Here is a 57,671-nt window from a genome sequence, read left to right as displayed (position 1 = left end):
AGGTGAATGGCTTGGATAAGGAATATCTACGCCATAGATGGGTGCGTTGACTGTCTGAGCCATAACCTGACAGGTGATTAATAATATTACGATTGTCGCGGTTTTTTTAAGTGTTTCCATCATCATGCATCAAGATTTATGCAATAAAATGCAGTGTGTCAAATGCTTTTTCACTCCAACTTGGGCCAATGCTGATAGCTATAAGCCTCATAAACATGCTTAAGCTCTACGGTTTGACTTTTTTCATAGTCGGCAATACTGCGTGCAACTCTCAGCATTTTCTCTACCCTCCTAAAAGACAATAAATTTTTCTGTGTCCAGCGTTCCACTTGCTGATCAATAGCTAAAGAAACCGGATTTTTCTGCCAAAACAATTGGCTATTTACTCTTGCGTTGCTTTGTTTCTTTGCTTTTTTATAACGCTGTTGTTGTTTTTCCCTAGCAGAGACTATGCTTGTTGCAATGGATTGATCATCTTCAAATTGCTTTTGATCTTGTTTCACATCTGTCCATGAAATTTTAGGGATATAAATGATCATATCAATACGTTCACGAATGGGTTTGGATAGTTTATCCATGTATTTTTGAATCTCTCTATAACTGCATTGACAATAAGCTTTATTCTCTCCTCGCCCACCGCAAGGACATAAATTACTGGTGCCTACCAACATAAACTCTGAGGGTAAGGTGAAGTGACCTTCACTTCTGACCACAGATATTTCATGATTTTCCAAAGCTTCACGCAAACTCTCCAAGATATCTCTACGAAATTCAGTAATTTCATCCAAACACAGAATACCTTTATGAGCCCGTGTAAACTCTCCCATACTAAAAGGCCTGCCACCTCCCACCATTCCTGCTAAAGATGAAGTATGATGCGGCATTTGAAAGGGCCTACTGGCATCATAATGTTCTGCGTGCGGCTTTGTAAAACTTTTAATTTTTAAGATTTCCTTTTGTTCCTTTATACTCGGAGCTGGATAAATAGCATTGATACGCTTGGCCATAAAACTTTTACCCACACCAGGAGGCCCTAACAATAAAACATTATGTTCACCCGCAACTGCAATTTGTAAAGCTCTTTTGGCTTTGTGTTGACCCTTAATATCATGCCAGTAATAGTTTTTGCGCGTTTTAACTGGAACTGTTTTTAGGGCTTGGCCTGTTTTGCTTTCTGCCAACACTTCAATCAAGTCTTGTAAGGATGATACGCCAACAATACTTAATGTATCTTTAAAATAGGACATGGGTGTTTGATTTTCAGACGCCAAAAATAGCTTTTTATAACCCTGTTCAGCTGCAAACAAACTCGCTGCCATAGCTCCCTGAACAGGTAAAACCTCACCTTTGAGTGACAGTTCACCTAAAAACAGACTGTCTTCAAGTGCATGTTTATGGACTCTTCCCAAAGCCGATAAAATCGCCACCGCAATAGCTAGATCCAATAATGTACCGTCTTTTTTAATTGCTGCTGGCATCAAGTTCACCGTTATGCTGTACTCCGCACAATTAATACCAACTTGCGCCAAGGCTGTACTCACTCTGCTTTTCCCCTCCAAAACAGCGTTTTGTGCTAAACCAATGATATTAAACTTGGGCATGCCCCGTTTTACTTCCACTTCTATTGAAATGGCCAATGCTCGTAAACCTTGAAATCCAAGCGCAAAAACTCTATCTTTTCTGATATCTAAATTGAATGGCTCTTTTTTATTGTTTGACATGAACAACATTAAGCATATTTTAGGCCAAGTTTTTTGCATGAATGAATAAGAGAAGCTTAAGAGGCCTGAAATTGATTGTATAGCTTGTATAGCTTGAGACCCCTCTTAAGTATTCTCATCAATAACGATAAATGCTACTAACAAAAAAAGATTTTACAATTCTGCGGATAAAACGTACATTGATGGGCATGAAGAGTATTGGACGTTTATTACAACTGTTGCTGGTATTTATTGTTGTTACTGTATTTTTCTTTTTCTTTTGGGAAAACTCTCAACCCATACAAATTCAATTCTTGCATTGGTTATCCCCTCAACACCCCTTAGCGACTTCTCTTCTTTTATCTTTTTGTGCCGGTTTTGCTTTGGCCAGTGTTTACTTTATTGTTGAAGTGTTTCGTAGCAAAGCCAAGCTTAGAAAAAAACAGAAAGAAATTCAACGCTTGCAAAAAGAAGTGGATGATTTGCGCAACAACCCTCTACAAAAAAAATTAAGCCCTTCTCATGAAGCTTCAAACACTTGGGTCAACGACTTAGAACAATCCTCTGCCTCTATCCAAACCGATACCGGCAAAAAAAACAATCCCCAAGATGTAGATTTGGAGCAAACCCATATCGACTCCAAGTCAACGACTTTATAATCCGTGATGTTAGAAGCCTTACGCTCACTTGCGCAGTCTATTTTTTCAAGAAACCCCTTAGGTCAAGATCATCATTATTTTTATGATGACATGATTGAGTATTTTGATCATAAAATTAAACAGAATAGGAATGATGTTAAAGCGTATTTAATTTTAGGTAAACTGTTGCGTTTAAAAGGAGAAGCACAGCGGGCATTTAAGCTGCATGCTAACCTGCTTTCTCACCCTCAATTAAACAAGCAGGATTTGCACCAGCTTTATCTTGAGATTGGTTTTGATGCTTTACATGCAAAACTCGATGATTATGGTATTGAACACTTTGAAAAAGCCTTACTCAACAGGCATACCGCACCGCTTGCCCATTATGGTTTATATAAAGCGTATGCTTTACAAGGAAACAATGAAAAAACTCGTAAACATCTAGAAACTTTGGTTAGCCAAAAACATGCGCCAAAAAGTATCTTGATCAACCTTTATCAAAAGCATTTGGATGAGCTTCAAAACAAAGATTCTCATGCTGATTATTTAAGTTTAACTGAAAAAGCCATAGCTCTTGATCCTCAGAATCCTGATTTACAGCTTCATCATGCTAAGGCTTTACATCAAAATAAATATCACTCAGAAGCTTTAGACTATATTGACTCTATTATTACCCAATCCATAGATGTTAAAGACTTACTTAAGTTAACTGAAGATATTTTTTATGCCCAAAACAAATACAGTGAACTTGAATACCATTTGGCCCATTGGCTCAAAAAATTAGAGCATTCAGAAATACATATTCTTATGGCTAAATTATTACAAAAAAAACATAAAGTTGATCAAGCAAAGTACCACCTCCAACAAGCGTTTAAGCTCAACCCCCAGAACCCAAACATTTTCTTAACGGCCTTAAACTGTAATTTTAATGCTCAAGATTTTCAAAATCTATCCTAAAAAATCAGCTATATTCAAGGGCTCAATTTTTTTTGTTGCATGAAACATAAGTTAATAAAGTTAATTAAAAAATGAACGCCTATGGGTATAAAAATATTATCAAACGTCATGTATAAACTTCCTAAAATAAAACCCATGGCTGTAGCAAAAATTGTCCATGGCAAAAATCGTTTACTGGGTCCACTGTGCAACAGACCAAACATCAACGATGCTGGAAGCAGGCCCAAATAATATTGAAGCAAACCTCTAAAAAAATACTCTTCACAAACAGCTGAAAATGCTGCAATAAAAAAAATATCCTGCAAAGATAAGTCACCTAAAATCTCTTGAAATAACTGCTCGAGGTTGTGAAAAAGCTTAGAGAAGCTGCCCAAAACCTGAGAGAACACAATAACCATTGACGCAAATAGAATACAAAAGACAATATCACTGCTCCAAGACAGTACTATATCATCTTGATAATTTTGATAAGCAATAATTTTGTACTTTTGATCGACAAACCAAACAATTAAAAAAAGAATAAAATAAATAATGCCCATGGGCAGCAATTGTATTCCTTCTTTATGCTCTTTTTTATCCATAGAGTTTCTTACCAAAAAATTAATCCTTGTTAAATCACACCTGCTGTTGTTTTGTTAAACCCTGTATATCTTTAATATTCACGGACATATACCAGCTGCCCCATACTCCAGATAAAATAATATAAATTGCATTTACAAGATAGAGACTGCTTGCGTAAGCGATGGCATGACTAGCATCAATCAAAAAAATAGCTAAGCTAATTTGAATGAAAAAATGAAAGGTTCCAATAAAGCCTGGAGGACCAGGAATCATCAGCCCCAAGCTCAACAAACCCAAAACACTCATGGCTGCAAAAAAACCTAATGGAAACTGATATGCTTTAAACATTAACCAATAAGCGCCAACAGCAGCCAACCAAACTAAAACTGAATAGAAAAAAGTCATCAGGCTTTTTTTAGATGATAGAACTATTGTCAATGCTTTTGCAATATGTTGCCCATAACGATTCCATAAAAAATGTTTAGATACGGTATGTTGTTTTTTTTGTATAAAAAAAGCAATACACAATAAAAAAACACTCAAACCACAAAACAGCATTAAACCTTGATTTAGGTAAAATGCTATTTTAGTTGATTGCTCTGCACTTAAAATCAACCCTTGTTTTAAACTGATTTCAATCCCTATAAAGAATAAAGCGCAGACAACAATGCCATCAAAAACTCTCTCAATAAAAACATAGGTTAATGTTTTAGAAAGAGGTGTTGCCTGCTGTTTTTTTAACAGCCCCGGCCTAACCAGCTCTCCCAAACGAAATGGTAAAATGAATATACCTAAAAAACCAATACTGTGGATGGCATAAACATCCATAACAGGAACAGTATGCAAGTCTTCTTGTAAAAACTTCCAGCGTAATGTTCTAAAAATATGGGTTAAAAAAAAACAAAAAAACACACCTATCTGTAAACTCAGTGGTGCATCCTTAAAAACACTTAAACTTTGATTGAAATCAACATTTTTAAATGCCAAATAGAAGGCTCCAAGGCCTATAGCAATAACAACAAAAATTTTTAAAAATAACTTCACAAAGATAAAAGAAAAAAATTATGACTTAGATTGATCTGAATCATCCAGCTTTTCTTGGTCATCATCTTCTTTCATCGTTTTTTTAAAACTTTTAATACCTTTGCCCAAACCCTCAAACAGTTCTGGAATTTTGCGTCCACCAAAAAGCAATAAAACGGCACCCAAAACTAAAAGTAATTCAGTCGTTCCAAACATGGGCGCATTCTAGCACGCTTTATCAGAAAGTAAACAAGTTATAGCACTGCTTGATCATAAATTTACGGGTCAATTATTTTACGAACAAGACTTTACTCAATCTGCTTTTTGGACCTAACTTGAGTTATGCCTCTATTTTAGATAGTATTAAATCTCATCATCTTACCATGGCCATACAATTAAAAATATCACATCCTGTTAAGAATATTAAAGTTCTTAAAATGGCTATTAAAATCAACTCAAAGGGCCTGATGGTGGCAAGCTCTTCACAGTTTTCCGTTGGTGATGAGCTCATCTTAAATTTTGATCAAGGCTTAAAGTTAAGTGGGAAAGTATTTAAATTTAGCCAAAATAATCAAGGTCAAAAAGGTATGATTATACAATTTATTGACCTTTCAGAGCAAAACAAACAAGACCTGCAAGCGCTTTTAGAACAAGAAAAGCAAGCCTTGCCAAATAATACTTCAACTCAAGATCCCATTGAGCAAGAAACTCAAGCCATCCTTGCAGAAAAAACAATTATCACCGACTTAAATTCTTTAGAGCATTTGGCCTTACAAAGTCCGGATCAAAATCCGCATTTTGTTGCTGTGACCTTGGATGAAGAAACACTAAAATCCTCGCCATCCAATGACTTGGCACAAAAAACCCGTGTTGAAATGCAGCTGCCCAAAATGGCACAAAACCGAAAAAAAAAACGTAGAAAAAGATATTTGGGTATTTTGGCACTCTTTTTAGCCTTGATCGCTCTCAAGCTGGGGGTTAATAAAAAGTTTAGACAACTGTTACCTAACAGCCAAGAATTAAAAGACAAACTGCCAAAAGTGATCAGTGTTCAAGATGTCAAAAGACAAGACAAACAAAAAGCTATTGAAAATAAGCGTGTAAAACAAAGCTCACAAAAAAAAGTCTCTCCCCCCAAAAAAATCCAGAAAAAAAATATCCCTAAAAAAACACGTTCTTCCAAAACACGATTAACTCAACTCGGTTATGTTAAGACAGCTGCGTTTTATAAAGTTTCAATTTCTGCAACACAAAAACTCAACAAACCAAATGTCAGTCGCTTGTCTAATCCTAAACGCATACGCATCGATTTTAAAAGCGTTGACAAAGGTAAAGCTCGCTCACGTATTTCAATTAATGACCAAATGCTTAAGAGTATTCATACTCAGCAAACCGGTTCAACAACACGCATAGAAATTATTCTCAATCAAAGTCGCTATCCGCGTTATGACATTAAAACCTATGACCGCTTTGCTGATATTTTTGTCTACACTGTTAATTAATCAAGTCTTACGGACTTATTTTTTTCTATACCATTCAATCGTTTTACGAAGTCCGGTTTCCAAATCAAATTTAGGCTGAAAACCTAAAAGGTCTTTGGCCTTATTGATATCAGGAATGCGTAACTCAACATCTTGCTGATCCCAAGTTTTAAAGGTGATTTCTGAGCTTGACCCAGATAAACGAATAATCTCTTTGGCTAAACCATAAATGGTCAGTGTGTTTTGTGGGTTTCCAATATTAAAGGCTTCACCCAAAACCTTATCGGCTGTTAAACATAACAGTATGCCATCAACAATATCATCGATGTAACACCAAGATCTGATTTGATCACCATCGTTGTGAATCTCCAAGTTTTCATTGCGCAAAGCGCGTGTAATGAAACGATGAATAGCACCTTCACCTACTTGATTGGGGCCAAAAATGTTAAACGGCCGCACGGAGCACGTAGGCAAACCATATTGACGCCAGTAATTATGGGCCAAATGTTCAGTAGCCAACTTACTGACTGCATAGGTCCATCTGGCTTCACCTACTGCACCCAAGCTTGTGGCATTGCCTTCAGTTACTTTGTAAGCGTAAGTTCCAAAAACTTCGCTGGTAGAAAAATCAATGATTCGTTCTACTGAGCCCTGTTTTTTGCATGCTTCTAAAATATGGTATGTGCCCAGTAAAGCAATGGTCATGGTTTCTACCGGTTTTTTCAAAACCGTATCCACTCCGGCAATAGAGGCCAAGTGAATCACATGTGTTTTATCTTTACAGGCTGCTTCAACGTCACTTTGAATACAAACATCTCCTTTGACAATACTAACGTTGGGATGCTCAGCCAGTTGAGTATTTTTAAGTGCATCACGTGAAAAATTATCCAATATGGTTACCTGGTTATTCTGACACAGAATTTCAACCAAATGTGAACCTATAAACCCGGCTCCACCGGTAATCAGAATTTTTTTATTCTCTAAGTGCTTGCTGTTCATACGGGTTTTTTCCCAACCATTAAGGTCCAAACACCTTGTTGCGTGACTAATCCATCTTGATTGACCAATTTACGCTCAATCTTAACGATTCCCGCGCCTCTGCGTCCAAGATCCTTTAGTTTGATGATCTTACTTTCACTGTGAACAGTGTCACCAATAAAAATAGGTTTGGAAAATTTCCATTCTAAATTGGCAAAAGCGACAATTGCCCAAGGAGCTTCTGTTGTCTGTAAACCAGAAGAAATTGATAAACCCAACAAGCCATGGGCTATTCTTTGTCCAAACTCTGTTGCCTTGGCAAATTCAGCATCGGTATGAATTCTATTAAAGTCACCACTTAAACCGGCAAAATTAACAATATCTGTTTCCGTGACGGTTCTATTGGCTGATCGCCATTGATAACCCAGCTCTAAAGCTTCAAAATATGTGTATTCTTCTCCACGCATTGTACGTCCTTTTTTAGCATAAACTTTATAACTCTGGACTAAACTAATATATTAACTCTTGTTGCGCAACAATTAGACAACTTACTTAAATTCAAGAAATGTTTTAGCCCACGAATGAAGCCTAAGCTTTTGGCTGTGGGCGACCTAGATGGGATGAATTGAAACAAAACAACACTTTTGGTTGATGAAAAGTGATTTTGCATAAAGAAATGCCAGGCTCTTGGTTTAACAATTCCTAAAAAGTTCTTTCTTAGAATTAAAAAAGATTTGAGCAAGTTTTTGCACTCTTCATAAGTTCAAGGTATATCAGCTAGCGCATGATAAAATTACCGAGCATACGTTGGGTTGCATACTTTGCTTTATGTTTAGCTTTTTTGCAAGGCTGCGCGCATAAAGTGAATATTTTTGGACAGTATTCCAGTGACTACCACAAAAACCTACGCCATCAAACCCGCAGCAAGGGGGCCTACACCATAGAAAAAGTACGTTTTGAGACCCAAGCCGTATTTTTAAGTGAATCCCTGAGACGTGCATATGTCAATGAGTTTGCCAATAAGTACCGCCTCAGCCCAGAAGAAAAACAGGAACTTCTACAGGAACAAATGTTGGAAAATGAAAAGCATTATACTTTTCTTGTCTTTCATTTCTCCAACAATCACAAACTATCCAAAATTGAAAAAAATGCCCGCAACTGGAAAGTACGAATGGTTCAAGCCGATGGCAGCTTGGCAAAGCCCAAGCATATTCAAGACTTGCAAGGAGATGCATTGATGCTGAGTTATTTTTACCCACAAATCACGCCTTGGTCACGCAACTACAAAGTACTCTTTCCTAAACAAGAAGAATTGATGAATGACGTAACCCTTAACTTGGATAGCGTTGAAGCCAACCTATCGTTTCACTGGAAGAATTAAATCATGACAACAGCTTTATCTCCTCGTATCGCCGATATTGGCCAACATGTTAATCAAACCGTTTGTTTAAAAGGCTGGTTATATAATAGACGTAGCAGTAAGAATGTTCACTTCCTTCAATTGCGTGACGGCAGTGCTATTATCCAATGTGTGATTGGTAAAAACGACGTTTCATCAGAGTTATTTGAAGCTGCTGCCAACTTAAGCCAAGAAACGTCTTTAACGATTACTGGAACAGTTCGTGAAGATTCACGTTCAGATCTCGGTTATGAAATTGGCGTTACAGATTACTCGATTGTTGGCGAAGCCACTGATTATCCCATTACGCCTAAAGAACATGGTGTGGCGTTTTTAATGGAAAACCGGCATTTATGGCTACGTTCAAAACGCCAAAATGCCATTTTAAAAATACGGCACGAGTTGGTCAATGCCATTCGTGATTTTTTCAATCAAGAAGATTTTACCTTGATTGATGCACCAATCTTTACCCCTTCCGCCTGTGAAGGAACCACCAACCTTTTTGAGACCACCTATTTTGACAGACAAGCGTATTTAACCCAAAGCGGTCAGTTGTACATGGAAGCGGGAGCCATGGCTTTTGGCAAAGTTTATTGCTTTGGCCCCACCTTTAGAGCTGAAAAATCCAAGACCCGTAGACACTTGACTGAGTTTTGGATGGTAGAGCCAGAGGTGGCCTACAACACATTAAACGATAACATGGACTTGGCAGAAAAGTTTTTAAAATACATTGTGGGTCGTGTTTTAAAAAACCGTCAACAGGAACTTAAAGTTTTAGAAAGAGACATCAGTCTTTTAGAAAAAATTCAAAAACCCTTTCCACGCATTCATTATGATGACGCCATTAAAAAACTGCATGAATTAGGCAGTGATATTGTTTGGGGAGATGATTTTGGTGCAGATGATGAAACCATGTTAACCAAGGAGTTTGATACGCCCATCATGGTGCATCGTTATCCAGCAGAGATCAAAGCCTTTTATATGAAAAAAGACCCAGAAAACAGTAAGCTATCTTTATCTGTTGATGTCTTAGCCCCAGAAGGTTATGGTGAAATCATTGGCGGTGGTGAACGTGAAGAGAATTTAGAGGTTTTAGAACAAGCCATAGCTGCCCACGATTTACCCAAAGAACATTTTGAATGGTTCCTGGACTTACGCCGTTATGGTACCGTTCCACATGCTGGTTTTGGTTTAGGTTTAGAGAGAGCTGTCGCTTGGGTCTGTGGCTTACATCATGTCAGAGAAACCATTCCGTTTCCAAGATTGATGGATCGAATTAAACCTTAAATCTGATCACTTTTGTCTAAAGCTTGCTGAATATCTTGTTGAATATCACGCCAGTCTTCAATGCCTACTGACACTCTAACCAAGCCTTGATCAATGTCGTTTTCTTTTAACACTTCATCTGTCATTTCACTGTGGGTGGTGCTGGCAGGATGACAAGCAAGAGACTCCATTCCACCCAAGCTCACCGCATTTTTGATAATCTTTAGATGTCTTAAAAAATTAAAGGCCTGGCTTTTACCTCCTTTTAGAACCAATGAAAATAAAGCTCCTGGTTGCCCACACTGATCTTCCCATAAGGTTTGTTGTTTGGAATCCGTAAAATAACCTGGATAATAAACTTGTTTTATTGTTGGATGCTGATGAATGGCTTTAACAATTTTTTGCGCATTTTTACTTTGTTTTTCCATTCGCAACTGGACTGTGGGCAAGCGACTGTCCAAAATCCAGCATTCATCAGCTTGCATGATATTACCCAAAAGAGCTCTATACCCACGCAAGGCATTTAAATGTTCTATGGTTTTCCCCAAAATCACGCCACCCAACATATCACTAAAACCAGCCAAATACTTTGTGGCAGAATACACAACTAAATCTGCCCCTAATTGAATCGGGTGCTGGTAGGTTGGTCCCATCAAGGTATTGTCCACAACCAATAAAGGTTGTTTAGGGTGGGTTTTACAAGCCTGAGCAATTTGCTTTATATCCAGTAAACGTAAGTTAGGGTTGGAAGGAGTTTCCACAAATACCATACTGATGGTTTTATTGTTTTTAATCGTGGTCAATACTTGGTTTAGACTTTTTGCCGGAGCCTCAATACCTTGAATATTTAGAGGCTGTAACACTTCATTAATAAGGTGGTAGGTTCCGCCATAAAGTGGCGTGGTATAAACAAATGATTCTCCGGGTTTATTAAGAGCCAGCAGTAATGTTGAGATGGCGGCCATGCCTGAGTTGAATACCACCGCATCTTTTGCCCTGGGCTCAAGCGGGGTTAAATGTTTTTCTAAAATTTCGGCATTGGGATGCGATAAACGCGAGTAAATTAATTCGGGTATTTCATCTGCTTCTTTTTCTTTTTTGTTCAATGCAATGGCAAAAGCATTTTCTGCTGCTTCTGGTGAAGAAAAAACAAAAGTAGAACTTCTAAACACCGCTGGTCGAGCTGAACCAACGGATAAAGAAGGATCAAAACCCTCAGTAATAACGGATGTTTTTGGATAAAGTGTTGATTTTCTTTTTTTGGCCATGGTTGAAACAAAATACCACTCTCATCAAAATCTCACCAATAAAAACTGTATACGCTAGACAGGTAGTGCTAATTTTTTACCGGCCAAAGTTCAAGCTTTAAAACAACGCAAGGTTTCTTTAAAAATTAAGGCTTGCAACTGACTTAGGCTTTCAATGTACTTATCAGAGATGTATTGCAGATTTTTCTTGTTTTCAATGAGAAGATTCCTTAACGATGGGGCATGTTTTTGCATGGATCGGTGATTGGTTCATATTCATTAAAGGGTGTAGACTCTGTTACTTGAATAGGAACTGCAAGTGCAACAACGCCAATACCTGTAGTATTGAAATATTCCCTTTCTAAAATCATGGCGTTTCGGTCATCAAACATCCCATCCAATATAACAACAATATTTTTATGCCCTTGTTGTGATTTTTCTAGCAAGTGCTCAGCTTCATGCAAAGCCGGCGTAATAAGTGTTTGGTTGTGACTTAGACCTTCATACAAATCAATAGACCAAGATGAATCCCAACTTTCTCTAATTTAAGACGATGAACTAGAAAAGTCATACGAGGTGTTAACGGTTTGCCCAAAACCTAAAATAGCCACTCTACTGCCATCAGATTTCTGACTGATACATGTATCCTGGGCAATGATTTTTGCAATATGAATAGACCGTAGAATGTAAGCAATGCTACCAGAAACATCAACCAAGATAACTACATTGGCTCTTTGTTGAGCCAGCACCCCAGAGACAAGACAAAAAACCAATGCTACTGCTGCTTTCCTAATTTCCCCATACATACTTTTTACTGGCTCAGTCTTACTAAACAAATCAAGCGCAGATCGTATGAATAAAAACTAAGCTATAATCCATGGATTTCTAGAGCAAAACAGGTTAAGTAAAAGCTATGCTCCTACAGCTAAAACAAAAAAAATTACTCCTTGCTCTCATCACATTACTCAGCATTGCTTTTTTATGGTTGATTGTATGGTTAAAAGAGCCTGCTGCACCCCAAGTGCAAACCGTTTCCAAACAAACAATAAAAAAAACTTTAGCCCAAGAAAAAACAAAAGACCGTCCCATACTGATTGACTTAAGAACGGCTTGGGAAATAAATAAAACCGGCAAAATTGCTGATGCTGTTCACATTAATTATTTTTCGTTTAATTTTTCTGATCAGCTTAAAGCTTTAGATCCAAACAAAACCTATATTGTTTATTGTTGGGTTGGGGTCCGTTCCAATAAAGCTGCTCAAATAATGCAGTCTATGAGTTTAAATGTAAAAGACTATCGTCAAGGTATGAAAGATTGGTTAAACTAAACTGTGCCTAACTTCATTTTTAAACCAGAATATATCCGACTCTTTGTTTTTCTATTGGGTTTAGTTATTTTTTCCATATTAGAATATTTTTTATCTTACCGCCCAAGAAGTTTAAAACGATTTGAACGCTGGCCTGCCAATACACTCATGACCCTTATCTCTAACGTTCTAATAAAACTTATCTTTCCTACGGGGCTTATTTTTTTTGCGCTTTATGCCAAAGAGCATTCTTTGGGTTTTTTTAATCATTACTCTATTCATCAAGGGCTTGAGCTTGTACTCTCAATTATTATTTTAGATTTAGCGATTTATATTCAGCATGTTTTATCACATAAAATTCCTATTTTTTGGCGTTTTCATAAAGTGCATCATGCAGATATTGATCTAGATGCAACCAGTGCTTTACGCTTTCACCCGGTAGAAATCCTGGCGTCGCTTTTGTATAAATCTATGTTTGTTGTTATTTTAGGCATATCTGTAACAGCAATTATTGTCTTTGAAATCATCTTAAACTTTTTAGCCATGTTCAATCATGCCAATCTTTATATTCCTAAAAAATTTGAAGGTATTTTGCGCTACTTACTGGTAACGCCGCAAATGCATATTGTTCACCATTCTGTTAACCATGAAGAAGCCAATAAAAACTTTGGCTTTAATCTATCCATTTGGGATCGTTTGTTTAAAACTTACCAAGCTCAATTTAAAAATGATTCAACCATTGGTTTGTCTTATTTTAGAAAATCTTCAGAACACAGTTTGATCAAAATTCTTTTACTTCCATTTAAAAAAATTCAATAATGTGCATCTGAAAACACTATAAATTATACTTCAAAAAAAATCAGACTGGTTTCATTAACTAGTTTTAGAGTAGTAAGATCGCAAGAACGAAGAGATTCGAAAAAATTACTGCTTACCATAAAATCTGAACCGCGCTAATTAACTTCCAGATCAATATGCTTCAAGTCTGGGATTTCATGCTTGATTTTTTTTTCAATGCGATCAATTTCATCCCCTAAAGTTTCTATCACATGATCACCATACTCTAGCAAAAACTTTCTTAAATCATCTCTTGTTTTTAAATCATCTATCAGTTGATTGAAGTCGTAATCTTGTATGTATTTTTCTGCAATCTTTTCCCCATCAAACTCAACATCTGCTTTAAAAAGAAGATCTTGTGCTCCAATAATGGCTGTTTTGATATCGTAAACTTGATCAATCACTGGTTCAGTTTGTAATATTTCAAGTACTTTTTTTCGACTTACTTCCGGTATGGCTTGTCCAATCAATAAGCCTCTTGTCCTAACAGCAATGAATGTTGCCACGACGCCTAACAGTAAGCCAATCATGATGGTTGCCATACTATCCCAAAATGGATTATGCGTATGGTAACTGAAGGTCAGCCCTACTGCTGCAATAATAACACCCAACACAGCAGCACCGTCTTCCAAAATCACAGCCACCCCAGTGGGATCGGTACCCCCCTTAAAATAGGAAAAAAAACTCTGCTGTCGTTTTAAAGCTTCTTTTTGTACTGCTTTTAATGCAATGATGAATGTGGTGCCCTCAACCACAAACGCAAAGGCAAGGACTGCAAAGGCCAGTGTATAATCTTCAATTTCATGTGGATCAAACAAACCATGTACACCATGATAAACGGTTACACCACAGCCCAAGAAAAAAATACCCACAGCAGAAATAAGCGCCCATATATAACGCTCTCTAACATAGCCATAGGGATGCCGGGCATCCGCTTTTCGCTGAGATTTTTGTATGCCTAAGGCTAACAAACACTGGTTGCTCACATCGGCAAAAGAGTGAATACCTTCAGACAACATAGAACTCGATCCAGTGAAAAAAAAAGCAATAAACTTTGCCACCATCACAATGCTGTTCCCAATAATTGCGCTGTATACAGCGACTTTTGATCCACTGGCCATAGCTAAGGAATATATATTGATTCATCCATAGGTCAAGAAGCCTTCTACTAAAATTAATTTGAAGCAATGCTACTGCATAATTACAATGTCTTTAATCAGTTTGACTTTTTTACTTGCAAGCTCAAACCTTGCTTATATTGGAAAAGAACAAGTGCCAATAATACAAGTAAAATATGTCCATCACTTGTCTGACAACCACCTTTTTTAGATTTTATAGGAACACACTCAGAGGAACCCGCTGCTGCTTTTGTGCCTTCAGGGCAATCTTCACAACCAGGAGAACCTGTATCTTCAGCAAACGTCCCTGCCGAACAGAGGGTACAATCTGTTCTACCAATAGCAAAACTTGAAGATGTCCCCTTTTGACACTCTTCACAAACGCTGGCAGCAGGTTGATCAGAGAAAGTTCCAGACTCACACACTCTACAAAAACCATCGCCCGCTTGAGCATAGGTTCCAGGATCACAATCGGCACAGCCCATACCAGATTCATACTGCCCATCAAGACAACTTGAAGCATTAAGTGTGTCTACACAAGCATTAGCTCCAGCTAAACTCACTTTCCCAGGTTCGCATTCGTAACAGAGCATTGCTTCAGAATTGGCTTGAAAATAACCTTCAGGACAAAGGGTACAGGTGATACTGCCCATGAAATTGGCAAAACTTCCTGGTGCACAACCATAACATGAACTTTGACCTGAATCCGGTTGAAACCTGCCAATAGGACATAAAATACATTCGATCTGACCTTCTTCTGAGCTAAAACTTCCAGGAGAACATGGCGTACACTGAGTTGCACCTTCTTCCGATGCAAAAGTACCTACCGGGCAATTGGTACAGGGTTCATGCCCATCAGCACTGAACGTACCTTGTGAACATGGCACAGCAAAAGCCTGTGTCAATATAACATTTAAAAAAAACAAGCCAAAAAATATATTTTTTAATAGATTCATAGGCTTATCATAATCTAATTTAGCCATACATCAAACATTTAAAGTCATCACATGATAAATTGATACAACACAACTAAAAAAAAATAACCCCCTCTACATAAATTTGCCATTTTATATTTATTAGTACAGAATTACTTCTATGAAAAAACTTATTTTATACATAAACACATTATTTATTGCCCTATTATTAACCTCTTGTGGTGATTCTGATTTTGATTCTACCACTAGCCTAAACTCTCAGCAACAAAATGCAATGGCCCAGCTACTGCTTATGGCTAGCCTCTTCCCTTCTGAAGGGTTTATTTTTGTTGGACTTGAGGAAGACATCGACGACTCAATCGACTGCCCTATTAGCGGGACCATGGACGTTAAAGGTGTTGTCAATTATGAAGTAAATGAACAGCAAGAAGAGTTTGATGGAACCTTTGACCTAAATGAAGTGGTTTTTACCGATTGCGTAATAGAAACAGCCTCAGAAGAAGAAATGACTGTTAATGGCACACTTGAAGTCAAAACAGATACCGTTATCGAAAGCTTTAATGATGGTGAAGAAGGTATTTTAACTGGAAGTTTTGATTCAGAATATAAAGGTTCTCTTGAAGTCAGTGGTGATGAAGTAGAAAACGGAACCTGTGGAATCAATATTGACAGCATTGCACTTATTGCTGAATTTTATTTTGTTGGTGAATTCTCAGGCAATTTATGTGGCACTGACTATGACCGTGTCGTTCCCTTTCTTGACTTATAAGAGCAACATTTAACTCTAACCCAAAAAGGCACCTTGTAAGGTGCCTTTTTTTTGAATCTATTCTTACCAATATATTTAATTTATTTTTAAATTTATACAAGACGTAGCTAACACTCTATGCATAATTCTTTGATACACATTTATTTCAAACTGTCCCTTAATCTTGATCTAAGAAAAGTTAGATTTTTTACATCCTCAACCAATATTTTGCTATGCTTAAAAAAACACTTCGGTTGACTCTTCACTACAGTAAGACTGTAATATACAGTTAATGATAACTATGGCTTTCTACTAAACGTTTAATTTTTGTATTATTGGCTTTGATATTTTTTCTTCATCTCCTCAGCCATTTTTTTCATTGCTTCAATTTTTTTAGCATCCATGCCACCATTTTTCATGGCCTCCATCATAGATTTTTTCATATCCTCCATATCTTGATCTGCTACAGGGGCGCTGTTCATTTTTTTGTAACCTTTAGGAAGTGTAAACATTGATGTTTTGATATTTTTTTCTTTCAGTGAAATAACGCGCACTTGGGTTTCAAGTTTATTGTTCTTTTTTGATTCAAATTCTAGAGGAAAACCTTGTATATCTTCTGGCAGAACGTTGTTTTTTTTGTTGCTATAAAATGCTGCCATCATGGATTTGTATTTTTTATACAAATCATCACTCAAACATACTTGTTCATCTTGTGTCCGGCTTTTTTTCTCATAAACCTGACACTTATGCCCAGCAATGGTTTTTTTATCTTTTGTGGGTTTAAAATTATGTTTACTTTTATGTTGAGAGCTCTGACGGATAGCATTCTCTATGTAAGATTTTTCTTCAGGAAATAGCGTATAGCTCGTCTTTTTTTTAGCATCACTCAAATGAATCATCTTACCCATAGGCATATTTTTTATATTCATCTCAACTCGGGTCATTCCATTTTGGTAAAATGCTTTCATGCTTCCACTCATATTTTGCTGGGCTTGATTAATGATCATTGTATAGTCTACCACTACACCATTGGCATATACAGAGCTTAATAAGCTAGGCAATAGTAAAATAATGTGCATAAAGCGTATCATAGTGATTCTCCTTAAATAAAATGTCAAAAACAATACCTTACAGGTATTTATTTAAAATACAAACGATTGATATTTCTATTGACTAACAATATGCACCTAACCGTATAAAACGTATTCAATTGCATGATTGATTGGCTAAAGGACCTTTATTACTATTTGTTGATTTAATAATTAAGTCTTTTGGCCACCAACTACATTTTAATTGATAAACATCATTATTGACATAAATACGTTCATCAAAAGTAAAACTAACAGACCCTGTTCCTGATGCTTTTTCATAACCAAACTCATCGGTAATTCTTAATGATCTATTTGCAGGGAGTTCCCAAGGTTCATAACCAGGTTCAGAAACCGTAACCGAACTGGATTTAATTTTAAAACTTTGTTCATTAACCCTTTGATGTGTTCTTAACTGCCAATTTAATAATATTTTTTCTTCTTCATTTAAGCTTAAATAAAATCCAGGATCTGTAAATGCTGAGTTTTTGTAATTCTTAAAAAAGGGTATGGCTGTAAACTGCCACCAATAAAGCTTTAAAGCTTCATCTGTAAAAGCTTGTGATTGATAAATGTTTTCAACAGAAATACTATGATTGAACGTGGCGTCTTCAAGATCAATAGAGCCACCTCTTCCTATTAAACTTCCATTCTGTTTAAGATCAATATCACCTTTGAGAACACTCTCGATACCAATAAAATTACTTGGCTCATCTCTATAGTGAAACCTTGCAACTAAATTATAATTAACCATTGCGGGTAACATGTTTTGGCGATTTTCAGTCCAAGTTGATGTATTTGATAAACTTGACCCCTCATTTAAATGTTGCAATTCTTCTTGTTCAAAATGATGCTCACAGTGAGACTTAACCATTGCAACAGGTGTAAAATTCCTTTCATTATTTAAATTACGTGTACCTCTTGGTATTCTCGCTAGTTGCATGTCCAAACTTATGAGTTGAATGATTTGTTTACCTTCACGAGTATCAACATAAAATGGGTTGTCTTTATCAGGGACATTAGAACCTCCCCAACGCATGTTGCTTGCCCAAGAAAAATAGTTACCATTGTAAGGAAAGTAATAAAACTTAAGATGAGGAAAGCTTAAATACCTATCTTCAACTCTATAGCTATAATCCTTTGTGATATCTCCTTGATGATCTGAGTTATGGCGATCAATGAGAAAACTTTGTTCAAAAACATTATCTTGATCTATCTTTCCAGTATAGCCTTCTGGTACAACAGCACAGGCAAAGGTTTGTGATATAGTGTTGTAATCTTTGATTAAATTTGACTGTTGTGCAAAACAGATCTCTCCAAAAAACAAAGCCGTTATAAAGCTTAAACACTTGATACTATAAGTAAATTTCATACTATCCCTCAATAATTATGTTTTTCATAAAGTATTTTATTTTTGAAGACCTAACATACAACGCGTTGCGCTTCAACATGGAATACCAACTATACTATGCATCAATACTTTTAGAGTGCTTTTTTCTTTAAACTCTCTATTTTTTTGTAAAATTTGGGGATCACAAATAATTGAGCTTTGATATTTTTTTCCTTTAGCTGTTTAAGTTTGAACTTAGATTGGATTTTTCCATCAACTGTTATCTGGTACTCCAATGGAAAGCCTTTAATATCATTCATATAATAAGACTGCTTTTGGCCAATATGTCTAAAACTTTCCCTATAATTTTTATGCTTATTATAAAGCTCCTGACTAATACAGACAGTTTCTACAAAATCTTTTTTTATTTTACCAAACACTTCACAAGAAAAGCCGGCAATGGTTTTAGTTTGATTGCTAGGTTTGTATTTTTTTTCAAGTGTATTTTTTTTAGACTTTGGATACTTAAGCTCTACATAGGTTTTACTTTCATTGAATAGTGTGTAGCTTTTATTTTTTTGGATATCCACAATATGTATGATTTTTTCCAGTGGCTCTTTACCTCTATTTAAAGCAATTTCCATCCTCATTTTTTCATTATCATAAAAAGTAACAATTTCACCGACAAGCATGCTACCTTTATCCATTACCTGCAAATCATAGTTTGCATATACGCCTTTTGCTAACAATAAATTTGTAGCAAACAAAACTATTCCAATTAATAATGAAAGTAGATGTTTAATCATATTACTTTTCCTTTATTTTTTTAGATACAAGTTAGTATGGCTGAGCATGTTATGAAGTTATTTTTTTGGTTGCCTTGTAAGCCAATACACCAAAAAGAATGAATAAAACCAGAAAAATGAAAAAAAGAACTTTGGCAATTCCTGCCGCCGCAGTAGCAATTCCAGTAAAACCAAATAATGCAGCAACTAAAGATATGATAAAGAAAAAAATAGCTAATTTAAGCATAAACACTCCTTGTTATTTTGTTTGTTAATAACTAGCTTTAAATTCAAAATTTGCCTACTAACTTTAGTAAGGATACTATCTATAAACCTAGGTATTTTTAATCTAAAGTAATCTTAGTTAACTCGTGAAATAATTAGAATTGCTTGTTAATAATTCAATTGTGGAGCACCACAATGTATTCTTGAAAAAAATTATTTCAATCAGCTAAAGAATGTATCGTGTGTACCTGGAGTTGACAAATCAACTGGATACTTTTCACAATGGATTTTTAATAAAATATATACAAGTTTTAATGATAAATAATAGAGGCTGTGAGTCTCCAGAACTTTAAACAACGATAAAAATTTTTTAAAACTAGAAGCTGTTTATTCTCCTCTTCATAAATACCTGGCGTTAATTTTACTTCTCCATCACTAGATACATACACTCCTCTAATTATAACCTATTGAAAGAAGTTCAAGGCATATTTTTAAATTATTTATGAAATCGATTATATGTTTATTAAAAAATACTTGCTTACATTTAAAAACATTCGGTAAGTTTAATGCCTTATAAAGGAGACTATTTATGATTGGTTACATTACATTGGGTGCAAATAATATAGATAAAACAGGTGATTTTTATGATGCTCTATTTGGTTTGCTAGGAGCAAAAAAGTCTTATGACACGCCAACAGCTAAAGCGTGGCAAACAAAAGAAGGAACACCCATATTTTCAATCACAAGCCCATATGATGGTAATGTAGCAACCGTAGGCAATGGTGTTATGATAGCCTTACAAGCTTCGTCTCCAGAGCACGTCAACAAACTCCATGCAAAAGCTTTAGAACTAGGTGCAACAAATGAAGGAGAGCCGGGCATACGGGGTGCTGGTTATTATTGTGCTTATTTTAGGGACCCTGAAGGACACAAAATTAACTTTCATTGTTCAAAGTCATGAACATAAAAATGCCCCCTGTGTTCGACAATTTTTCAATAAAATTTCTTAACTCACACTTAATAAACTCAGTCAACTGTTCCCACAACGATTGACTTCTCCAAAGTCATTGGTTCATTTTTCAAAAATAATTTAATTGGGTATCTGCTGTACTTTTTTTAACAAGGTTTAGCTTTTTTTTATTGTATATACTTAAAAAAATATTTTTCATGTCACTATTTTCACTCAGTTTATACTGTTGCACATGTTGCTGATTTTTAATAAACGATAAAGATTGAATTTGATGATCACGAAATTCTATCAAAGCGTGTTCATCTTTATCCCTTCCCTTTAAACGAACATCAAAATCTGAATGCGGATAAAAGTACTTTTCAAATTGCTGTTCAATTTTTTTATTGTAAAGTAAAGCGTCTAAAGTAGCCTTTAATTGGTCGATGGCCCCTGAGTACTTAGGGTGCTCTAAGTGTATGCCAAAAGCTTTTTTGTAAATCTCAAGCTTTGCCAAGCTGGCTGTTTTTTTACTAAAAAACTTTATTTCTTCATGTTTATAAGACAAGTTCAGCTGCGAGTTCGATCTTATTTTAACATCTAGGTACCCAGCTTTATCGGCTTCTAGTGCCAAGCAGTACCTGAACCTTGCACGATTGAGTGAGCGATTATGGCGAGGTCTGTGCTTTTTGATCATCTCACATTCCAATAAACGGGCTGCAAGATCGCTTCCGCTTAGGATATAATCGATACTGAAAGTTTCCTCAAATATACGTTGAGCTTTCTTTTGACCGTTTTTAAACTTAAAATGACTTTTTACTCTTTTTTGAATGTTGATGCTTTTACCAATGTATATAATACAATCTTCTTTATCTTTTAAAAAATAAATACCCGGCTCTTGCGGTAAGTCTTCAAGATCAGAATAATTAAGTTGTTGTGGAAGTTGTAACTCAGCTTCTTGATAAGCATTAAAAACTTGGTCCTCCCCCAATTGAGTAAGAATCTTTTTAAATAACTCTAGGGTAGCTTTGGCATCGCCCATGGCTCGGTGTCGGTTACTGATTTCAATGCCTAGGTCCTTACAAATTTTACCTAAACTGTAAGAGGCATGTCCAGGCAGTGCTTTACGTGCCAAACGCACGGTACAAAGTTTTTTAACTTTGAAGTTATACCCTAAGTCTGAGAACTCACTTTTAAGGATATTGTAATCAAAGTTTACGTTGTGAGCCACAAAGACGCAGGACTGGGTCATTTCAACAATTTTTTTTGCAACTTTATAGAAAGGAGGTGCACTGGAAACCATGGCATTGGTGATGCCGGTTAAACGGGTGATAGAACTAGGAATATTGCGCTGCGGATTAATGAGAGTTTGGTAGGAGTCCACAATTTTATTGCCATCAAATACAATAATAGCAATTTCTGTTACTTTATGAAGGCCAGAAAACGAGCCCGTGGTTTCAATATCAATTATAGAATACATCATGATCAATCATCCCAGTTTAACAACCTAATGATATAAGTCTCCGTTTCCATCCAGTCAAAACAAATAGGGATAAAATAACTTAAGTTAGATGAAAAAGAATAAAGCTCTGATAGATTTAAGCTTTAAATGATTAAAATAGATGGAGGTTGTTAACATGGTTATACATAAAAAAGGTTCAGCACAGTGGACAGGGGGCTTAAAAGATGGAAAAGGTACGGTTTCCACCCAGAGTGGAGCATTAGCTCACCAGCCTTATGGATTCAATACCCGTTTTGAGGATAAGCCCGGTACCAACCCTGAAGAGCTGATTGGCGCTGCCCATGCTGGATGTTTTAGCATGGCCTTGGCCAAAATTATTGAGGAAGAAGGCCTAAGTGCTGAAAAATTAGAAACCACTGCCAATGTCACTTTGGAGAAAATGGATGATGGTTTTAGCATTACCAAAATACAATTAAATCTAAAAGCACAGGTTCCAGGTGCAGAAGAAAGTAAGGTTAAAGATCTAGCCAATAAAGCCAAGCTTGGCTGTCCGGTGTCAAAACTGTTCAAGGCAGAGATTAACCTAGAAACAACTATTCTTTAGTTTTTTAGACACTAATCAATAATAACTATTAAAAAGCTGGATCTTAAATCCGGCTTTTTGTATTTTATATTAAATTACAAGACACGCTACTTACTCATTAATAATGACCATTGACTTGAGTTAAAAACACCGTGTGTTTCTTTAGATCGCACAACATAAACAAAAAACCATGAACTTTTAATCATAATCAGTTAAACATCAAGTATGATAAAATTTTTACACAGCATGATTCGCGTATCTAATCTAGAAGACTCTTTAAAATTTTATATTGATGCCTTGGGCTTAGAAGAAGTTCGCCGTAAAGAAGTACCTAAAGGCAAGTTTACCTTGGTGTTCCTTAAAGCCCCTGACAGTGATGCAGAAATTGAACTCACCTACAATTGGGATAGCATTGAAGACTATGGCAACGCCAGAAACTTTGGCCATTTGGCTTTCTCCGTAGATAATATCTATGACATGTGTGCATCGTTGCAACAAAAAGGCATTAAAATTTTAAGGCCGCCCAGAGATGGCCACATGGCTTTTATCAAATCACCGGACAATATATCTATTGAACTGTTACAAAAAGGCAAGCCATTACCCAGCCAAGAACCCTGGGCCAGCATGCAAAACTCTGGCAACTGGTGATGATTGCTCTACACTTTGTGTGAGTTAAAGTGCCAGGTGTCTTTTTTAAATGCAGCATGTTACAAAAATATGCCTGGCACCTCAACTATAGTGTTCCCCAGAGTAACCGGGTACTTTTTTCTCAGATCAACAAGCGTTTAAACGGCAGAAGCATCTACCAAGGCCTGTGCATCATTTATAGCTGATGGTGCTCAGCGCTTACTCTTTATTCAATGGCTGGTCATTGAGTTTTGATCACAAAGATAGTGTGGGTTTTGTTTTAAAAAGTATTCCAGTCTCTTTTTCAAACCATGCGGTGTTGAAAAAAAATCATCCTCAAGGTCTATGCCAAGCTCCTCTTGTAAAAAACTCAAAACGCTGTGCGTACAATTATACGTTAAGCCATTGAAGGTGTTTGTTTTTCTTTTATAATCGGCCGTACAAACGTTGTAAGCTGATTCATAAAGTTTAAACGAGGTCACCGCAACGTTCTTTTCATAATAGTAATTCATGTTGTGCTTGAAGCTTGTAAACTTGCCCTCTTCACTGAAGATAGACCCCCCACCATGTTTAGGAAAAAAGCTGATATAGTCTTGATCGCCATTGTCGTACTTTAAAAGTAAAGCTGAATGCCCGGCGGTGGAGCGCTCAAAATTAGAGCCTGGTGCGTGATTAAAATTTCTATGCGATGCGGAGGCAAGGTTCAAATTTTTTTTGCCCGTGTAAATCAGCGCATCTTTAGACCAGGTAATTAAATGACCGCAGCCTTGGGGCAAAGCTCTTTGAGTAATAAGATCTTGACGGCTTACATACTGCGTTTGCGCCTGCAGCATAGATGACATGATGAATACCCCTACAAACAACCATCTCATGTGGGCAATCTAGCACATGTCTTAATATATGATAATTTTATATTTTTAATTATTTCATTAACTATATTTATACAGTCACCCATGCTTTTTAGGGTTGCATCCATTTTTATGAGACGCATGTCCTTAAAATTTCAGGATTTAAGGTCCAAATGCAGAAATACACTTTATTTTAAATTAGGAATAAGTTATTCAAATTCTTGATTTAGCATAAATGCTGTATAATTTCTTAATCAAAGTATTGAGTTAATTCAAGCCCAATTCAATTTTTAACACACTTATTCAAAAGGATTTTAGCCATAAAAATATTCAACTTATTGTTTTGTTTGATGACACTTTTTGCATCTGCTTGCGGTTTTGAAGTAAGATTAGATTCATTCAACCAAAACATCATACTGCCTTTTAATTTGTCTTCTTGCCCAGACGGATGGTCAGATTATAATAATGCGGCAGGAAGAGTTGTTTTGGGTGTAGGTTCCGGTAACACAGATATGGATGGTAATGCGCTTACAGCAAGAACGTTGGGTGACACCGGCGGCTGGGAGTTCACCAACTCCATTCCATTGGATGGCTCTGCTACATCAAACACCGCAGCCAATAACTACATTGGAAATGTTACTGGCTCGGATACCATTTTCAACTCCAGTGCAATCTCAGGCTATACCGACACTGTTACCGATAGCAATATAGCACCCTATGTTGTTGTAAAGTACTATAAGAAAGATTAGATATTTATGAGACAACCATCTATTGTCTTTGTATTTTAAGTGGCTTCAGAGTAGGTTATAAATTTTAGTTAAAAAACTAAACCACTAAGTTTTTGACATAATTATAGTCATCCACTTTGGGGACAGTTGACTGTCCCCAAAACTTCTTAAAACTTTTTTGGAATAGAAAAAACTTCTTCCTTCAATAAAACATCTGTATCTCCAGGGACAGCTACCGTAACTATTATTTTCATTTGTTATAATTCTAATTCAGTCGACTGTCCCCGGAATTACATCCAGAAAAATAAAACTCAATGTTGTTTGTGAATGTTTTTTATGCTTTGAAGATCTCTTCAAACTTGTTTTCAAACACCTGAAGTTCTTCATCTGTCAGAGCAGAGAACTCTTTACTGCGTGCGCGGTTGGATAATTTTCCATCATTTTGATGAAGGAAGCGTATCAAAAGATCTGCTGTACGATCTGGCATATCAATGTAGCTATTCACAAATGCTTTCATCTCATCATATTGCTGGAGATAGTTAACCTCGTCGGGCAAAGCTTGGGTGATTGTTTCATGTACACATTCATAAAAGAATTCAGCCTGAGTCGTCGCATCAAAATAGCGATAGAGATCAATTGTTTCGTTAAGTACTTCAACGTTACCTTTATCTGTGGAACGCCACTCAACAAAAGATAAACGTGGTTTCGAATATGCTTCAAGCGCCGTGACATAATCTGTCATGCGTTTTAAGATAACAGATGAAACAGGAAATACCAGTCCCTTTGGGATAAAGCCTGTTTCAATCAACACATGATGCAGTAAATACCTGTGTAAACGACCATTCCCATCTTCAAAAGGATGTATAAAGACAAAGCCGAATGCAATAAGTGTGGCCGCCAATACAGGAGGATAATCACTATCACTCAAAAGTTCTGCAGTCTCAATAAGCCCGCTCATTAATGCGTCTAAATCTTGATGTTTGGCTGATATATGGCTTGGAATCGGCATGTTTGTTGAGCGGTCATGACTACCGATAAAGCCACCTTCATCACGATAGCCCATTTGAACAAAACGGCTATCAACAATGACTTCTTTTTGCAGTCGCTCCAGCTCAAACCTTGATAAAGGCGCTTTCCCTGCTTGACCGATAATACGTCCCCAGCGTTCAGCACGATTATGAGGGGGTGTTTCTCCCTCAATGGCGTATGACGCTTTTGAATCTTCGAGTAATAAGAAACTAGCCGCACGCATCAAAACATCTGGGTGAATTGCACCAACACTGTCTAATGCCACTTGAGACAAGTCTTGACCGATCAAAGCATCCAGCTTTTCTGTACGGCGCACTAGTGGACAAAAGTCTTTAACACCGGGGAGGTTATTGTTTATGCCATGCCTCTTAGATTGGCGGGACGGTCCGGGATATTGAATCTTGGGATCAACAAGGTCGATATATCTACGTCTACTAATATTAGAAATATTCAATTCACTGTTTGTTAAATATTCAAATAAGAACCATATACGGCGAGCATAGCTTCCTCCTGGTTCATTTTTTACAATTTGTTCTATTTCAGCTGGTGATATTTTATGAAACAGAGCATTTAAAATGGCAAGATCAATACCTTCATAACGCAAAGCAAAGGTCAAATGCCCGTATAAATTCTCGTCTGGCGCATGGCGAGGTGTAAAAACGTGCCAGGTATCTGTTTCGTATTTTGTATGTTTTTGTCCAATAGCCGATAGAATTACTGGCACAGGAACTTTAAGCTCATAATGACTAATGAGGTATGAATAGCCTGCTAAACAAGCGTCAGTCTCTGGTAAAGCTCTTGTTATCATATAGGCAGTATTCCATGAAAAACGTGCGCAGTCCATGAAAAATGTGCGTAAATAGGTTTTTTCATGAAAAACGTGCGTAAAAGTTCTGAGGACAGTCTGAATCATGGAACACACTAGATGTTCTTAATATGAACGATTGAACTAACTTAGGAATACACAGTGTGTCCCTGGATTGAAAAGGAACTTCAATATCTGCAGAAGCATCCCCATGGATTTTAGACGATGCGAAAAAACAACAATTGGAAATTTTTAAACTTTCTTGGAATAGAAAAAACTTCTTCCTTCAATAAAACATCTGTATCTCCAGGGACAGCTGCCGTAAATATTTTATTTTTATAATTCTAATTCAGTCGACTGTCCCCGGAATTATCTAATTCAGTCGACTGTCCCCGGAATTATGGTTGTAAAATAACCCATGATTTTAATGGCTCAAGAAGCTTGATAAAAACACTTTAATATGTCAGGTTTTTTGCATGGATTGGGAACTTATTTCTGTTGCTTTACAAGGTCTTACCGTGCTCATTTGCTTAGGGATTGGCGCCCGAATGGGTGGAGTAGCCGTTGGTCTTTGGGGCGGTATAGGCGTTATCTTATTAAGCAGCATTTTCCATTTGCCTCCGGGTGATTTTCCCATATCAGCCATGAGTATCATTTTTGCTGTGGTTACAGGCGCTGGGGCCATGCAAGTTGCCGGTGGTATTGATTATTTGGTGAACATTGCACAGCGTATTTTAAAAAAGAATCCGCGCTACATTACATTTTTAGCGCCATATGTATCGTGGCTTTTTACCATTGGGGCAGGTACAGGCAATGTGTATTATTCTTTGTTACCGGTAATTGAAGAAATATCATACCGAAACGGTATTCGTCCTGAGCGTCCTTTGGCACTGTCTCCAGAAGCGTCACAGCTTGGAATTACCAGTTCACCTGTTTCAGCAGCAATGGCCATCATGCTCGGGTTTTTAGCCCCCTCTAATTTTAGTTTAGGCTCTATTATGCTTATTGTTTTACCTTCAACCATCATTGCAATTTTTGTTGCAGCTTTTATACAGAACATGCGTGGTCAAGAGCTTGAAGATGATCCTCATTATCAAAAACGCTTGCAAGAGGGCTTAGTCAAAAAACCCGCCCAGCTTAGCAAAGAGTCTGAAGTTTCAACTCAAGCCAAATGGAGCACATGGTTGTTTATAGGGGCGGTGGTCATTGTTGTTGTGTTTGGCTTTTTTGAATCTTTGCGTCCACAGATCTTTGTTGAAAATGAATTTAAGCCAGTCAAAATGACCTTGCTGATTACCATGGTGATGATGGCCGCTGCTGTTGCCATAATAAAACTGTGTCATGTTGATGTTAGAAAAATTCCATCTACAAAAGTATTTCAGTCAGGTATGGTTTCCGTCTTGGCTCTGATGGGAATTGCGTGGATGGCCAATACCTTTGTGGGAGCACATAAAGAGCTATTTTCAAGCTGGATGCAAGCCAGTGCAGCACAAAATGTGTTTATTCTGGGCATTGCTTTTTATATTTTAGCTGCCTTAACCACCAGCCAATCCAGTACAACCATTATTATTGTGCCTATTGCATTGGCTATGAATATACCCCCAGCATACATCGTTGCAATGTGGATGGCTGTGATAGGGATTCACTTTTTTCCAGCCAGCGGAAGTCAGATTGCAACCATTGAATTTGACCGCTCGGGAACCACACGCATAGGACGATGGGTTATTAATCATTCGTTTTTGGTCCCCAACCTTATTGTTGCAATAACTGCTGTTACTTGTGCTTACCTTATTGCCACCTTATTTTTTGTATAAAATGTAAAAGCTTATTTGGCTTCTATGCATTGGCTATAAATTAAATCAATTTTATCTTTTTCATTTTAAATCGTGAAATCGTGGGACACACTAGGTATTCTTCATTAGTTTCGGGGACAGCTACCTTAATTCTAATTGTAATTCAGTCGACTGTCCCCGGAATTTTTAAAAAAATAAAACCGATCGGGTTTATTAGATTTCTTTAGTCGCTATTTATACTTAAATCATCCCGTTAGGGTTTATTTTCACTTTTAAATTCCTTTGAATAGTGGGAATCGTGGGACACCCTGTGTATTCCTAGTAAGAACTATGGATCTGAATTAGGAATACATAGTGTGTCCCAAGATTCGAAAACTCTTTGGCTAACCACACAAGTTTAAGAAAAAAACCAATACAGTTATCATAATTAAAGTTCAGTCGACTGTCCCCGGAATTAGTTTAAAGAGTATCTTTTTTTTGAGTTAAGCATGATTGATTTTAACAGATAAAGAAGGGAAAGTACCCTGTGATACTAGTTAGTATATATTTTAAATGCATCAATGTTGTAAAAAACCGGGTTTAAAACCAAACAAAACTGTAAATCGTGGGACACACTATGTATTCTTAATAAATTCAAGGAATCGTCAATTATCATCAGAACCAATCACTTACAGAATTAATTTGTAATTTAACATTGCTATTAATTACATAATAAGGTTAAAATGTAATTAAAACATATTATAATTAGAAAATAAGCATAAAATGTAATTAAAAAAGGGCTTCAATTACATGAATCCAAAAGAATATATCTCTAATAGAGCCGGACGCGTGGTAAAACAACCAAGTGGCTACTACTCTTTTTTACCAGAACCTCTTCCTCCAAAGAACCCTCCCCTAAAAATAACTGCAGAGATTATATCTCTTCATGGAAAAGCTTCTAGAGCTATTGGTGAATTAAAAGGAGTAACATCTATCATTTCGGATCCAGATCTTTTTGTGTATTTATTTGTTCGTAAAGAAGCCTTACTGAGTTCTCAAATTGAAGGGACACAATGCTCTCTTGAAGATATTTTAGATGAAGATAACGATGGGTCACGGCACAACCAACAAGATGTTACTGAAGTATCTAATTATATTAATGCAATGAACTATTCCTTAGAAAGAGTGCATAAAATTCCCATTTCCAATCGACTTTTAAAAGAAACGCATAAAATATTACTTCAAGACGTACGAGGTCAAACTAAAGATCCCGGTAGCTTTAAAAAAAGCCCAAATTGGATAGGTTCTCCAGGCGCTACCTTAGAGTCTGCCAACTTTGTTCCACCTCCCCCTGAAGCTTCAATTGAAGGCATGTCGAATTTGGAAAAATACATTCATACTGATGATGAAATGCCTAAACTTATCAAGGCAGGGTTGATTCATGCTCAATTTGAAACACTCCACCCATTTTTAGATGGAAATGGCCGGCTTGGAAGGTTGCTAATTACTTTACTGCTTTGTCATTGGGAAATTTTAGATAAGCCTCTTGTATATTTAAGCTATTTTTTTAAAGCGAATCGAACTGAATATTATCAAAAATTAACAAATATAAGAAGTAAAGGAGAATGGGAATCTTGGATACAATTTTTCTTACAAGGCATCATAGAAACTTCTGAAATAGCTCAACAAGCAGCTAAAGACATCTATCATCTTCACAACAAAGATAGGGCAACCCTTCATACAGAATCTGCTTCACAAAAAGTGCTCCAAGTATTTGAAGCCTTCTGTAAGTTTCCCATCTTAACTGTCCCCGAGCTAGCTAAAACTATAGAAGGATCAAATCAAAATACCTTAAACCGAGCTATAAAAACTTTATTAGAGTTAAAGCTTCTTGAACAAACAACCAATCAAAAAAGAAATCGAAAATTTGTTTACCGAAGTTATATGAACATACTTACAAGAGACACAAGCCTAAATATGGGTTAAAAATTAGATACTAAGGAGCTTGATAAACAAAGACCTTCGCCATGTTGCCGGAGACAACACCAAAAAACAGTTGAGCCCAAGGGCTCAGAACCCGAACATAATAGCAAAATATGAAAGTTATCTCTGTAGTTCCAGGGACAGCTACCTTAATTCTATTGTAATTCAGTCAGCTATCCCTGGAATTCCTGAATTATCTACTTTAAATCCATAGATGTTTGTTTTTTAATAAAATTTGCAATTTCTGGATATGATGGCTCGATCATTTTTGAAAAAATGTTTTGGACATATTCAGAAACCCAATACTCTGAACCATCTGCAGGAGTTATATTCATATCTAAACAGTCTATATAATCACAAGAATTCATATACCTTTCATTTAGTGTAAACGTATATGAAAAAAATAAAACAAAAATATTTTTCAAATCATTTCTAAACAAATCTAAATATCTACTTTTTTTTTGAAAATGAAACTCATTATCATTGATTAAAATATTATTTAAATAATTAAGGTGAGTATGGTCATTACACCTTTTCCTAATATCAATATAAATTTCACTTTTATTCAAAAGAACTTTTAAATTTTTTAATTTTTCATATTTTTCAATATAGTTTAACATAGTTTTATATGTATTTTCAGGTAATTTCTTTTTGTTATTCACCCAATCAATAATATTATTATATGTATAATTTTCACTTTTTTCAGAAAGATAGGTGTTTAAATAAATACTCAGAATCGACAAATCATGATATTTTCTTAAAAGAGTAAACGCATCTCCTATCTTACCGTGTTCTAATGTTAATTCTATTGATTCAAGGGTGTTTTTAACTGAGCTAAAAATATATGTATCAAAATTGACTACAGAACCTGTTCCCCCCCTGAAAAAACTCATAACAGAAAATCCGAGAAGATCATAAAAAGTTATAACCTCTCTTAAGTCACTGAATACTGAATGGTTTAAATATTTATCTTTTCTTTTCATTTTAAAATGAAACTTAATCAAATTTTTGATTATTAAACAGTTAATATTGACTACAAATTTTATTTTTTTGAGAATTGATAACTGTTAGGTTAATGCTTCCAGCAAGACCAAGAAATACTAACTGAGCTTTGCCTTCAGTGTTTATACTAACCGCAATTTCGACACTATCAACACATGTATCTTTTATTGTTTCTTCAACAAATTTGATTACATCTTTAATTGATTCAGCAATTTTTTTCTTCGAAAACTCTTTAGTAATTGATGTTAAAAGATCATTTCTTAATTTTGGTTTACCATAATTATAAGAATATCCGTCATTATCCTTCAATGTCATTATTTTTATTTTACCAGAATGCTTGTTATCTGCATGAACAATTGAATTTGTTAAAATAAATAAAAACATAAAAAACTTTAATGATATTATTTTAAAAATTTTCATTATATTTATATATCAATACATATAAACTTTTAAAACAATAATTAACCCTGATAATTATAGAAAATATAACAACTCACAATACAGCGAATAAATTTTTAACTAGATCTTCTAGAAAGTTGTAATATATCCCGCAACATGACTATGAGTTTGTGATGTTTTGCTAAAATTACTGGAATAAGTACTTTAACATCTAAATTTGTACTTTCAAATCCTTGTGTAGCTTGCACCATGGCAATATATCTTTCATTTTTATTTAATAATTTCAGATCAGGATCTTTAGAAGCATTTGACACTAAACGATTTTTTTCAATTTTTTTAACTGGAAATCTATGCGCTTGGCCATCGCCATCGATTCTATCTACATATTTCAAAAGATTTTCAATGTATAAAGGATAATTTATTTCAGATTCTTTAAGAATTGGTTTTAACCAACTCCAAAGATCTAAAAGTTTATGTGTATTTAGCTCCTTAATGTAGTCTAAGCGTGAAACCTTTAAATTTTTATTTGGATAATACATACGTTCATGAATTGGTTTTTTACATCTAATCCAGTCTTTATATAATTGATCTGAATAGGGCATCTTATTAATTCTGATACATTCTTTTAAGTATAACTCTGCGCTGTGCCTATAAAGATACAAAGTCGGTCTTAAAATTAAACTTAAGTTTTCACTATTTTGTTTTAGGTTTTCAGCTGCTCTAAAATATTCATCTGCAAATTTCTCGTTATGGGATTGATCTGTTTTTAAGTCATACATTTAAATATAATTATTACCAAAAAACCGGATTTGAACCAGCAAAAACCAGGTGCCTGGTTTGGGCTTGGCCCAAACCCAACCCGCACATGCACATTCATCCAGTTGGAAGCCCATGCACAAAGACCTTCGCCATGTTGCCGGAGGCAACACAAAAAAACAGTTGAGCCCGAAGGGCGAATAACCCGTAATTTGCATGATTGAACTGATGGAAAATGATCGGAATTGGTAGCGGGAGCCGGATTTGGCCGATGCCTTTGGCATCGCCATAAGTTATGCTAATTCTTCACGGCGCCTACGGCTTGTTCATCATAAGCATAGCTTTAAACCGACGACAGATTTATTCTAACGATTTGTATTTTTATGAAATTCTCGTTTTGGTAGCGGGAGCCGGATTTGAACCGACGACCTTCGGGTTATGAGCCCGACGAGCTACCAGACTGCTCCATCCCGCATCATTGAATGAACATGGCTTATACCATGGTTTTTTTCCATGTCAACTTATGTACAAACTTATTTTTTATAGCCAGTTAAAGCCATCTATGGCACACTTTGGCCTTCTATGAGCATGCAAAAAAACGCCAGTAAAATCAGTGCGGCTACGTTTTTAAGCCGTATTTTGGGGCTGGTGCGCGAGCAAATTTTTGCGGCTGTTTTGGGTGCGGGTTATTTTGCCGATGCCTTTATTTTTGCCTTTCGTATTCCCAATTTATTTAGAGATTTGTTTGCTGAAGGGGCTTTATCCCAGGCCTTTGTGCCCACCATTGCCAAATTTAAAGAAAAACAAAGCCAGCAGGCAACGCTGGCTTTTTTTCAAAGCATGTTGGCCATGCTTATTTTAATTGTGGGTTTTTTGACGGTTTTGGGCATATTTTTGGCGCCGGTGTTTGTGGATTATATTGCCCCGGGCTTTGCCGATATCCCGGGAAAAAGAGACCTCACCATCAAGCTCACCCGCATTTTGTTTCCTTTTCTTTTGTTTGTATCTTGCGCGGCTTTGTTCATGAGTGTGCTTAATGTCTATCAGGAGTTTTTGCGCCCGGCTTTGGCACCGGCCGTGTTTAATCTGTGCTCCATTAGTGTGGGGCTGTGGGTCTATTTTGCTGATTTTTCCAATCAAACTGCCGTCTATGCCTGGGCCATGGCCACCACCTTTGCTGGCCTTGCCCAAGCCAGCATGCAAGTGCCCAAACTCTGGCGCTATGGCTATAGATTGATTCCAAAATTTAAAGGGGTTTTTAAGCATCCTGGCGTAAAAACCGTGCTGTATTTGATGCTACCGGCCATCATTGCCAATGCCGGCACCCAGGTCAATGTTTTGGTGAACACCTCTTTGGCCTCTCTCTTAGAAGAAGGCAGTATTTCATGGCTCAATTACGCCTTTAGGCTGATGCAGTTGCCCATTGGCGTGTTTGGTGTGGCCATTTCTGTGGTGACCTTAAGCCAGGTGTCCAATCTGATTGCCCAAAACAAAGTGGAAGATTATAAAAAAAATGTCAGCACAGCCTTGAGCTTTACTCTGTTGCTGACTTTGCCCAGCACCATTGGCTTGCTGTTTTTGGGCCAGCCCATTATTGCCATGATTTACCAACGCGGTTTGTTTGACCTGTATGACACGCAAAACACTTTTACGGCTTTGTATTTTTACAGTTTTGGTTTGCCCTTTTATGCAGGGGTCAAAGTCTTGGCGCCCATCTTTTTTGCTTTTGATAAATCTAAAATCCCCACCTATGCCAGTTTAACCGGTATTGCCGTCAACATTGTTTTTAACCTGATGTATTATAAAATTTTAGGCCACGGCGGCTTGGCTTTGGGTACGTCTTTGGCTATGCTGGTTAACTTTTTAATTTTATTGATCACCCTGCATGTTCAGGAAAAAATCTTTATGTGGTCTGCCATCCTTAAATCCTGCGCAAAAATTATTATTGCCAGCTGCGTGATCATTGCCTTGTGCGTCTTTATTTGGCCTTGGCTTAACAGCTATACAGCTATTCCAAGTTTTGTCCGTTTATTGGGCTTTATTGCTTTGGTGGCTGGATTTTATTTTACTGTTCTGATGCTGATGAAAACCGATGAACTGAACACTTTGCAGCATAAAATAAAAACCTTGCTACACCGATAATCTTTGATCTTATTTGCCCTTGATTAAAGCTGTAATATTTTGCATAATTTCTTCTAAACTTCTGTTTTTATTTATTTTTTTCTTTGGTCTAGCTTTTTCTATCAATTTGGGTTTATCAAAGGCTTCAGAAACAAAACGAATATCCCCAAACTTTAAATTGAGCTTATCGGCGATGGCTTGCAACAATACCGGTTTCATCAAGGTAAACTGTTGACCCCAAGCTTGATTTTCTACCGCAATAATCAAGCAGTCTTTTTTGACCCGAACCGGCAAACTACGCTTGGCCATCATTTCACCTACCAAATTTTCCCAGTTTTTTTGTAATTTATAGACACTGATCATGGGGCGTTTGGCAAACAAAGGATGTTTGGCAAAAATCTCATGCACGGGTTCCAAAACCGATGTTTTGCGTTCTTGCTGATATTCTTGCTTTTTATAGTGTTTTTTCATTGTATATTTTACTGTATATCGATACTATTATACATAGGACTAAATTTTTTTAACCTAAAGTACTTTAACCAAAGACCAAATACATGAAAACCTGCCCTTTTTGTAGTCATACGATCGATGAATCCAATCAATTGGTTCAGTACTATCTTAGTCATGAACAACTGATTGAGTCCATTAACCTCAAGCATCCGCAATGGAATTCTTCTGATGGAGCATGTTTAACCTGTTTGGAACGGTTTTATCAAGAGTTTTCAGCACAAAAAAACTTGGCCGTGGGTCCAGAAGAACCCACCATTGTTGCCACATCCATCACCATGGTGGACAAGCAAAACTCTAAGTTTCAAGAAGCTTGTCTGATCATGATTCATGGCCCTAATTTTGGTAAACAATACCATATTCATGAAGAAGGTTTAACCATTGGCCGCAGCGAAAAAGTGCAAGTGCAAGTTTTTGGTGAAAATGTCTCGCGCAAACATGCGCGTATTATTAAAGAAGGTGATACTTTTATCATTGAAGACCTTAACTCAACCAATGGTACATTTATCAACACCCGAAAAATCAGCAAACAAAACCTTGAAGACGGTGATCTAATTCTGGTGGGGAATAATATTCTTAAGTTTATTTATGGTAGCAATACAGAAACTCAATATTATGAAGAAATGTACCGCCTGGCTACCAAAGATGGTTTAACGCAAGCCTACAATAAAGTGTTTTTTCTAGAAAAACTCAATGAAGAGTTTAGACGCTCACAGCGTTATAGCCGTGATTTATCCTTAATCATGCTGGACTTGGACCATTTTAGCATTATCAATAACCAGCATGGCCATGTTACGGGTGACTCTGTCCTAAAAATTATTGCCAAAAACATTCTGGCCAATGTCAGAAAAGAAGATATTTTTGGTCGTTATGGGGGGGAAGAATTTGCCTTGCTCTTGCCTGAAATTAACAGCACGGGTGCCTTGACCATTGCTGAAAAAATCCGCCGCATGATAGAAAGCATTCCGTTTAAAATCAAAGATAACAACATTAACATTACCCTCAGTGCCGGTATTGCCAGCGTTGACCCAGACATGAAAACCAGCAAAGACCTCATTGAAAAAGCCGATAAAGCTTTGTACGATGCCAAACACCATGGCCGCAATAATGTTAAAGTGGCTTAATTTCCATAGCCAGAAGACCCTACTTTTGACATTGACAATTAAATCTTCACCTTATAACTGAAGGCTGTGCCTAAAACCATACAGATACTTCCTGATCATGTTGTTCAACAAATTGCTGCCGGTGAGGTGGTTGAGCGACCAGCCTCTATCATTAAAGAACTTTTAGAAAATTCCATTGATGCCGGAGCCACCGCCATTGACATTGTCATTCGTCAGGGAGGCATAGAAGGTATTGAAATTACTGATAACGGTCATGGCATTGACAAAGACCAACTTCAATTGGCCTTAACTGCACATGCCACGTCTAAGCTCAGCCAAGAAAGCGATTTGCATCAAATCCTAACTCGCGGATTCAGAGGCGAGGCCTTGGCCAGCATTGCCGCCATTTCTCATATGCAACTGCACAGCAAGCCGAGCTCACAAGAGCATGGTTTTATGATTGCTTCAAAAGGTGGAGACATCAGCCCCATACAGCCCAGTGCCATCCCCAATGGCACCAAAATCAGCATTGCTCATTTATTTTACAACACGCCGGCCAGAAAAAAGTTTCTCAAAAGTGCCAATACTGAAAAAAACCATATTATTTCTCAAATCAAAAAAATTGCTCTGATTGAGTACGGGATAGCTTTTAAAATTTATCTTGCCGATCAAGGCAAACACAAGTTGTTGTATCATTGGCCTGCGCATGAAACATGGTTGCAGAGGATTGAAACCATTTTTCCTGGTGATGTTAAAGAAAAACTTTTACCCATACACAACAACCAACATCAACATCTTTCAATAGAAGGCTATATTTCCAACCGGCACTTAAGCTTTTCTCGCAGCAGTGAAATTTATTTTTATGTCAACCACAGGCCGGTCAGTGACAAAACTCTACAAGCTGCTCTTATGGAGGGCTATCGTACAGCCATGATGGAAAAACGTTATCCTATGGCCATTGTAAAAATAGACATTGATCCACAATGGGTGGACGTGAATATCCATCCACGCAAAAATGAAGTGCGTTTTTCTGGCCCACAGCAAGTTTTTCAGGAATTGGCTTTTGTGGTGAAACAAAGTTTAAGTCAGCAAAAACCCTCTGAATCTAATCTTCATCAAGTACCTTCACTCAACTCAAACCAATCTTCTGTATACAGCCTGAATAAAAACGTTGCTTCAGAACAAACACACTCCCCCTCTCTTACTGGCAACTACACTTTATCTTCTCCAGCTCTCTCCAATTTTTCACAGCAAGCCTCTTCTTTAGCTGAACCACGTTTACCCTATACGGCAGATGTTTCAGAAAACACGCAAGCTTACTTTGCTCAACTCAATTTTATAGGTCATATTGATCACACCTATTTATTGTGTAGCAATCAACAAAGTCTGGTGATCATTGATCAGCATGCCGCGCATGAACGCATTTTATTTGACCAATTTAAACAGCAATTTTCAAAACCTTCGCACTTACAAAAAAGTCAGCAACTTTTAACGCCTGTTACCCTTAACTTTTCTCCTGAAAAAACAGAGCTTTTGACAGAAAATCTAGAAACCTTTGCGCAACTGGGTTTTGATTTAGAAATTTTTGGTCCACAAAGCTTTATTTTAAGAACGACACCTTCTTTTTTAATCAAACAAGATGCAAAAGTGTATATTGAAAATGTCTGCAACGATTTATTAAGTAACCATCAAAGCACGCAAGGTTTGGAAGACTCTATTGATCATATTTGCAGTTCTATGGCTTGTCATAGTGCCGTCAGAGCGCATGATATTTTGAGTCCCAAAGAAGTAGATTACTTGCTTAGAACCATGGATACTGTTGATTTAGCCTCATATTGCCCGCATGGCCGCCCCACCTACCTTGAGTATCAGGTGGCAGATTTTGAAAAATTGTTTAAACGGGTATGATAAAATCACAAAAGCCTATTGTAGCCCTGGTTGGACCAACGGCTTCTGGCAAATCCGATATTGCTTTTGCCTTGGCCCAGAAGTATCCAGTGGAGTTGGTCAATATTGACAGTTTACAGATCTATAAACACATGAACATTGGCACTGCTAAACCCAGTGTTCAAGAACTTGCTTCATGCAAACATCATATGTTTGATATCTTAAACCCAGATCAAACCATCACAGCCTTAGGCTTTGCAGAGCAAGCCAGAAGCATTATAGACCAAATTCATCAAGGTCAAGCCATCCCCCTCTTGGTTGGTGGCTCTGGCTTTTATTTACAAGCTTTAAGCAATAACAAAACATTTATGCCGGGCACTCTTGAAGATGAGAGTACTGAAAATTTATATGCCTTCATCCAAGTCAAAGCCCCGCATATTGCCCAAGAAATTCATGCCAATGACAGTTACCGTATTCGGAGGTTGGCCTTTTTACTGCAACATGATCCTGACTTTTCTTGGGAAGCCTACACCTCTGTCAACCAGGAGCACAATATCCACTCATTTGCCGTTCAATGGCCAAGAGAAGAGCTTTATGAACGCATCAACATAAGGGTAGTGGATATGTTTGAACAAGGTCTTTTGAACGAAACCCAAAACATACTCAAACAATTTCCACAAAGTTACACCCGGCTGGCCAAAACCATTGGTTATGCTCAGTGTTTAAAGCATCTTGAGGGTGATTTAAACTACCAAGAAGCCGTTGCTCACACGCAACAAAAAACCCGAAATTATGCCAAAAGACAAACTACCTGGTTCAAAAACAGAGGGCAAAGCCAGTGGTTTGCATATCATGAAATCTTTGATAAGCTAGATGCTTTCATTGAAAAAATATGCGTTGAGCATGAAATTAAAGGATAAACCCGTATTTAACATTCATCCATAATAAAGAAAGCTTCCAAAATATTATGAATATGCACTTAGACTTTGAAAAACCTATTGTTGAATTAGAGCAAAAAATTTCTGAACTTAAAGATCTTAAACTTGCTGGAAAAGTTAATATTGACCAGGAACTGAAAAAGCTTGAACAAAAGCTCTCTCACCTCATTAACAATACTTTTTCTAAACTTGATCCTTGGCAAAAAACACAGCTCTCACGCCACCCCAATCGTCCATATTTTTTAGATTATGTGCATGAAATTTTTGAAAACTTTACTGAACTGCATGGAGACCGCAACTTCTCTGATGATAAGTCCATCATTGGTGGCTTGGCTTATTTTGCCAACCAGCCAGTCATGCTTATTGGCCATCAAAAAGGCCGCAGCACCAAAGAAAAAATGCAACGTAATTTTGGAATGCCTCAGCCTGAAGGGTATCGCAAAGCTCTTCGTTTAATGGGCTTGGCAGAGCGCTTTTCTATTCCTATCATTACTTTTATTGATACGCCTGGTGCCTACCCTGGTATTGAAGCAGAAGAGCGTGGTCAAGCAGAAGCCATTGCTAAAAATATCATGGTGATGAGCCACTTAAAAGTCCCTATTATTTCTGTGGTGATTGGTGAAGGAGGTTCTGGTGGTGCCTTGGCCATTGGCGTTGCCAATAAAATTTTAATGCTAGAATACACTGTTTATTCTGTCATCTCACCAGAATCTTGTGCTGCCATTTTATGGCGAGACGCCAGCAAAGGTGAAATTGCATCCAAAAGTTTAAAGCTCACCGCAGAAGAAATTCACGCCTTGGGCATAGCAGATCAAATCATTCCAGAACCTGAAGGTGGTGCCCATAGAAATTTCAAAAAAACAGCACAAAATCTAAAAACAGCGCTTAGCAAAACCTTAAGCGCTTTAAATAAACTTGATCCTAAAGCCTTAGTTCAAGATCGTGATGACAAGTTTAGAAAAATTGGTGTTTTTTCTGATGAATAAAAAAATTTAAAGTTCGGTTTAGAAGCTTTGAACAATGAACAAACTGTTTACTAATTCTATCAAACGCCGTTTTATTCTTGCTTATGCTTTATTTATTGTTTTTGCATTAATCATATTTTTATTTAACTATGTTCAATATCAAAAAAACATTAAAAATTTAAAGAGCCTCCAACAAACTTTTTTCCCTTTAAACAAGCAAATCAACACCTACAGCCATTATCTGCATTTACATGAAAGTTTTTCATTGGATACCATCATCAATAATTATGATAGAAAGCAGTTTTTACATTCGTTGACAGCGCTTAATCCAGAAATCTTTTCTAAAAAAATGCAACAAAGCTTTAATTACGCTGAAGACTTTTTTAAACAACAAGATAAAAATCCTAGCCTGCACTGGTTGCGAATTCAAAAAATGTTCAACCTTTTACAAAAAAAACATGAAATTTATCAAAACTATATCTATAAGCTTGCCAACCATATTCAAATTGCACAAGAGTCTGATACAGAGGAAATGAAAAGAAGTCTCCATCAAGAACATGAACAAATACGACGAGAGCTTGAGAGTAAAAAAACAGAAATCATTAATCGCATCAACTCTTTATCTAAAATCATTCAAAAACAAATTGAAACTACAATCACAGAAAATATAAGCAATGAAAAATACTTATTTACCATTACATCAAGCGTTGCTCTGCTGATGATTTTACTATCGATTCTTGCTTTACAACTTGGCTTGCAAGCTTTAAAACCTTTTGCACAAATTAAAAATGCGAGTGAAAAAATAAAAAATGGCAAATACGATTTATATCTAGATACAACTGGACCTGTAGAATTTCAGAGTGTTTCTCATTCTTTTAATGCCATGGCGCAATCTCTTCAAGAGCGAAATGAAAAAATAGATCAACAACATTTACAGATTTTACATTCACAAAAACTTGCTACTATTGGAGAAATGGCAACTAAAATCAACCACGAGATAAGAAACCCGCTTAATGCTATTCAGCTTAATCTAGAGTTACTTTTAGACGAAGACATACCCAATAGCGCAAAACAAAATATTAGTTCTATTTCTTCTCAAATTGATCGTCTTTTTACAATTACTGAAACCTATTTACAAACCGCCAAAAAAGATCATTACAAACAGCAAAATATTGTGATCAATGACTTTTTAGAAGACTTACAACAGTTTTTTAGACCCAGCTTTGCCAGCAAAAACATAAATTTTGTTGTCAATAATACTACAGACCTTATCAAAATTATATTTGATGAATCATTGCTGTTTCAGGCTTTGCTTAACATTGTTAAGAATGCAATCGATGCTTGTGATGATAAAGACACAATAGGCATAAATATAGAAAAAAACAAAGCCTATGTTTTATTTAAAGTTTGGAATACTGGAAGCATGATAAACTCTGACGATCAACATAAAATATTTGATGCTTTTTATACCACTAAAAAATCTGGATCAGGATTGGGTTTATCCATAACCAAAGATTTACTTAATACACAAAATGCCGATATTATTTTAGACTCTAGCTCAGAAGAAAAAACAATTTTCACCCTTCAGATCCCTTATGAAAACAAAGCATAAACTTCTTAATTGGCTGGATAAAAAATCTGAAAGTCGTTTTATTTTTGGCCTTGAACGAATGCATCAAGCCTTAAACTTTTTTAATGTCCAACATAACTCTACTTGTGTTCAAATATTAGGAACCAACGGAAAAGGCTCCAGCATTGAATTTTTAAAAAATATTTTAATAAGCCACAACAAAAGCGTTGCCGTTTATACGTCCCCACATTTATTCAGTCTGTATGACCGCTTTAAAATTAATGATCAAAATATTGCTGAAGATCTTTTTTTAAACTATTTGTCCCGCTTATTTGATGCTGAAAAAAATCAACAGATACCAAAACTAAGCTATTTTGAAATCACTACTTTATTGGCTTACCTCTACTTTTCTGAAAGCAACGTAGATTATATGCTCATTGAAGCTGGCTTAGGTGGACGTTTAGATGCAACCACGGCACTTGGCTACAGTCACCTAATGTTCACTTCTGTTGATTATGATCATCAAGCTTATCTAGGTAATTCACTACAAGCCATTGCCTATGAAAAATTTTCTGTCATTAAGCATCAGCATCAGGTTTTCTCATTGGATCAAAACACTGAGGCTCTGCTTGTGTTAAAAAAAATAATCAAACAAACGCAGGCTAACCTACACTTAGAAAATCAAGACTTCTCTTTACAACAAAATAAAAATACCGTGTCCTATGCTTTAGAAGATGACCTTTTAATCAAACCTATTCATCTTTCATTACAGGGCGATCACCAACTCCACAATGCTTTGTTAGCAAGCCAAGTTGCTCATGGGCTTTTAAAAAATAATTTTAATCCTGAAAAAACAAAGCTCGCTCTTAAAAACACACAAAAGGCAGGGCGCTATCAAAAAACAATGTGTGATCAAACAACGTTTATTTTTGATGTGGCTCACAATCAACAGTCTTTTATGTCACTGATGAAAACCAGTAAAACACATGACCCTGATATTGATGCATATTGCTTATCCATGCTTGCAGACAAACCTTGGCAATCTGTTTTAAATACACTGCTTAAAGATAAAAAACCTATTTTTCTATGCATGACTGAGTCCACTCGAGCCTGGGACTATAATACCGTAATGGATTGGGTCAAAAGCAAGGATAAAGAGAACCTTATTGTTTTTTATGAAGACTATACAGCTGCTTTAAAAGACATAAAAAAACAATTTAAAAAATGTTTGATTTTTGGTTCGTTCTTTTTTGTTGGTCCATGCATTCAATTTATAACTTCAATAAAAAAATAAGTTGCTCCCCCAAACTAAGACATAGCTTTGGGGAACAAACTGCAAATCATTTTAGAGCATCATTGCTTTCTAATTTGTAGAACTGCTTGGTGGCTGGACATCTGCAAATGGGTTGTCTTCAACACTATACCCAGGGTTAACAATTTTTGGCCTAGGTGCTGCTGATACCTCGGTATCATTTAGCGGTTGATAATTCTGCGGACGGTAGCTTTCTCTACGTCGACTCACATCACCATTGTTGCTGCTTTCTGTGCTGGCATTATCTATAGTGCTGTTGCCTTGCTGACTATTTTGATCCAGATTAAAGTTTTCATAGTCAAATCTTCTTGTTGGTTTTGCCGAAGACTCATCTCTATCTGGCTGCGGGGCCATGTTTAAACCTTTGTCTAAATCATAATCATACAACGCTTGGTTCTCACCAATTTTATTTTTCTTGTTAAAGCGTCTACGTTCATTGTTTTTCTTCACAGAAATCCGTGTTAAGTCCATAGGGTCACGAATAATGTGTGGGGTTAAAAACAGAATAAGATTAACCTTCTCAGAACTTTTTACTTTTTGTTTAAATAAAGCACCAACCAATGGAATATCTCCCAGTAAAGGAACTTTACCTGTTGAGTTTTTTTCTCTATCTTTGATCAAACCACCCAAAGCAATGGTTTGTTGATTTTGTGCAACAACAGTCGTTGTTAATGTTCTTGTATCTCTAGGATATGATTGGGTTTCAGCATTATATTCTCCAACATCTTCAATCACTTGCTCTAAATCTAATGTAACTGAATTCATATCATTGATTTGTGGTGTTACAGCTAATTTCAAACCTACATTTTCACTTTCAAAGCTTTGTTGTGGCAATGCCCCAGCAGTTGCAATTGTGATGGATTTTGGAATTTGTAATGTCTTGCCAACCTCTATACTGGCTTTTTTATTATCGGTGGTTAAAATATTGGGAGAAGAAATCACATTAACATACCCATTACTTTGCATAGCTCTAAACGTTGCTGCGCTAATAGGTAAATTTAGGTTTGTTCCAGGCAACTTCATGCTACCTCCTACAATACTTCCTGCTAAACCTGGTAAACCCGCCAATGCACCAAACATTTTTGCTGGCTCAACGCCTACCAATAAAGGAGAACCTACAGCTCCCGGGTCATTAGAACTTATGGCTCCACCTAACCCATTGGCGCCGCCACTGCCACCAAGACCAACTCCTACATTAAAACCATTGGTCATGGTCACTTCCATAATCAATGCTTCAACAAAAACCTGTGAACGGCGTTGATCCAATTGATCAATGACCGGTTCAATGGATAAATAGTCATTGGGAGATGCAGTAATAATCAATGAATTTGTTGATGGATCTGCACCGACTTTAACTTCACCCTCAAAAATACCACCACTGGTAGAGCTTATAACAGGAGCTTTTGATGCAGAAGATTGTGATGATCCACTGCTTGAACTGCTGCTTGTTTTTCTAACGCTTGCGCCACCACTGCCATTGAATAAACCAGACAATAGTGAAGCCAACTCTTCAGCGTCAGCGTGTTTCAATTTTTTAATTTTTACTCGGCTGGCTAAGTTTCCATCACTGGCTTTTCTATCCAAATCCACCAATAAATCCAAAATATCTTCTAAACCTTTACGTGTGGATGTCACCAATAAAGAATTGGTTCTGTTATCTGGCAAAATACTAACAATATCACCTTGACCGGCAATGTTATTGAGTTTTGACTTTGAACGTCTACCACCAGCTTGACTGTCAATGATGACTTTTAATTTTTCTGCAATATCATCTGCTTGTGCATGTTTCAAAGGCACCACTTCTGTAGACATCTTAAAATTTTCTTTATCCATCAGTTGAATCATTTTTTCAATGCTGCGCACACTGGCCGCTGAATCGGTAATGAACAAACTGTTGGTGGGTCCATAGGCAATCATCTTCCCTTTTAAGGATACTTTAGAACGCAAAGCCTCCCTTAACATTGTAGCATCCACATATTTCAGTTTAACCACACGCGTAATCAACTTTCCTCCAGCCGAATAATCATCTTCAGTGATAATCTCTCCACTTTGAGTATTGCTGCGTTTTTCAATGACCGTAAATTGACCTTGATCAGTCGCTGTTAAATTGTTTTGATCCAATACCGTTAAAAATGCGTCATAAGCTTCTTCAATGGAAACAGCATTGGGAGAGATAATGGTTATTTTTGCACTGGCTTTGGGATCAAGAATAATATTTTTACCAGTAATTTCAGAAATAGCGGTAACCACATCTTTAAGGGCTACATCATGAAAATCGAGCGTCACTTTTCCACCTTTTTTAGGTAAGTTGGTTCTGGCAAAACCCGCAGGTGGCAAAACCAAAGATAAAACCAATGTCCACGCTAAAGCGATATTTTTTCCTTTTTTAATCTCTCTTTTCACAACACTGTATAGTAAAGCAATATCAGTGCCAAACAAAAAAACCGTAACTTATTAATTTTATTGTTTTTATTATCTTTTTTTGTGAGCAATAAATCAGCATCCTTGGCCCATTTCAGCTTAATTATAAGCTTTTCATAAGATTTAGTCTTATTCTAACTGATCTTGAATCAAAAGCCATTGTTCTTCTAATTTTGCTTGGCTTTGCTCTAACTCTTTTCTGCGCTTCATCATGTTGGCAAATTCTGGTGATTGCATGGTTTCTGGATTCATGAGATCTTGGTCGATGCTTGCAAGTTCTTGTTTGTTTTGTTCTAGCTGGGTTTCAATCTCTTTGTTTTTTTTGACTAAGTTTTTTTTCTCTTGCGATTTTTTTTGCCGCTCCAAGGCTTCTTGACGTTTTTGTTCTTTGCTTTTTTTACCCGATGACTTGGCTTTATGACCAGCATTGTTTTTTGAGCTCTCATCTTGATTGGCTTGAGATTTTCCCAACTCTATTTGTTTATTGTGCCAGTAACTGTAATTTCCTAGATATCGATGCACCTCTGGACTATCAATTTCCATGATTTCATCCACCAGGCCATCTAGAAACTCTCTATTGTGAGAGACCACAATCACTGTTCCTTGGTAGTCTGCCAAGCCTTTAAGCATGGCATCACAGGCTTCCATATCTAAATGGTTAGTGGGCTCATCCAGTAGCAATAAACCTGGCTTCATCAACAATATCTTGGCCAAACTCAATCGCGCTTTTTCTCCACCGGATAAAACCTCAATGCTTTTGTCCAAATCATTTTGACCTAAGCCTAATGTTCCACACACACCTCTAATTTGAGTGATGGTGTTTCCTTGAGTACTCTCTAGCAAATAATTAATTCCTGTGTACTGCAAGGGCAGTTCTTCCATTCTATGTTGCGTAAATAGAGCCACATCAACACTGTCTGGTTTTTTCCACTCACCTTTTAAAAGCTTCAACTCACCAGCACAAGTTTTTAAAAAGGTACTTTTACCCACACCGTTTTGACCTATGACGCCTATTTTTTTTCCAGACTCAATGAGCACTTCATCAATAGTATACAAGGGCTTATCTTGACTGTAACCAAAGCAAGCGTTTTCAAAAGAAAGAACCACCTTGGGTAGGCGAGAGGTGATTTGTAAAGAAAACTTAGACGGCCTTTTGGAAAAGACGGGCATCTCGGCTTTAATTTTTTCCATGTCTTCTCGGTATTTTTCAGCCGATTTCATTCTGCTCTGCGCTTGTCTGGCTTTACTGGCCTTGGCTTTAAACCTGGAAATAAATTGCTCTAGGTGTTCAAGCTCTTTCATTTTGTTTTCATATTCTGCTTGAATCACTTTCATGCGTTCCACTTTTTCTTTTTCAAAACGCTCTACACGATACGGCCACTTGTTGAGTTTTGGCGGAGCAAATTCCAAGACTTGTTTGCATATTTTTTGCGCCAACATCCTATCGTGCGTAATCATTAACACCGTATAGGGGTAGTTTTTTAAAAAGCGCTCTAACCATTCCACCGACTGAATATCCAAATGGTTGGTGGGTTCATCTAAGAGTAGGGCCTCTGGCTTTTGCAATAAAAGTCCTGCCAAATGCACGCGCATTTTCCAGCCTCCACTTAAGGTCTGGCAAGGCTTATCAAACTGCTCTTCTTTAAATCCTAAACCGCTGAGTAGCTCCTTGGCTTCTTGTTCAACCGCAAAGCCACCCAAAGATAAAAATGCTTCTTCTTGTTGGGCATAGTTTTTTTGTGCTGTTTCACTGCTTTTAATGTTTTTTTGAAGCTGCTCTAAATCCTGTTTGCATTGATACCAAGCTTTAAACTCCATCAAGGTTGCTTGTAAGATACTTTTATCTTTGGGAGGCTCCCATTCCTGGCGTAACATCCCCATGCTGTAATTTTTAGGCGTTCTGATTTCTCCAGTATCCGCCACTTCTTCACCCATCAGGATTTTAAAAAACGTAGACTTACCAGCACCGTTGGGTCCTAAGAGGGCTATTTTTTGTCCGGTTTCTATAGAAAACGATGCATCTTGATACAAGGTTTGTGGACCAAACATTTTACTTACATTTTCAACACTAATCATGAAGCGATATCCTTAAAACCTTGTAAAATTGCTTTTGCTTGCTCTTCATCTAAATCTGCTTGACTGTTTAAAACATCCTCAACATATTTTTCTTCACGCATCCCTACCAAGACTGAACTCAACTCCGGCAAAGATTGATACACGGACAAAACTTTTTGTGAAAGGCTTTTAAACTGTTTTAAACCTTGGTTTTGTTCATCTAGCCAATGCATTAAAGCTTCTGATTTTTTTTGCGCTTTTAAGCTTAAAGACTCTGTATATATTTTAATCAACTGCATGGATTGGGTCATGTATTCATCCAACCAGGTTCTGATTTCATCAATTTGACTGAGCTGTTTAATGCTGTTTTCTAGCAAAGGATGAATTTGATAGCGGTACAAGTCCTGCCATTGAAACAGATCCGTGATGTTTTCTTTTTGCGCATACAAAACATGGCCAAGAAAAAACGGTTGGACTTTTTCATCCATGGGGATTTGATTGAATTCTTTTTCCCACTGAACCAAGGCCTGTAAATGCTTGGCCAATTCTTTATCTAAAAGAACCTCATCTTTTTTATCAATTTTAAAGCTCACCAAACGAAACAGCTCTTTTGCTGGGGTAAACGCATTAAGCGGTCTGTTGGCCAAGGTCCCTAAACCATACATCTGCGCTTTTTCTAATAGATTGATATCTTTATCCACAGCTGCTGATGACTCAAACAAGTTTAAAGGAAACTCAATCACTCTAAAATGATGTTTGGGATTCACCGCATTGGCACAGGTCCATACTTGATCTAAATTGACCTGATTGTCTTTGCTTGCAAAGGTATTGGATGAAACACCATAATATTTGATCTTGCCTTCTGTTACTGCCTTTTCCAAAGCTGCAAATGCCAACTCAATAACGCTATAAAATTTTTCCTCCCCCAAGCTTGGCAAAAGATATTCAGGGTTGTGCAGCAAATAAACGTCAATCTGATCGAGCTGCATGCGCTGTAAAGACTGATCAATTTGCTGTTGAATAAAATGTGGTGCCAGGCAATGCCAATGTTGATCGTTGATTTTAACCAAGGCTTGGCCATAGGTTTCTGCATGCTGTTTGGTTTTTTCTAAGGTTTCACCTTGAACATAACCGGCTTTGCTGACAATGACGCAGTCTTGCCTCTTTAATTGACCTTTTTTGATCTTGCCATGGATGACTTGCCCAATCAACTGCTCTGAATAACCATGCATGTAATTGCTGCTGGTATCAATTAAGTTAACACCTTGGTCCAAAGCATAAGATAAGGCTTGCTCATGGGTTTTGACTCTAGCATCAACCCTATAGGTTCCAAAGCCTAGCTTGGATACTTCTAACTCTGTACTGCCTAAAAAATTCTTTGTTAACATCACGGATCTTCTAACATAAATTAAACTTTATGCGTAGTATCCAAACTTTATCCATTAATATGCGCTGATCGATGACATCATGGGGATATTGTAATGTTCAAAGTTTTCTTCATTTTCAATGATGTTAAGTCTGCGAGCGTTTACAATAACCTCTTCTAACTGTTCATGCATGAAAAGCTGTGCAATATCCCTTAATCGTTCTGCGTATTCATCCAAGTAACCTATACTTTTATCGAGTTCATCTAGCAATATGGGTTTAAGATCTTTAGGGGCTATGTGATTCCATTGATGCTGGGTTAAGAGCGGAAAATCGACGGTGTTTATTTTAGTGGTGCCCAAGTTATTGCGTGAATAATATTCTATAAGACCCTTTTTTATATCCTGAGCTGCTTGGTGAGGATTATCGGCTACCCTTAGTTTTGCTCTTTGTAAAAAGTCTTTTAAATCATGAATGATTTTTTGATACTCAACTTGATACCAAGCCCCCACCGTTTCAGGATAAACATTCATTTTACCTATGTATGGAGATAAAAGCTCGGTGAAGAAAGTCCTAATGTCTAAATTGATTTTATCTAAAGATTTTTTAGGCTTAGATACTTCCATAATCCATGCATTAAAATCCATCGTCGATAAGACGCTAGGCAAACGTTTATCTATAACATTATAGGACACCACCATAAATGGCTCAATATTATGGGCAATCACCACGGTACCCAGCAGTTTCAACTCACCTTCCTCCCCTAAAGCCATTACTGGAGAACCACTGGAACCGGTTTGCGTTGTTGCTGTTGACAGCCAAAAACCACGATCACTTGTCATCAACGCATGACCAAAGCTTGTTTTTATCTTGGTTGTGACGTGGGGGTAGCCCATTACAACAATACTTGTCCCTGACTCTATAGAGCTTGAATGTTGATAAACAACTTTATTGGGTTTTTCTCCACTGTATTCAACCTCATAACGAACCCTATCTTGATCATGCTCATCTTGTGTTGAAACAATCTTATTGGGATCTAAAGTGATCCAGGTTTTATCCATGAGCTCCATCACTAAAGGTAAAGAAGCTGCCACCTCATCTTCAACTACATGATAGGCTGAATGTGCTTCCCACCTTGATTCTTTATCATTGTAAAATAGATAAGCGGTTCCATTTTCTTTTTCACTGAGTACTCTTCCAATCAACTGACTGGCTTGAGCAATAGCTTGGGTATATTCTGGAACAATTTTTTGCGCTTGATCCAAAGCATGAAATCCCAACGGAAAAGTTTTAATGTTTTGTGAAAATGCCTCAAACGACAGTAAAGCAAAGACGATGATAATTTTAAAATGCATTTTTACCTCTTATTTTGACATGAGACATCATGTTTATGGCGATTGCAAAAAAATGTCAAATACAGTTTTGTTGACAAAATAAACTTCATACCGCATGTATAGACCATGAAACTCATATCTTGGAATGTGAATGGTATTCGCGCCGTATGGAAAAAAGGATTTTTGGACTGGTTTGAGCAACAAGATGCCGATATTGTGGCCATTCAGGAAACCAAAGCTTGGCAAGACCAACTCACAGAAGAACAACTCCACCCTAAAAAGTATCATTCACATTGGTTCAGTGCCCAAAAAAAAGGCTACAGCAGTGTTGCCTTGTACTTTAAAAAAGATCCATTGAATATTACCAATGGTCTGAGCATTGATGAATTTGATGCTGAGGGCCGGGTGGTGAATATTGAATACCCAGAGTTTACCTTGGTTAATGCCTATTTCCCCAATAGCCAAGACAAAGGCAAGCGTATTGATTATAAAGTGCGTTTTTGCCAAGCCATGCACAAGCATTTGGATCAACTCAAAGCTCAAGGCAAACATGTGATTTTGTGTGGGGACTACAACATTGCCCATAAACCCATTGATTTGGCCAGGCCAAAAGCCAATGAAGGCAATGCTGGTTACCTGCCAGAAGAGCGAGCCTGGATGGACACTTACACGGATGCCGGCTATCTTGATATTTTTAGAGAGTTCAATCAAAATCCAGATCAATACACATGGTGGAGTTACCGCGCTCAAGCCAGAGTCAGAAACGTGGGTTGGAGAATTGATTACTTCAGCTGTAACCCAGAACTCAAAGACCGCTTAAAAGGCATGCAGCATCAAGATCAAGTCATGGGTTCCGATCACTGCCCCATTGAACTGAACCTAAAAAAATAAGTTTTAGCAAAAAGTAACGGCTATCTTTCGCCCCAAATGTCTTGCAGGCGCTGATCTCTACCGCAGCGGTAGCGGTAATATTTATAACGAATTGGATTTTTCTGATAATAATCCTGGTGGTACTCTTCTGCTGGAAAAAAACTCTTCAATGGAACAATTCTCACCGCAATACTTTCATTCTTTTTTTTTACTCTTTGGGCTAAACTCAAAGAGGCTTTGGCTTGCTGCTGCTCTTGACTACCCTGGTAAAAAATAGCCGGCGTGTATTGATAGCCTTTGTCACAAAACTGTCCTTGTGAATCAAAGGGGTCTATGTTTTTCCAATACACTTGCAACAAATCTTCATAGCTGATTTGTTTTGGATCATAGGTAACTTCTAAAGCCTCAATATGTTGCGTTCCACCGGCTGCTACAGTTTTGTACTTGGCATTTTTGGCTTTCCCTCCACTGTAACCTGAGATGGTTTTTTTAACGCCTTTAAGTTCATCAAAAGGTTTTTCCAGACACCAAAAACATCCGCCTGCAAACACGGCTGTTTTTAGTTGTTGCTTTGTCTCTTGTGTGGCGCTTTTATCAAACATATTGACATACTCGGCATAGCCTTTTGCTTTTAACTCTTGTTTAGGAATAAATGTTAAAGCGGCAGAATTAATACAGTAGCGTAGACCTGTAGGTTTTGGACCATCGGCAAACACATGTCCCAGGTGACTGTCCGCATAACGACTGCGCACTTCTATGCGCTTGCCCAAAAAACTCCAATCATCTTTTTCAATAATATAATGGCCATCAATAGGTTGATAAAAGCTGGGCCAGCCGGTTCCTGATTTAAATTTATGGACAGAACTGAACAATGGTTCACCAGACACCACATCAACATAAATTCCGTCTTTTTTATTATCCCAATAAGTATTTTTAAACGGACGTTCTGTGCCATTCTTTTGGGTTACTTCATACTCAATGGGACTGAGTTGTTTCTTTAAAATTTTATCCTGTGGTTTTTTAAAGCTGTTAACATCCCAAGCAAAAGTTTTACTCAAACCTAAACCTATGGAAACAAAAAAAATCATTACGCTGTATCGAAAGTGCATAGAACAATTATAGTTTCAATCTAAGATAAAGCAACCATGAAAAATCAATTTAATAGCTTATACTTATTAATTTAGAAACTGTTTTTTATATTTGTCTGAGACTGTGATGTAGCTTGTTGATTCATGCCAAAGTCTTATAAGTCTTAACTCGCTTCAAGCCAAGAAGAACGCTATACACACTGCCCGCGGTTTGTTGCAATTCTGCCCATTCATACCAGCAGGTTAAAATATCCTCTTCATCAATTTCAACACAACATTACATCTTATTCAGCTCACACTTCTTCAGCAATAAAACTAAATTAGGCTTTTAGTAACTCTAATTAAATATTTTTTTTTAACTGACCACAGGCTGCGCCAATATCATGGCCATAACTCCAGCGAATGGTGGCAAAAATACCTTTTTGGCGTAAGTCATCTCTAAACTTTAGAATACGTTGCTTGCTGGGTCGTTGATAAGCAAAACTTTTATTTTCGTTGTAGGGAATTAAGTTCACCGTAACATTAAGACTTTTTAGACGGTGTGCCAATGCCTCTATATCTTCTTGCCCATCAGTTAAATCTTTAATAAGAATATATTCGCACAAAACCTTTTTACCGGTGCTTTGCGTATAGCTTTCAATACTTTGCAACAGTTCAGATAAAGGGTATCTGTCATTGATAGACATAAGCTGACTGCGCTTTTCTTGTATTGCCGATATCAAAGATACCGCTAAATTGGTTTGGCCTTCTTTGGCCCAAGATAAAATTTTAGGCACAACCCCAGCGGTTGATACAGTAATACGTTTCCGCGCAATATTGAGCCCCATATGATCACTTAAAATTTCTGCGGCACGCTTTATGGCATTGTAATTATAAAAAGGCTCGCCCATGCCCATAAACACCACATTGCTTACTGGCTGTTGAGGATAACGTTGATTCATCAACAAGACTTGCTCTATCACTTCCCAAGTCTTTAAATTACGCTTTAAACCTAAGGTACCGGTTATACAAAATGAACAATCCAGTGCACAGCCCACTTGGCTGGAAACACAGGCCGTTGTTCTTTGTGAACTTTGATTGATAATGGGCATACGAACCGCTTCAACAGCTTCTTTATGTGACATATTGATAAGAAACTTTGTACTTTGATCTTGAGCAACTGTAGTTTTATGTTCTGGTAAATCAATTTTCAATTGCTTTTCGTCAAGATGTTTATTTTTAGTAAACAAAATTTTTAAATCATTCAAAGGCTGTTGATAGAGAGCCTTAAACATATCTTTTGCTGCACCTGACCCCAGACCTTGTTGAGCAAAAAAAGCCATAAACTCATCTTTAGATAAATCACAAAGATATGTATTTTTATAGTGTATGGGCACGATTTACGGCCAAGCTAAGACGATTTGTTATTGTTTGGCATAAGCAAAACATTGGCCTTATCATGCTTAAACTTTAAACCTTTGTTTTCTTCACCCATTTCACTCACCGATAAAATAGAATAGATTGATAAATGCAGAGTTTTGACATTTTCCAAGCGCTTCATCAAGGCTTCTTCATCTGGAGTCACCACCAGCTTATTATTTTCAAACACAAAGTCAGAGATGGCTACAAAACCCAGGCCCAAACTGGAGTCAACCATTTTCCGAGCTTTAAGGGTTAAAATCGTCCCTTCTTTAGGATCTTTGTAGCTGATTGCATAATACGTTTTATTGTTTTGCATCATAAAGTTCAGTGTTCCATTCTTAAGCTTTTTAACTGCAAACTCTTTTAAAGTTTTTCAATGGCGCTACGCATGCTTTCTATCCGACGTCGGTTTGTTCCTAAATCAGAATGACCAACTCTTGATGCTGAACGCACATGCAATGTTCGGCCATTTTCTGCGAGTAAAAACTCAACATCATCTTTAAACCTTAAAAGGGGGGTTACAAAGACTGCTTTGATGTAATTGGATTTTTTAGCCAACACTGTACAGTCTTTTCTAGCTTCCAAAAACTCATACAAATGCGCCAAGCCTTGAGTTTTTCTGCGTAATCGAATGGGTTTAATGTAATGCGAATCTGACTTAGGAGTATCAAAACTACACACACAGTTTGGAGATTTAGGACAGGGATCGAGCTTTGTTTTCATAATTTTTTTTCTTATCCCACTTAGAAAAAAAACTCAAGCACGGCGCAAAAGCAAAAAACAAAGCTTAACTGATTAATTTTATTAAGTAATCTGGCGTCTTGCTTCAAACAAAGCTATGGCCATAGATGTAGACAAATTCAAGCTTCTTACTTGTCCTGGTGTTGGAATATTGGCCAAGAGTGTTGGATGTTGTTGCTTAAACTCATCCGGTAAACCTTTTGTTTCAGAACCAAAAATTAAAACATCTTTATTGGTGTAGTCAAAGTCGAGATAAGATTGCGTGGCAAAACGAGAAAATAAGATAGGACGCCTGTTGTTTTGCTCCAGATAATTTTGAAAATCTTCTAGGTTAGCGTGCACCTGTAGATCTAAATTGGGCCAGTAATCCAAGCCCGCTCGCTTCATTTTTTTATCATCCAAATCAAAACCCAGGGGCTTAACCAAATGCAGTTTGGTTTGAGTGGCCACGCAGGTTCGGCCAACGTTACCGGTATTCCATGGAATCTGTGGATGCACCAAAGCTACTTCTAACATGCCCCCTCATTTACAGAAAAATGTCAGGGTATTCAAGCTTAATAGAAGTACCCAAAGGTACCGGCTACCTTTGGGTACCCCTTTGCGTAAAAAGTTCTTAAAGTAAGCCGCTACGTTTTGTGGATCATGATAAGCTATGCTAAAAGCGTCTCATGGCAAATCAAAAAAAGTGTGGTCAATATCTTTGGCTGGATATGGAAATGACAGGTCTTGAGCCACAGATTCATAAAATTATTGAAGTTGCCATTATCATCACCGATGAGCAATTTAATGTTTTGCACAGCTTTGAAACACCCGTGTTTCAACCGCCAGAAGTTTTAGAGCGTATGGATGAATGGTGCGTAAAAACCCACGGCGAAAGTGGCTTAACGGCTAAAATCCCTTCCGCACCCGCCTTAACTAAAATTGAAGTCGATTTGTGTCAGCAGCTCAAACAGCATTTTCATAGCAAAGACAAAATCATTCTGGCCGGCAACTCCATTGGTCAAGACAGAAAGTTTATTGATGCCTACATGCCGCTTTTATCCAACATGCTTCATTACAGAATGGTGGATGTGTCTTCATTTAAAGAAGTTTTCAAACGCCATTACAACTTGCACTTTGAAAAACAAAACAAACACCGGGCTTTAGATGATATTAAGGAGTCCATCGCTGAACTTCAGTATTATCTGAGTTTTGTCAAAAAGGATAAATTTTAAGCATGACTTTACTGGGTGCATTTTTCATGGGCCTTCTGCAAGGCTTAACTGAATTTATCCCCGTATCCAGTTCAGGACACCTGGCCATTTTAGATCTTATGTTTGATCAAGAGGCACCTTTATTTTTAGATGTTTTTGTTCACTTGGCAACACTTCTGGCCACATTGATTGTTTTTCGTGTTCAGTGCCTTAAACTTTTACGGGCTTGCAAACAGCTGCCAGTATATTGTATTCAAAGTCTCAAGCAAAAACAATGGCTGCCAACACATGATACCCATCTGCACTTTTTAGGGTTGGTCACGATCAGCTTTTTTGTGACGGGTTGCCTTGCGCTTCTCATCAAAGACCACATTGAATTTATTGGTCAAAAACCTATTTTGTTGGCCTGTTTGTTTATCCTCAATGGCTTTATTTTATTGAGTAGTCGCTATGCCCCTATAGGTCGTAAGAACATTAAACAGCTCAACCTGCGTGACTCTATTTGGGTGGGTTTGGCACAAGCTTTTGCTGTGCTTCCGGGTATATCTCGTTCTGGTAGTTGTATTGCCACTTTAATGCATCTTAAAGCCGAGCGAAAGTTGGTTGGTGATTATGCGTTTATTCTTTCCATACCCACTATTTTTGCAGCATTTCTTTTAACTTTGCGCGGTGATTTATCCTCTATCCAATGGACAGAGGCAACTGTGGCGTTTATAACCGCTTTTATTTCCGGTTTTTTTGCTTTAAAACTCTTGTTACGCTGGATCCAACAAGGAAAGTTGTGGATCTTCTCTTTTTACAGTTTCTTGCTCGGAATAACTTTGCTGACTCTTAACATCATTTAATAAGGCATAAACCATCTGTGCCTGTGGCTGTAACAACAGACGCATGGCTTTGGGATTGAGTTTTTGTAGACTTTTATACAAGCTGGAATTAAAAATTCGTTTCAAAAAAACTTTTCCTGCACGTAGATGCCCAAACTTGTCCATAGACGCTAAGAAATCTGGAGAGATAATTTCCTGAGCATTATCCGCCACCGTTTTAAAAATTAAGCACGATTTATGCTGTTCCAAGGCCACCTTAACCCAAGCTGCTGAACTGGTATCATAAACGTCACATTGACTGGCAACATGTACAGCCGCTTTTTCTGTGCTTGAACGCAAGTGTTGTGCGCAGGTATACATGGCTTGGAGTACTTTGGTCCCCTTACTTTCACAACTTTCCTGCAATACCTGTAATTTATGATCGCCCAAAACATAAGTTTTATCACTTTCCAGTTGCACGCGTTTTGCCAAGCACATATCTCCTCGAGCTGCGGTTTTAACTAAACCTGAACAAACCCCCAGACCCATCAGTATATTGCTGTGAGGAAATCTTTCCAATGCACTTTCTAAACCTTTGGTCGCTTGTTCAGGCGTAAAACCCGTCACCACACAGGTCAACTTAAATGGCTTATCCATCATGCTGTAACCATAATGGTGGGCAAAACTCCAAACCAACTCTTCTCCTTTAAGAAAATGGCTCATAAACGCATTGGCTTCTAAAACACTGGAAAACAGTAATATGGGTCTAAGATCAGAACGAATCATTAAAAATGAGCCTACCTTGAAAAAAAATGAAAATCAAAGATTCTCATAACTTAATGTTTTTATTGAAACCATTTCCCACTTTTTTATAAAAAATGCCTTAAAAAAAGAAAAAGGCCTTAAAAAATGAGAGCCAAATCCCACTTTAAAAGACCTTTTGCTACCTACACATTATAGAGATTATGTCTGATTGAATACTTTAGCAAAGCATTTAAAAAAACATAAGTTATTGAAATAACTTAAAAAATCTCTTTTTATGTTAAAAGTATGCTCTACTTTTAACGCTTACTTATCTATATAGCCTACATCAAAATGCAAGGCTTTTGCACCCAAAAAATCTAAGTTCTTTAAAATAGAGCCTTTTTTTTTAAGTATTTATAGGCTAAACAGCAAAAAAACGGACTAAAATGCGCAATCTATTGAAATTATTGATGCTAATTTTAAATCACCACCATTAAAAAAAGGTATGTAAATTACACACCTTTTTACTGAGCTCATTGGCCATATTTCATGGCCTCTTCTCTTTATTTCTTCTTATGCTTTGGATAACGAACCGAGTCTCTGATCTCTTCCCGCTTCGCTCTTTTTTGTAGAGGGCCTCACGACCCTCTCAAAAATCAAAACACGGTTTTGATTTTTTCACTCCCGTGCA

57 protein-coding genes and 1 tRNA gene (1 of these 58 running past the window's edge) are annotated in these 57,671 nt (G+C 37.1%); 24 read left to right on the top strand and 34 right to left on the bottom strand.

The genetic code is table 11. The features are described 5' to 3' along the window. On the bottom strand, window positions 1-126 hold the beginning of the coding sequence (locus MRY82_02925; GenBank protein MCI5071883.1) for a hypothetical protein. 531 nt of this gene lie to the left of the window's left edge; the window shows 126 of its 657 coding nt (coding positions 1-126); it begins with the start codon at window positions 124-126; its stop codon lies beyond the left edge, outside the window. Between the two features lie 44 nt (window positions 127-170). Beyond that, the gene (locus tag MRY82_02920; protein ID MCI5071882.1) at window positions 171-1,721 is read right to left on the bottom strand and encodes a YifB family Mg chelatase-like AAA ATPase; all 1,551 of its coding nucleotides are present in this window, start codon (window positions 1,719-1,721) and stop codon (window positions 171-173) included. Between the two features lie 188 nt (window positions 1,722-1,909). Here MRY82_02920 and MRY82_02915 point away from each other — a divergent pair, with 188 nt between their 5' ends. Together MRY82_02915 and MRY82_02910 are read left to right on the top strand one after the other, a co-directional pair. Further along, window positions 1,910-2,359, top strand: a complete 450-nt coding sequence (locus MRY82_02915) for a LapA family protein (GenBank protein MCI5071881.1) — start codon at window positions 1,910-1,912, stop codon at window positions 2,357-2,359. A gap of 6 nt (window positions 2,360-2,365) precedes the next feature. After that, complete coding sequence (locus tag MRY82_02910; GenBank protein MCI5071880.1) at window positions 2,366-3,295, top strand: hypothetical protein; 930 nt, start codon at window positions 2,366-2,368, stop codon at window positions 3,293-3,295. A gap of 14 nt (window positions 3,296-3,309) precedes the next feature. On the opposite strand, the gene MRY82_02905 is transcribed toward MRY82_02910, so the two are convergent. The 3 genes from MRY82_02905 to tatA form a co-directional block, all read right to left on the bottom strand. Further along, a complete protein-coding gene (locus tag MRY82_02905) occupies window positions 3,310-3,876 on the bottom strand; it encodes a CPBP family intramembrane metalloprotease (GenBank protein ID MCI5071879.1) in 567 nt (188 codons plus the stop codon). 34 nt (window positions 3,877-3,910) lie between these two features. Then, window positions 3,911-4,843, bottom strand: a complete 933-nt coding sequence (locus tag MRY82_02900) for a flippase-like domain-containing protein (GenBank protein MCI5071878.1) — start codon at window positions 4,841-4,843, stop codon at window positions 3,911-3,913. A 75-nt stretch (window positions 4,844-4,918) separates the two neighbouring features. Then, window positions 4,919-5,095: a twin-arginine translocase TatA/TatE family subunit gene (gene tatA / locus MRY82_02895; protein MCI5071877.1), complete on the bottom strand. Its 177-nt coding sequence runs from the start codon at window positions 5,093-5,095 to the stop codon at window positions 4,919-4,921. Between the two features lie 50 nt (window positions 5,096-5,145). Here tatA and MRY82_02890 point away from each other — a divergent pair, with 50 nt between their 5' ends. Continuing rightward, the gene (locus tag MRY82_02890; GenBank protein ID MCI5071876.1) at window positions 5,146-6,381 is read left to right on the top strand and encodes an AMIN domain-containing protein; all 1,236 of its coding nucleotides are present in this window, start codon (window positions 5,146-5,148) and stop codon (window positions 6,379-6,381) included. A 15-nt stretch (window positions 6,382-6,396) separates the two neighbouring features. Here MRY82_02890 and MRY82_02885 read toward each other — a convergent pair whose 3' ends face one another. Together MRY82_02885 and MRY82_02880 are read right to left on the bottom strand one after the other, a co-directional pair. After that, window positions 6,397-7,359: a GDP-mannose 4,6-dehydratase gene (locus MRY82_02885; protein MCI5071875.1), complete on the bottom strand. Its 963-nt coding sequence runs from the start codon at window positions 7,357-7,359 to the stop codon at window positions 6,397-6,399. Continuing rightward, window positions 7,356-7,805: a MaoC family dehydratase N-terminal domain-containing protein gene (locus tag MRY82_02880; GenBank protein MCI5071874.1), complete on the bottom strand. Its 450-nt coding sequence runs from the start codon at window positions 7,803-7,805 to the stop codon at window positions 7,356-7,358. The genes MRY82_02885 and MRY82_02880 overlap by 4 nt, the downstream gene beginning before the upstream one ends. Before the next feature lie 317 nt (window positions 7,806-8,122). Here MRY82_02880 and MRY82_02875 point away from each other — a divergent pair, with 317 nt between their 5' ends. After that, window positions 8,123-8,719: a hypothetical protein gene (locus tag MRY82_02875; protein ID MCI5071873.1), complete on the top strand. Its 597-nt coding sequence runs from the start codon at window positions 8,123-8,125 to the stop codon at window positions 8,717-8,719. Between the two features lie 3 nt (window positions 8,720-8,722). Further along, a complete protein-coding gene (gene asnS / locus MRY82_02870; GenBank protein MCI5071872.1) occupies window positions 8,723-10,024 on the top strand; it encodes an asparagine--tRNA ligase in 1,302 nt (433 codons plus the stop codon). On the opposite strand, the gene MRY82_02865 is transcribed toward asnS, so the two are convergent. The 3 genes from MRY82_02865 to MRY82_02855 all read right to left on the bottom strand — a co-directional run bounded on the left by MRY82_02865 (window position 10,021) and on the right by MRY82_02855 (window position 12,056). Next, window positions 10,021-11,271 carry a PLP-dependent aspartate aminotransferase family protein gene (locus MRY82_02865; GenBank protein ID MCI5071871.1) on the bottom strand — a complete coding sequence of 417 codons (1,251 nt, stop codon included), beginning with the start codon at window positions 11,269-11,271 and terminating at the stop codon, window positions 10,021-10,023. The two genes, asnS and MRY82_02865, sit on opposite strands and share 4 nt — an antisense overlap. Window positions 11,272-11,480: 209 nt before the next feature. Next, a complete protein-coding gene (locus tag MRY82_02860; GenBank protein MCI5071870.1) occupies window positions 11,481-11,759 on the bottom strand; it encodes a hypothetical protein in 279 nt (92 codons plus the stop codon). 36 nt (window positions 11,760-11,795) lie between these two features. Next, a complete protein-coding gene (locus MRY82_02855) occupies window positions 11,796-12,056 on the bottom strand; it encodes a VWA domain-containing protein (protein ID MCI5071869.1) in 261 nt (86 codons plus the stop codon). Between the two features lie 107 nt (window positions 12,057-12,163). On the opposite strand from MRY82_02855, the gene MRY82_02850 reads away from it, so the two are divergent. After that, window positions 12,164-12,577: a rhodanese-like domain-containing protein gene (locus MRY82_02850; GenBank protein ID MCI5071868.1), complete on the top strand. Its 414-nt coding sequence runs from the start codon at window positions 12,164-12,166 to the stop codon at window positions 12,575-12,577. Window positions 12,578-12,580: 3 nt separating this feature from the next. Further along, window positions 12,581-13,375 (top strand): sterol desaturase family protein, encoded by a 795-nt coding sequence (locus MRY82_02845; protein ID MCI5071867.1) that lies wholly within the window; start codon window positions 12,581-12,583, stop codon window positions 13,373-13,375. Window positions 13,376-13,509: 134 nt separating this feature from the next. On the opposite strand, the gene MRY82_02840 is transcribed toward MRY82_02845, so the two are convergent. After that, complete coding sequence (locus tag MRY82_02840; protein ID MCI5071866.1) at window positions 13,510-14,514, bottom strand: cation diffusion facilitator family transporter; 1,005 nt, start codon at window positions 14,512-14,514, stop codon at window positions 13,510-13,512. A gap of 95 nt (window positions 14,515-14,609) precedes the next feature. Further along, window positions 14,610-15,494, bottom strand: a complete 885-nt coding sequence (locus tag MRY82_02835) for a hypothetical protein (GenBank protein MCI5071865.1) — start codon at window positions 15,492-15,494, stop codon at window positions 14,610-14,612. 112 nt (window positions 15,495-15,606) lie between these two features. Here MRY82_02835 and MRY82_02830 point away from each other — a divergent pair, with 112 nt between their 5' ends. Then, on the top strand, window positions 15,607-16,215 hold the full coding sequence (locus tag MRY82_02830) for a hypothetical protein (protein MCI5071864.1): 609 nt from the start codon (window positions 15,607-15,609) through the stop codon (window positions 16,213-16,215). A 311-nt stretch (window positions 16,216-16,526) separates the two neighbouring features. Here MRY82_02830 and MRY82_02825 read toward each other — a convergent pair whose 3' ends face one another. The 4 genes from MRY82_02825 to MRY82_02810 form a co-directional block, all read right to left on the bottom strand. After that, the gene (locus MRY82_02825; protein ID MCI5071863.1) at window positions 16,527-17,273 is read right to left on the bottom strand and encodes a DUF4412 domain-containing protein; all 747 of its coding nucleotides are present in this window, start codon (window positions 17,271-17,273) and stop codon (window positions 16,527-16,529) included. Between the two features lie 127 nt (window positions 17,274-17,400). Further along, window positions 17,401-18,654, bottom strand: coding sequence for a hypothetical protein (locus tag MRY82_02820; GenBank protein MCI5071862.1), 1,254 nt, complete (start codon window positions 18,652-18,654; stop codon window positions 17,401-17,403). A 110-nt stretch (window positions 18,655-18,764) separates the two neighbouring features. Next, window positions 18,765-19,418, bottom strand: coding sequence for a DUF4412 domain-containing protein (locus tag MRY82_02815; GenBank protein ID MCI5071861.1), 654 nt, complete (start codon window positions 19,416-19,418; stop codon window positions 18,765-18,767). A gap of 49 nt (window positions 19,419-19,467) precedes the next feature. Beyond that, window positions 19,468-19,644, bottom strand: a complete 177-nt coding sequence (locus tag MRY82_02810; protein MCI5071860.1) for a DUF1328 domain-containing protein — start codon at window positions 19,642-19,644, stop codon at window positions 19,468-19,470. A gap of 567 nt (window positions 19,645-20,211) precedes the next feature. Between MRY82_02810 and MRY82_02805 the strand changes: the two genes are divergently transcribed. Continuing rightward, window positions 20,212-20,583 carry a VOC family protein gene (locus tag MRY82_02805; GenBank protein ID MCI5071859.1) on the top strand — a complete coding sequence of 124 codons (372 nt, stop codon included), beginning with the start codon at window positions 20,212-20,214 and terminating at the stop codon, window positions 20,581-20,583. Between the two features lie 118 nt (window positions 20,584-20,701). Here the strand turns inward: MRY82_02805 and MRY82_02800 are convergent, their stop codons facing one another. Next, the gene (locus MRY82_02800) at window positions 20,702-22,051 is read right to left on the bottom strand and encodes a GIY-YIG nuclease family protein (GenBank protein ID MCI5071858.1); all 1,350 of its coding nucleotides are present in this window, start codon (window positions 22,049-22,051) and stop codon (window positions 20,702-20,704) included. A 154-nt stretch (window positions 22,052-22,205) separates the two neighbouring features. Here MRY82_02800 and MRY82_02795 point away from each other — a divergent pair, with 154 nt between their 5' ends. Continuing rightward, on the top strand, window positions 22,206-22,634 hold the full coding sequence (locus tag MRY82_02795) for an OsmC family protein (GenBank protein ID MCI5071857.1): 429 nt from the start codon (window positions 22,206-22,208) through the stop codon (window positions 22,632-22,634). A gap of 207 nt (window positions 22,635-22,841) precedes the next feature. Further along, window positions 22,842-23,261: a VOC family protein gene (locus MRY82_02790; protein MCI5071856.1), complete on the top strand. Its 420-nt coding sequence runs from the start codon at window positions 22,842-22,844 to the stop codon at window positions 23,259-23,261. A 209-nt stretch (window positions 23,262-23,470) separates the two neighbouring features. On the opposite strand, the gene MRY82_02785 is transcribed toward MRY82_02790, so the two are convergent. Next, on the bottom strand, window positions 23,471-24,112 hold the full coding sequence (locus MRY82_02785) for a hypothetical protein (GenBank protein ID MCI5071855.1): 642 nt from the start codon (window positions 24,110-24,112) through the stop codon (window positions 23,471-23,473). Between the two features lie 326 nt (window positions 24,113-24,438). Between MRY82_02785 and MRY82_02780 the strand changes: the two genes are divergently transcribed. Continuing rightward, window positions 24,439-24,837, top strand: a complete 399-nt coding sequence (locus MRY82_02780) for a hypothetical protein (protein ID MCI5071854.1) — start codon at window positions 24,439-24,441, stop codon at window positions 24,835-24,837. Between the two features lie 313 nt (window positions 24,838-25,150). Here the strand turns inward: MRY82_02780 and MRY82_02775 are convergent, their stop codons facing one another. Next, entirely contained in the window at window positions 25,151-26,758 is a 1,608-nt protein-coding gene (locus tag MRY82_02775; GenBank protein ID MCI5071853.1) for a Fic family protein, read from the bottom strand. Between the two features lie 368 nt (window positions 26,759-27,126). Here MRY82_02775 and MRY82_02770 point away from each other — a divergent pair, with 368 nt between their 5' ends. Continuing rightward, a complete protein-coding gene (locus tag MRY82_02770; protein MCI5071852.1) occupies window positions 27,127-28,464 on the top strand; it encodes an anaerobic C4-dicarboxylate transporter family protein in 1,338 nt (445 codons plus the stop codon). 768 nt (window positions 28,465-29,232) lie between these two features. Further along, on the top strand, window positions 29,233-30,408 hold the full coding sequence (locus MRY82_02765; protein ID MCI5071851.1) for a Fic family protein: 1,176 nt from the start codon (window positions 29,233-29,235) through the stop codon (window positions 30,406-30,408). A 194-nt stretch (window positions 30,409-30,602) separates the two neighbouring features. Here the strand turns inward: MRY82_02765 and MRY82_02760 are convergent, their stop codons facing one another. The 4 genes from MRY82_02760 to MRY82_02745 form a co-directional block, all read right to left on the bottom strand. Then, window positions 30,603-31,388 (bottom strand): hypothetical protein, encoded by a 786-nt coding sequence (locus MRY82_02760; protein ID MCI5071850.1) that lies wholly within the window; start codon window positions 31,386-31,388, stop codon window positions 30,603-30,605. A 40-nt stretch (window positions 31,389-31,428) separates the two neighbouring features. After that, a complete protein-coding gene (locus MRY82_02755) occupies window positions 31,429-31,827 on the bottom strand; it encodes a hypothetical protein (protein MCI5071849.1) in 399 nt (132 codons plus the stop codon). 95 nt (window positions 31,828-31,922) lie between these two features. Next, window positions 31,923-32,585 (bottom strand): hypothetical protein, encoded by a 663-nt coding sequence (locus MRY82_02750; protein ID MCI5071848.1) that lies wholly within the window; start codon window positions 32,583-32,585, stop codon window positions 31,923-31,925. A gap of 375 nt (window positions 32,586-32,960) precedes the next feature. After that, window positions 32,961-33,037: transfer RNA gene (locus MRY82_02745), tRNA-Met, on the bottom strand. Window positions 33,038-33,144: 107 nt separating this feature from the next. Between MRY82_02745 and murJ the strand changes: the two genes are divergently transcribed. Then, entirely contained in the window at window positions 33,145-34,704 is a 1,560-nt protein-coding gene (gene murJ / locus MRY82_02740) for a murein biosynthesis integral membrane protein MurJ (GenBank protein MCI5071847.1), read from the top strand. Window positions 34,705-34,713: 9 nt separating this feature from the next. Here the strand turns inward: murJ and MRY82_02735 are convergent, their stop codons facing one another. Then, window positions 34,714-35,154, bottom strand: coding sequence for a DUF721 domain-containing protein (locus tag MRY82_02735; protein MCI5071846.1), 441 nt, complete (start codon window positions 35,152-35,154; stop codon window positions 34,714-34,716). An 83-nt stretch (window positions 35,155-35,237) separates the two neighbouring features. Between MRY82_02735 and MRY82_02730 the strand changes: the two genes are divergently transcribed. The 6 genes from MRY82_02730 to MRY82_02705 all read left to right on the top strand — a co-directional run bounded on the left by MRY82_02730 (window position 35,238) and on the right by MRY82_02705 (window position 42,947). After that, complete coding sequence (locus MRY82_02730; GenBank protein ID MCI5071845.1) at window positions 35,238-36,314, top strand: GGDEF domain-containing protein; 1,077 nt, start codon at window positions 35,238-35,240, stop codon at window positions 36,312-36,314. Between the two features lie 66 nt (window positions 36,315-36,380). Next, window positions 36,381-38,201 carry a DNA mismatch repair endonuclease MutL gene (gene mutL / locus MRY82_02725; GenBank protein MCI5071844.1) on the top strand — a complete coding sequence of 607 codons (1,821 nt, stop codon included), beginning with the start codon at window positions 36,381-36,383 and terminating at the stop codon, window positions 38,199-38,201. Further along, window positions 38,198-39,100 carry a tRNA (adenosine(37)-N6)-dimethylallyltransferase MiaA gene (gene miaA, locus MRY82_02720; protein ID MCI5071843.1) on the top strand — a complete coding sequence of 301 codons (903 nt, stop codon included), beginning with the start codon at window positions 38,198-38,200 and terminating at the stop codon, window positions 39,098-39,100. Before mutL ends, miaA begins: the two co-directional genes overlap by 4 nt. Window positions 39,101-39,147: 47 nt before the next feature. Further along, the gene (locus tag MRY82_02715; GenBank protein ID MCI5071842.1) at window positions 39,148-40,104 is read left to right on the top strand and encodes an acetyl-CoA carboxylase carboxyltransferase subunit alpha; all 957 of its coding nucleotides are present in this window, start codon (window positions 39,148-39,150) and stop codon (window positions 40,102-40,104) included. A 34-nt stretch (window positions 40,105-40,138) separates the two neighbouring features. After that, entirely contained in the window at window positions 40,139-41,695 is a 1,557-nt protein-coding gene (locus tag MRY82_02710) for a HAMP domain-containing histidine kinase (GenBank protein MCI5071841.1), read from the top strand. Next, window positions 41,679-42,947, top strand: a complete 1,269-nt coding sequence (locus tag MRY82_02705) for a Mur ligase family protein (GenBank protein MCI5071840.1) — start codon at window positions 41,679-41,681, stop codon at window positions 42,945-42,947. The genes MRY82_02710 and MRY82_02705 overlap by 17 nt, the downstream gene beginning before the upstream one ends. 69 nt (window positions 42,948-43,016) lie before the next feature. Here MRY82_02705 and gspD read toward each other — a convergent pair whose 3' ends face one another. The 4 genes from gspD to MRY82_02685 form a co-directional block, all read right to left on the bottom strand. After that, the gene (gene gspD, locus MRY82_02700) at window positions 43,017-45,404 is read right to left on the bottom strand and encodes a type II secretion system secretin GspD (GenBank protein MCI5071839.1); all 2,388 of its coding nucleotides are present in this window, start codon (window positions 45,402-45,404) and stop codon (window positions 43,017-43,019) included. Window positions 45,405-45,515: 111 nt separating this feature from the next. Continuing rightward, complete coding sequence (locus MRY82_02695; protein ID MCI5071838.1) at window positions 45,516-47,462, bottom strand: ATP-binding cassette domain-containing protein; 1,947 nt, start codon at window positions 47,460-47,462, stop codon at window positions 45,516-45,518. Beyond that, entirely contained in the window at window positions 47,459-48,829 is a 1,371-nt protein-coding gene (locus tag MRY82_02690) for an aldo/keto reductase (GenBank protein MCI5071837.1), read from the bottom strand. Before MRY82_02690 ends, MRY82_02695 begins: the two co-directional genes overlap by 4 nt. Window positions 48,830-48,883: 54 nt before the next feature. Continuing rightward, on the bottom strand, window positions 48,884-50,161 hold the full coding sequence (locus MRY82_02685; protein MCI5071836.1) for a hypothetical protein: 1,278 nt from the start codon (window positions 50,159-50,161) through the stop codon (window positions 48,884-48,886). A gap of 105 nt (window positions 50,162-50,266) precedes the next feature. On the opposite strand from MRY82_02685, the gene MRY82_02680 reads away from it, so the two are divergent. Beyond that, entirely contained in the window at window positions 50,267-51,031 is a 765-nt protein-coding gene (locus MRY82_02680; protein ID MCI5071835.1) for an exodeoxyribonuclease III, read from the top strand. A 20-nt stretch (window positions 51,032-51,051) separates the two neighbouring features. On the opposite strand, the gene MRY82_02675 is transcribed toward MRY82_02680, so the two are convergent. From MRY82_02675 to MRY82_02655, 5 genes are all read right to left on the bottom strand, one after another. Then, window positions 51,052-52,098 (bottom strand): bifunctional methionine sulfoxide reductase B/A protein, encoded by a 1,047-nt coding sequence (locus MRY82_02675; GenBank protein ID MCI5071834.1) that lies wholly within the window; start codon window positions 52,096-52,098, stop codon window positions 51,052-51,054. Between the two features lie 341 nt (window positions 52,099-52,439). Beyond that, window positions 52,440-53,474: a 23S rRNA (adenine(2503)-C(2))-methyltransferase RlmN gene (rlmN, locus tag MRY82_02670; GenBank protein ID MCI5071833.1), complete on the bottom strand. Its 1,035-nt coding sequence runs from the start codon at window positions 53,472-53,474 to the stop codon at window positions 52,440-52,442. A 14-nt stretch (window positions 53,475-53,488) separates the two neighbouring features. After that, entirely contained in the window at window positions 53,489-53,818 is a 330-nt protein-coding gene (locus MRY82_02665) for a DUF1820 family protein (GenBank protein ID MCI5071832.1), read from the bottom strand. A 44-nt stretch (window positions 53,819-53,862) separates the two neighbouring features. Continuing rightward, window positions 53,863-54,222 (bottom strand): DUF1499 domain-containing protein, encoded by a 360-nt coding sequence (locus tag MRY82_02660; protein MCI5071831.1) that lies wholly within the window; start codon window positions 54,220-54,222, stop codon window positions 53,863-53,865. Between the two features lie 81 nt (window positions 54,223-54,303). Beyond that, a complete protein-coding gene (locus MRY82_02655) occupies window positions 54,304-54,756 on the bottom strand; it encodes a tRNA (cytidine(34)-2'-O)-methyltransferase (GenBank protein MCI5071830.1) in 453 nt (150 codons plus the stop codon). Window positions 54,757-54,908: 152 nt separating this feature from the next. Between MRY82_02655 and orn the strand changes: the two genes are divergently transcribed. Beyond that, window positions 54,909-55,454 carry an oligoribonuclease gene (gene orn / locus MRY82_02650; GenBank protein MCI5071829.1) on the top strand — a complete coding sequence of 182 codons (546 nt, stop codon included), beginning with the start codon at window positions 54,909-54,911 and terminating at the stop codon, window positions 55,452-55,454. A 2-nt stretch (window positions 55,455-55,456) separates the two neighbouring features. Continuing rightward, entirely contained in the window at window positions 55,457-56,278 is an 822-nt protein-coding gene (locus MRY82_02645) for an undecaprenyl-diphosphate phosphatase (GenBank protein ID MCI5071828.1), read from the top strand. Here MRY82_02645 and MRY82_02640 read toward each other — a convergent pair. Then, entirely contained in the window at window positions 56,189-57,022 is an 834-nt protein-coding gene (locus tag MRY82_02640) for a hypothetical protein (GenBank protein MCI5071827.1), read from the bottom strand. The two genes, MRY82_02645 and MRY82_02640, sit on opposite strands and share 90 nt — an antisense overlap. Window positions 57,023-57,671 lie beyond the last annotated feature (649 nt).

The organism is bacterium, from assembly GCA_022763185.1.
Lineage (GTDB): Bacteria > Bdellovibrionota_G > JALEGL01 > JALEGL01 > JALEGL01 > JALEGL01.
The sequence above is the reverse complement of the archived record's forward strand: the minus strand, read 5'-3'. Positions and strand labels throughout refer to the sequence as shown.

Coding starts and splice junctions, on each gene's coding strand:
- MRY82_02920 (MCI5071882.1), bottom strand. CDS start 1,721: ATGTCAAACAATAAAAAAGAGCCATTCAATTTAGATATCAGAAAAGAT.
- MRY82_02915 (MCI5071881.1), top strand. CDS start 1,910: ATGAAGAGTATTGGACGTTTATTACAACTGTTGCTGGTATTTATTGTT.
- MRY82_02910 (MCI5071880.1), top strand. CDS start 2,366: ATGTTAGAAGCCTTACGCTCACTTGCGCAGTCTATTTTTTCAAGAAAC.
- MRY82_02905 (MCI5071879.1), bottom strand. CDS start 3,876: ATGGATAAAAAAGAGCATAAAGAAGGAATACAATTGCTGCCCATGGGC.
- tatA (MCI5071877.1), bottom strand. CDS start 5,095: ATGTTTGGAACGACTGAATTACTTTTAGTTTTGGGTGCCGTTTTATTG.
- MRY82_02885 (MCI5071875.1), bottom strand. CDS start 7,359: ATGAACAGCAAGCACTTAGAGAATAAAAAAATTCTGATTACCGGTGGA.
- MRY82_02880 (MCI5071874.1), bottom strand. CDS start 7,805: ATGCGTGGAGAAGAATACACATATTTTGAAGCTTTAGAGCTGGGTTAT.
- MRY82_02875 (MCI5071873.1), top strand. CDS start 8,123: ATGATAAAATTACCGAGCATACGTTGGGTTGCATACTTTGCTTTATGT.
- asnS (MCI5071872.1), top strand. CDS start 8,723: ATGACAACAGCTTTATCTCCTCGTATCGCCGATATTGGCCAACATGTT.
- MRY82_02865 (MCI5071871.1), bottom strand. CDS start 11,271: ATGGCCAAAAAAAGAAAATCAACACTTTATCCAAAAACATCCGTTATT.
- MRY82_02855 (MCI5071869.1), bottom strand. CDS start 12,056: ATGTATGGGGAAATTAGGAAAGCAGCAGTAGCATTGGTTTTTTGTCTT.
- MRY82_02850 (MCI5071868.1), top strand. CDS start 12,164: ATGCTCCTACAGCTAAAACAAAAAAAATTACTCCTTGCTCTCATCACA.
- MRY82_02840 (MCI5071866.1), bottom strand. CDS start 14,514: ATGGCCAGTGGATCAAAAGTCGCTGTATACAGCGCAATTATTGGGAAC.
- MRY82_02835 (MCI5071865.1), bottom strand. CDS start 15,494: ATGGCTAAATTAGATTATGATAAGCCTATGAATCTATTAAAAAATATA.
- MRY82_02830 (MCI5071864.1), top strand. CDS start 15,607: ATGAAAAAACTTATTTTATACATAAACACATTATTTATTGCCCTATTA.
- MRY82_02825 (MCI5071863.1), bottom strand. CDS start 17,273: ATGCACATTATTTTACTATTGCCTAGCTTATTAAGCTCTGTATATGCC.
- MRY82_02820 (MCI5071862.1), bottom strand. CDS start 18,654: ATGAAATTTACTTATAGTATCAAGTGTTTAAGCTTTATAACGGCTTTG.
- MRY82_02815 (MCI5071861.1), bottom strand. CDS start 19,418: ATGATTAAACATCTACTTTCATTATTAATTGGAATAGTTTTGTTTGCT.
- MRY82_02810 (MCI5071860.1), bottom strand. CDS start 19,644: ATGCTTAAATTAGCTATTTTTTTCTTTATCATATCTTTAGTTGCTGCA.
- MRY82_02805 (MCI5071859.1), top strand. CDS start 20,212: ATGATTGGTTACATTACATTGGGTGCAAATAATATAGATAAAACAGGT.
- MRY82_02800 (MCI5071858.1), bottom strand. CDS start 22,051: ATGATGTATTCTATAATTGATATTGAAACCACGGGCTCGTTTTCTGGC.
- MRY82_02795 (MCI5071857.1), top strand. CDS start 22,206: ATGGTTATACATAAAAAAGGTTCAGCACAGTGGACAGGGGGCTTAAAA.
- MRY82_02785 (MCI5071855.1), bottom strand. CDS start 24,112: ATGAGATGGTTGTTTGTAGGGGTATTCATCATGTCATCTATGCTGCAG.
- MRY82_02780 (MCI5071854.1), top strand. CDS start 24,439: ATGACACTTTTTGCATCTGCTTGCGGTTTTGAAGTAAGATTAGATTCA.
- MRY82_02775 (MCI5071853.1), bottom strand. CDS start 26,758: ATGATTCAGACTGTCCTCAGAACTTTTACGCACGTTTTTCATGAAAAA.
- MRY82_02770 (MCI5071852.1), top strand. CDS start 27,127: ATGGATTGGGAACTTATTTCTGTTGCTTTACAAGGTCTTACCGTGCTC.
- MRY82_02765 (MCI5071851.1), top strand. CDS start 29,233: ATGAATCCAAAAGAATATATCTCTAATAGAGCCGGACGCGTGGTAAAA.
- MRY82_02760 (MCI5071850.1), bottom strand. CDS start 31,388: ATGAAAAGAAAAGATAAATATTTAAACCATTCAGTATTCAGTGACTTA.
- MRY82_02755 (MCI5071849.1), bottom strand. CDS start 31,827: ATGAAAATTTTTAAAATAATATCATTAAAGTTTTTTATGTTTTTATTT.
- MRY82_02750 (MCI5071848.1), bottom strand. CDS start 32,585: ATGTATGACTTAAAAACAGATCAATCCCATAACGAGAAATTTGCAGAT.
- murJ (MCI5071847.1), top strand. CDS start 33,145: ATGAGCATGCAAAAAAACGCCAGTAAAATCAGTGCGGCTACGTTTTTA.
- MRY82_02735 (MCI5071846.1), bottom strand. CDS start 35,154: ATGAAAAAACACTATAAAAAGCAAGAATATCAGCAAGAACGCAAAACA.
- MRY82_02730 (MCI5071845.1), top strand. CDS start 35,238: ATGAAAACCTGCCCTTTTTGTAGTCATACGATCGATGAATCCAATCAA.
- miaA (MCI5071843.1), top strand. CDS start 38,198: ATGATAAAATCACAAAAGCCTATTGTAGCCCTGGTTGGACCAACGGCT.
- MRY82_02715 (MCI5071842.1), top strand. CDS start 39,148: ATGAATATGCACTTAGACTTTGAAAAACCTATTGTTGAATTAGAGCAA.
- MRY82_02710 (MCI5071841.1), top strand. CDS start 40,139: ATGAACAAACTGTTTACTAATTCTATCAAACGCCGTTTTATTCTTGCT.
- MRY82_02705 (MCI5071840.1), top strand. CDS start 41,679: ATGAAAACAAAGCATAAACTTCTTAATTGGCTGGATAAAAAATCTGAA.
- MRY82_02695 (MCI5071838.1), bottom strand. CDS start 47,462: ATGATTAGTGTTGAAAATGTAAGTAAAATGTTTGGTCCACAAACCTTG.
- MRY82_02690 (MCI5071837.1), bottom strand. CDS start 48,829: ATGTTAACAAAGAATTTTTTAGGCAGTACAGAGTTAGAAGTATCCAAG.
- MRY82_02685 (MCI5071836.1), bottom strand. CDS start 50,161: ATGCATTTTAAAATTATCATCGTCTTTGCTTTACTGTCGTTTGAGGCA.
- MRY82_02680 (MCI5071835.1), top strand. CDS start 50,267: ATGAAACTCATATCTTGGAATGTGAATGGTATTCGCGCCGTATGGAAA.
- MRY82_02675 (MCI5071834.1), bottom strand. CDS start 52,098: ATGATTTTTTTTGTTTCCATAGGTTTAGGTTTGAGTAAAACTTTTGCT.
- MRY82_02665 (MCI5071832.1), bottom strand. CDS start 53,818: ATGATGCAAAACAATAAAACGTATTATGCAATCAGCTACAAAGATCCT.
- MRY82_02660 (MCI5071831.1), bottom strand. CDS start 54,222: ATGAAAACAAAGCTCGATCCCTGTCCTAAATCTCCAAACTGTGTGTGT.
- MRY82_02655 (MCI5071830.1), bottom strand. CDS start 54,756: ATGTTAGAAGTAGCTTTGGTGCATCCACAGATTCCATGGAATACCGGT.
- orn (MCI5071829.1), top strand. CDS start 54,909: ATGGCAAATCAAAAAAAGTGTGGTCAATATCTTTGGCTGGATATGGAA.
- MRY82_02645 (MCI5071828.1), top strand. CDS start 55,457: ATGACTTTACTGGGTGCATTTTTCATGGGCCTTCTGCAAGGCTTAACT.
- MRY82_02640 (MCI5071827.1), bottom strand. CDS start 57,022: ATGATTCGTTCTGATCTTAGACCCATATTACTGTTTTCCAGTGTTTTA.